This window comes from Polaribacter sp. IC066 (assembly GCF_007997085.1).
In the GTDB taxonomy this organism is placed as follows: Bacteria; Bacteroidota; Bacteroidia; order Flavobacteriales; family Flavobacteriaceae; genus Polaribacter.
The window spans coordinates 1-57,671 of sequence record NZ_VORR01000015.1 but is presented as its reverse complement, the minus strand read 5'-3'; the positions used below and the strand labels follow the sequence as shown (position 1 = coordinate 57,671).

General features: G+C 31.8%; 54 protein-coding genes and 2 pseudogenes (1 of these 56 running past the window's edge). 33 read left to right on the top strand and 23 right to left on the bottom strand.

Annotated elements, in window-relative coordinates:
- Together ES044_RS19470 and ES044_RS19465 are read right to left on the bottom strand one after the other, a co-directional pair.
- Positions 1 to 710, bottom strand: partial view of a CotH kinase family protein gene (locus ES044_RS19470; protein WP_410524681.1) — the 5' portion only. Its footprint begins 2,446 nt before the window's first position; 710 of the gene's 3,156 nt are visible here — the first part of the coding sequence; its start codon is at positions 708 to 710; its stop codon lies off the left edge, out of view.
- A 72-nt stretch (positions 711 to 782) separates the two neighbouring features.
- Positions 783 to 1,091 (bottom strand): annotated as a pseudogene (locus ES044_RS19465) (lamin tail domain-containing protein); the annotation flags it as partial.
- A gap of 413 nt (positions 1,092 to 1,504) precedes the next feature.
- On the opposite strand from ES044_RS19465, the gene msrB reads away from it, so the two are divergent.
- The 13 genes from msrB to ES044_RS07050 all read left to right on the top strand — a co-directional run bounded on the left by msrB (position 1,505) and on the right by ES044_RS07050 (position 11,847).
- On the top strand, positions 1,505 to 1,951 hold the full coding sequence (gene msrB / locus ES044_RS07110; protein WP_147118722.1) for a peptide-methionine (R)-S-oxide reductase MsrB: 447 nt from the start codon (positions 1,505 to 1,507) through the stop codon (positions 1,949 to 1,951).
- A 40-nt stretch (positions 1,952 to 1,991) separates the two neighbouring features.
- Positions 1,992 to 2,528, top strand: a complete 537-nt coding sequence (msrA, locus tag ES044_RS07105) for a peptide-methionine (S)-S-oxide reductase MsrA (protein ID WP_147118721.1) — start codon at positions 1,992 to 1,994, stop codon at positions 2,526 to 2,528.
- A 117-nt stretch (positions 2,529 to 2,645) separates the two neighbouring features.
- Entirely contained in the window at positions 2,646 to 2,843 is a 198-nt protein-coding gene (locus tag ES044_RS07100) for a glutaredoxin domain-containing protein (RefSeq protein ID WP_147118720.1), read from the top strand.
- Between the two features lie 141 nt (positions 2,844 to 2,984).
- Positions 2,985 to 4,541: a protein adenylyltransferase SelO gene (locus ES044_RS07095; protein ID WP_147118719.1), complete on the top strand. Its 1,557-nt coding sequence runs from the start codon at positions 2,985 to 2,987 to the stop codon at positions 4,539 to 4,541.
- Entirely contained in the window at positions 4,541 to 4,792 is a 252-nt protein-coding gene (locus tag ES044_RS07090) for a peptide methionine sulfoxide reductase (RefSeq protein WP_147118718.1), read from the top strand. Before ES044_RS07095 ends, ES044_RS07090 begins: the two co-directional genes overlap by 1 nt.
- Position 4,793: 1 nt before the next feature.
- Positions 4,794 to 5,738 (top strand): aldo/keto reductase, encoded by a 945-nt coding sequence (locus ES044_RS07085; RefSeq protein WP_147118717.1) that lies wholly within the window; start codon positions 4,794 to 4,796, stop codon positions 5,736 to 5,738.
- A complete protein-coding gene (locus ES044_RS07080; protein WP_147118716.1) occupies positions 5,729 to 6,214 on the top strand; it encodes a peptide-methionine (S)-S-oxide reductase in 486 nt (161 codons plus the stop codon). The genes ES044_RS07085 and ES044_RS07080 overlap by 10 nt, the downstream gene beginning before the upstream one ends.
- 350 nt (positions 6,215 to 6,564) lie before the next feature.
- A complete protein-coding gene (locus ES044_RS07075; protein ID WP_147118715.1) occupies positions 6,565 to 7,179 on the top strand; it encodes a hypothetical protein in 615 nt (204 codons plus the stop codon).
- 17 nt (positions 7,180 to 7,196) lie between these two features.
- Positions 7,197 to 7,670 (top strand): (2Fe-2S)-binding protein, encoded by a 474-nt coding sequence (locus ES044_RS07070; protein WP_147118714.1) that lies wholly within the window; start codon positions 7,197 to 7,199, stop codon positions 7,668 to 7,670.
- 4 nt (positions 7,671 to 7,674) lie between these two features.
- A complete protein-coding gene (locus ES044_RS07065) occupies positions 7,675 to 9,825 on the top strand; it encodes a xanthine dehydrogenase family protein molybdopterin-binding subunit (protein ID WP_147118713.1) in 2,151 nt (716 codons plus the stop codon).
- A gap of 4 nt (positions 9,826 to 9,829) precedes the next feature.
- The gene (locus tag ES044_RS07060; protein ID WP_147118712.1) at positions 9,830 to 10,849 is read left to right on the top strand and encodes an XdhC family protein; all 1,020 of its coding nucleotides are present in this window, start codon (positions 9,830 to 9,832) and stop codon (positions 10,847 to 10,849) included.
- A 3-nt stretch (positions 10,850 to 10,852) separates the two neighbouring features.
- A complete protein-coding gene (locus tag ES044_RS07055; RefSeq protein ID WP_147118711.1) occupies positions 10,853 to 11,467 on the top strand; it encodes a nucleotidyltransferase family protein in 615 nt (204 codons plus the stop codon).
- On the top strand, positions 11,464 to 11,847 hold the full coding sequence (locus tag ES044_RS07050; RefSeq protein ID WP_147118710.1) for a DUF423 domain-containing protein: 384 nt from the start codon (positions 11,464 to 11,466) through the stop codon (positions 11,845 to 11,847). The genes ES044_RS07055 and ES044_RS07050 overlap by 4 nt, the downstream gene beginning before the upstream one ends.
- 126 nt (positions 11,848 to 11,973) lie before the next feature.
- Here the strand turns inward: ES044_RS07050 and ES044_RS07045 are convergent, their stop codons facing one another.
- From ES044_RS07045 to ES044_RS06970, 18 genes and pseudogenes are all read right to left on the bottom strand, one after another.
- Complete coding sequence (locus tag ES044_RS07045; RefSeq protein ID WP_147118709.1) at positions 11,974 to 12,264, bottom strand: hypothetical protein; 291 nt, start codon at positions 12,262 to 12,264, stop codon at positions 11,974 to 11,976.
- A 226-nt stretch (positions 12,265 to 12,490) separates the two neighbouring features.
- Positions 12,491 to 12,637 carry a hypothetical protein gene (locus ES044_RS18490; protein ID WP_189663224.1) on the bottom strand — a complete coding sequence of 49 codons (147 nt, stop codon included), beginning with the start codon at positions 12,635 to 12,637 and terminating at the stop codon, positions 12,491 to 12,493.
- A gap of 239 nt (positions 12,638 to 12,876) precedes the next feature.
- Positions 12,877 to 13,713, bottom strand: a complete 837-nt coding sequence (locus tag ES044_RS07040; RefSeq protein ID WP_147118708.1) for a TPM domain-containing protein — start codon at positions 13,711 to 13,713, stop codon at positions 12,877 to 12,879.
- The gene (locus ES044_RS07035) at positions 13,710 to 14,147 is read right to left on the bottom strand and encodes a TPM domain-containing protein (protein ID WP_147118707.1); all 438 of its coding nucleotides are present in this window, start codon (positions 14,145 to 14,147) and stop codon (positions 13,710 to 13,712) included. Before ES044_RS07035 ends, ES044_RS07040 begins: the two co-directional genes overlap by 4 nt.
- A gap of 3 nt (positions 14,148 to 14,150) precedes the next feature.
- Entirely contained in the window at positions 14,151 to 14,759 is a 609-nt protein-coding gene (locus tag ES044_RS07030) for a LemA family protein (RefSeq protein ID WP_147118706.1), read from the bottom strand.
- A gap of 67 nt (positions 14,760 to 14,826) precedes the next feature.
- Positions 14,827 to 15,579: an SDR family NAD(P)-dependent oxidoreductase gene (locus ES044_RS07025; protein WP_147118705.1), complete on the bottom strand. Its 753-nt coding sequence runs from the start codon at positions 15,577 to 15,579 to the stop codon at positions 14,827 to 14,829.
- Positions 15,580 to 15,627: 48 nt separating this feature from the next.
- Positions 15,628 to 16,686 (bottom strand): phosphotransferase family protein, encoded by a 1,059-nt coding sequence (locus ES044_RS07020; protein WP_147118704.1) that lies wholly within the window; start codon positions 16,684 to 16,686, stop codon positions 15,628 to 15,630.
- Positions 16,683 to 17,903 carry an acyl-CoA dehydrogenase family protein gene (locus ES044_RS07015; RefSeq protein WP_147118703.1) on the bottom strand — a complete coding sequence of 407 codons (1,221 nt, stop codon included), beginning with the start codon at positions 17,901 to 17,903 and terminating at the stop codon, positions 16,683 to 16,685. Before ES044_RS07015 ends, ES044_RS07020 begins: the two co-directional genes overlap by 4 nt.
- 290 nt (positions 17,904 to 18,193) lie before the next feature.
- Positions 18,194 to 19,009 carry a DUF3800 domain-containing protein gene (locus ES044_RS07010; RefSeq protein WP_147118702.1) on the bottom strand — a complete coding sequence of 272 codons (816 nt, stop codon included), beginning with the start codon at positions 19,007 to 19,009 and terminating at the stop codon, positions 18,194 to 18,196.
- Positions 19,010 to 19,478: 469 nt separating this feature from the next.
- On the bottom strand, positions 19,479 to 23,132 hold the full coding sequence (locus ES044_RS07005; protein WP_147118701.1) for an AAA family ATPase: 3,654 nt from the start codon (positions 23,130 to 23,132) through the stop codon (positions 19,479 to 19,481).
- A gap of 11 nt (positions 23,133 to 23,143) precedes the next feature.
- Entirely contained in the window at positions 23,144 to 24,346 is a 1,203-nt protein-coding gene (locus ES044_RS07000) for an exonuclease SbcCD subunit D C-terminal domain-containing protein (protein ID WP_147118700.1), read from the bottom strand.
- Positions 24,347 to 24,482: 136 nt separating this feature from the next.
- Positions 24,483 to 24,548: a hypothetical protein gene (locus ES044_RS19345; protein ID WP_410524680.1), complete on the bottom strand. Its 66-nt coding sequence runs from the start codon at positions 24,546 to 24,548 to the stop codon at positions 24,483 to 24,485.
- A 74-nt stretch (positions 24,549 to 24,622) separates the two neighbouring features.
- Positions 24,623 to 24,751, bottom strand: a complete 129-nt coding sequence (locus ES044_RS19340) for a hypothetical protein (RefSeq protein WP_317131218.1) — start codon at positions 24,749 to 24,751, stop codon at positions 24,623 to 24,625.
- Positions 24,741 to 24,950 (bottom strand): annotated as a pseudogene (locus tag ES044_RS06990) (nucleotidyltransferase family protein); the annotation flags it as partial. The pseudogene ES044_RS06990 and the gene ES044_RS19340, both read right to left, overlap by 11 nt.
- Positions 24,951 to 25,111: 161 nt before the next feature.
- Positions 25,112 to 25,885 carry an SDR family NAD(P)-dependent oxidoreductase gene (locus tag ES044_RS06985; RefSeq protein ID WP_147118699.1) on the bottom strand — a complete coding sequence of 258 codons (774 nt, stop codon included), beginning with the start codon at positions 25,883 to 25,885 and terminating at the stop codon, positions 25,112 to 25,114.
- Entirely contained in the window at positions 25,885 to 27,699 is a 1,815-nt protein-coding gene (locus ES044_RS06980) for an acyl-CoA dehydrogenase (protein WP_147118698.1), read from the bottom strand. Before ES044_RS06980 ends, ES044_RS06985 begins: the two co-directional genes overlap by 1 nt.
- A 170-nt stretch (positions 27,700 to 27,869) precedes the next feature.
- A complete protein-coding gene (locus ES044_RS06975; protein ID WP_147118697.1) occupies positions 27,870 to 28,199 on the bottom strand; it encodes a MerR family transcriptional regulator in 330 nt (109 codons plus the stop codon).
- A gap of 359 nt (positions 28,200 to 28,558) precedes the next feature.
- Positions 28,559 to 29,521, bottom strand: coding sequence for a M23 family metallopeptidase (locus ES044_RS06970; protein ID WP_147118695.1), 963 nt, complete (start codon positions 29,519 to 29,521; stop codon positions 28,559 to 28,561).
- A gap of 160 nt (positions 29,522 to 29,681) precedes the next feature.
- Between ES044_RS06970 and alaS the strand changes: the two genes are divergently transcribed.
- Together alaS and ES044_RS06960 are read left to right on the top strand one after the other, a co-directional pair.
- Complete coding sequence (alaS, locus tag ES044_RS06965; protein ID WP_147118694.1) at positions 29,682 to 32,300, top strand: alanine--tRNA ligase; 2,619 nt, start codon at positions 29,682 to 29,684, stop codon at positions 32,298 to 32,300.
- A 226-nt stretch (positions 32,301 to 32,526) separates the two neighbouring features.
- Complete coding sequence (locus tag ES044_RS06960) at positions 32,527 to 33,480, top strand: GSCFA domain-containing protein (RefSeq protein WP_147118693.1); 954 nt, start codon at positions 32,527 to 32,529, stop codon at positions 33,478 to 33,480.
- Between the two features lie 6 nt (positions 33,481 to 33,486).
- On the opposite strand, the gene ES044_RS06955 is transcribed toward ES044_RS06960, so the two are convergent.
- Positions 33,487 to 33,801, bottom strand: coding sequence for a rhodanese-like domain-containing protein (locus tag ES044_RS06955; protein ID WP_223269148.1), 315 nt, complete (start codon positions 33,799 to 33,801; stop codon positions 33,487 to 33,489).
- A gap of 9 nt (positions 33,802 to 33,810) precedes the next feature.
- A complete protein-coding gene (locus tag ES044_RS06950; protein ID WP_147118692.1) occupies positions 33,811 to 35,556 on the bottom strand; it encodes an aromatic amino acid hydroxylase in 1,746 nt (581 codons plus the stop codon).
- Between the two features lie 371 nt (positions 35,557 to 35,927).
- On the opposite strand from ES044_RS06950, the gene gpmI reads away from it, so the two are divergent.
- The 5 genes from gpmI (at position 35,928) to ES044_RS06925 (ending at position 40,375) form a co-directional block, all read left to right on the top strand.
- Positions 35,928 to 37,445, top strand: a complete 1,518-nt coding sequence (gpmI, locus tag ES044_RS06945) for a 2,3-bisphosphoglycerate-independent phosphoglycerate mutase (RefSeq protein ID WP_147118691.1) — start codon at positions 35,928 to 35,930, stop codon at positions 37,443 to 37,445.
- 2 nt (positions 37,446 to 37,447) lie between these two features.
- The gene (locus ES044_RS06940; RefSeq protein WP_147118690.1) at positions 37,448 to 38,044 is read left to right on the top strand and encodes a thioredoxin family protein; all 597 of its coding nucleotides are present in this window, start codon (positions 37,448 to 37,450) and stop codon (positions 38,042 to 38,044) included.
- 168 nt (positions 38,045 to 38,212) lie between these two features.
- On the top strand, positions 38,213 to 39,016 hold the full coding sequence (map, locus tag ES044_RS06935; RefSeq protein ID WP_147118689.1) for a type I methionyl aminopeptidase: 804 nt from the start codon (positions 38,213 to 38,215) through the stop codon (positions 39,014 to 39,016).
- Between the two features lie 174 nt (positions 39,017 to 39,190).
- Positions 39,191 to 39,565: a GxxExxY protein gene (locus ES044_RS06930; protein WP_147118688.1), complete on the top strand. Its 375-nt coding sequence runs from the start codon at positions 39,191 to 39,193 to the stop codon at positions 39,563 to 39,565.
- Between the two features lie 39 nt (positions 39,566 to 39,604).
- Positions 39,605 to 40,375: a class I SAM-dependent methyltransferase gene (locus tag ES044_RS06925; RefSeq protein ID WP_147118687.1), complete on the top strand. Its 771-nt coding sequence runs from the start codon at positions 39,605 to 39,607 to the stop codon at positions 40,373 to 40,375.
- A gap of 32 nt (positions 40,376 to 40,407) precedes the next feature.
- Here ES044_RS06925 and ES044_RS06920 read toward each other — a convergent pair whose 3' ends face one another.
- Positions 40,408 to 41,400: an FAD:protein FMN transferase gene (locus ES044_RS06920; protein WP_147118686.1), complete on the bottom strand. Its 993-nt coding sequence runs from the start codon at positions 41,398 to 41,400 to the stop codon at positions 40,408 to 40,410.
- A gap of 113 nt (positions 41,401 to 41,513) precedes the next feature.
- Here ES044_RS06920 and ES044_RS06915 point away from each other — a divergent pair, with 113 nt between their 5' ends.
- The 13 genes from ES044_RS06915 to ES044_RS06855 all read left to right on the top strand — a co-directional run bounded on the left by ES044_RS06915 (position 41,514) and on the right by ES044_RS06855 (position 57,112).
- On the top strand, positions 41,514 to 42,362 hold the full coding sequence (locus ES044_RS06915; RefSeq protein ID WP_147118685.1) for a flagellar motor protein MotB: 849 nt from the start codon (positions 41,514 to 41,516) through the stop codon (positions 42,360 to 42,362).
- A gap of 638 nt (positions 42,363 to 43,000) precedes the next feature.
- Positions 43,001 to 44,839, top strand: a complete 1,839-nt coding sequence (locus tag ES044_RS06910) for a response regulator (protein WP_147118684.1) — start codon at positions 43,001 to 43,003, stop codon at positions 44,837 to 44,839.
- Positions 44,840 to 44,893: 54 nt separating this feature from the next.
- Complete coding sequence (locus ES044_RS06905; RefSeq protein WP_147118683.1) at positions 44,894 to 45,490, top strand: response regulator; 597 nt, start codon at positions 44,894 to 44,896, stop codon at positions 45,488 to 45,490.
- A 696-nt stretch (positions 45,491 to 46,186) separates the two neighbouring features.
- Positions 46,187 to 46,411: a hypothetical protein gene (locus ES044_RS06900; RefSeq protein WP_147118682.1), complete on the top strand. Its 225-nt coding sequence runs from the start codon at positions 46,187 to 46,189 to the stop codon at positions 46,409 to 46,411.
- A gap of 329 nt (positions 46,412 to 46,740) precedes the next feature.
- Entirely contained in the window at positions 46,741 to 47,286 is a 546-nt protein-coding gene (locus ES044_RS06895; protein ID WP_147118681.1) for a hypothetical protein, read from the top strand.
- A 447-nt stretch (positions 47,287 to 47,733) separates the two neighbouring features.
- Positions 47,734 to 48,873, top strand: a complete 1,140-nt coding sequence (locus tag ES044_RS06890; RefSeq protein ID WP_147118680.1) for a tetratricopeptide repeat protein — start codon at positions 47,734 to 47,736, stop codon at positions 48,871 to 48,873.
- 234 nt (positions 48,874 to 49,107) lie between these two features.
- The gene (locus tag ES044_RS06885; protein ID WP_147118679.1) at positions 49,108 to 50,301 is read left to right on the top strand and encodes a serine hydrolase domain-containing protein; all 1,194 of its coding nucleotides are present in this window, start codon (positions 49,108 to 49,110) and stop codon (positions 50,299 to 50,301) included.
- A 129-nt stretch (positions 50,302 to 50,430) separates the two neighbouring features.
- On the top strand, positions 50,431 to 50,832 hold the full coding sequence (locus ES044_RS06880; RefSeq protein WP_147118678.1) for a hypothetical protein: 402 nt from the start codon (positions 50,431 to 50,433) through the stop codon (positions 50,830 to 50,832).
- A 141-nt stretch (positions 50,833 to 50,973) separates the two neighbouring features.
- Positions 50,974 to 51,702 (top strand): DUF6090 family protein, encoded by a 729-nt coding sequence (locus ES044_RS06875; RefSeq protein ID WP_189663227.1) that lies wholly within the window; start codon positions 50,974 to 50,976, stop codon positions 51,700 to 51,702.
- Between the two features lie 600 nt (positions 51,703 to 52,302).
- A complete protein-coding gene (locus ES044_RS06870) occupies positions 52,303 to 53,385 on the top strand; it encodes a serine hydrolase domain-containing protein (RefSeq protein WP_223269147.1) in 1,083 nt (360 codons plus the stop codon).
- A 295-nt stretch (positions 53,386 to 53,680) separates the two neighbouring features.
- Entirely contained in the window at positions 53,681 to 54,355 is a 675-nt protein-coding gene (locus tag ES044_RS06865; RefSeq protein ID WP_147118675.1) for a haloacid dehalogenase type II, read from the top strand.
- Positions 54,356 to 54,569: 214 nt separating this feature from the next.
- Positions 54,570 to 55,403, top strand: a complete 834-nt coding sequence (locus ES044_RS06860) for a helix-turn-helix domain-containing protein (RefSeq protein WP_147118674.1) — start codon at positions 54,570 to 54,572, stop codon at positions 55,401 to 55,403.
- A gap of 206 nt (positions 55,404 to 55,609) precedes the next feature.
- Positions 55,610 to 57,112 carry an aldehyde dehydrogenase family protein gene (locus tag ES044_RS06855; protein WP_147118673.1) on the top strand — a complete coding sequence of 501 codons (1,503 nt, stop codon included), beginning with the start codon at positions 55,610 to 55,612 and terminating at the stop codon, positions 57,110 to 57,112.
- Positions 57,113 to 57,671 lie beyond the last annotated feature (559 nt).

Below are 57,671 nucleotides of genomic sequence, written 5' to 3'. Positions count from 1 at the left end.
GGCCCAACACTTTCTCCAACATCGTAAGGATATTGATTCTTGTAATTAAAACTTGTACCCGATAAATTATTAATATCTGGTTCAGAACCGTCTAAAGTGTAAACAATTACCGAATTTAAGTTTTCACTAGTCAATGTTAAATTAAACGGACTCGTATGTAAACCCGATTTATGAGAAAAGGAAGGTGGCTTTATTAAAGTATTAGAACCAACAGTCATGTTTGCTGCTTGCGGTGTAGCCTCTTTAAAATAAACCCAAGAGCCGGTGCCGTCTGGCTGTTTTCCGTAAGAAACATCTGGTTCTAAATACACAACAGATTTATCACTAACCAACGCACCATTTGTATTTGTTAAAAAAAGAATATCATTCGCATTGCTAATGTTAAAATTTGTGTGCAAAGGCTGACCAGCAGTTGCTCTGTTTTTACCAGAAGCCCAAACCAAAATATATCGATTAGGTGCTAAAAGAGTTCCAGGAAACCTCCATTTAAACAAATTATCTCTGTCATTAGACAAACCAAAACCAGATAAATTTACGGTTGTAGTTCCATGATTATAAATTTCTATCCAATCAGAAAATGTTCCGTTTTCATCTGCTATCGTAGCAACGTTGCCAGTCATGAATTCATTTATAGAAATCTTTTCTGTTGCAATAGGAATCGCTGTACCTGAATTGCTTTTATTGGGCGTGGCTGTACCAAAAACCTTCATAGAGCCATTACCATCTGTAGTACGCCCATAAGAAGTATCTCTTTCTAGCGCAATTGCGGGTACCTCACTTAATGTTCTTCCACTTGTTTTTGTTAGCAAAAGTTCTTCACCACCAGCACTTATTTTAAAACTAGTATGTAAAGGTTCACTTGGGTTTCTTCTGTTTTTACCAGAAGCCCAAATAAGCATAAAAGCTTTAGGCTGAATTGTTATTGCAGGAAAAATCCATTTAAAAGGTTGGTTTTTATCGTCTGATAAACCATATCCCGACAAGTTTATTGCCACACTACCGAAATTGTAAATCTCTATCCAATCGTCAAAATCTCCGTCTTCATCTGCTATTGTAACACCGTTAGATGCCATAATTTCGTTAATAGAAACATCGTTTTCTTGAGCAAAGGAACTAAAGAATGGTAAAGAATAAAATAAAAGTTACCACTATATGTTTTACTTCAATAATGCGTTTATTCATAATACGGGAGTTAAGATTTAATTTTAATATTATTTTTTATGCGTAAATATCTAATAAACAGAAAAGATGTTGAGAATTTTTCATCTACTCTGCTATGTACTATCGATTTAAACAAAAAGTAAGGGGAGATAACAATAATTTGAAAACCATAGCAATCTTCAAAAAGTTCTATGCTTCTGTTGTGTAAATATAGTAAAAAAAAAAATACGCTTTACTTTTCTTTTAAAGAAAAATAGCTGTTTTTTTTTTGTAAATTAAGCTTTAATTTTTCGACCATATTAAGGAAGATATTATATTCACAAAAAAAGAAAAAAACTACGATATGCTAACATGGAAAGAAGTTATTAGCTTCGCAACAAAAGGAAACCCAACTCCAGATAAAAGAGTTGAAAAAACAGCAAAAGAATGGGAAATTATATTAAAGCCAGAGCAATTTAAAATTGCAAGACAAAAAGGCACAGAAAGACCTCACACGGGCGCTTTATGCAGTATTTATGATAAAGGCCAATACAACTGTGTTTGTTGTCACACGCCATTATTCGACTCTACTATTAAGTTTGAATCTAGTTCTGGGTGGCCAAGTTTTACCCAACCTATTAAAGAAAATGCCATAAAATACGACAGAGATGTTACTTTTGGTATGGTTCGGGTTGAAGTAATGTGCAATACCTGCGATGCGCATTTAGGACACATTTTCCCTGACGGACCAGCACCAAGCGGATTGCGTTATTGTGTTAATTCTGAATCGATGGTTTTAGATAAAAAATAAGTAGTAAGAGGTTAAAACCTATTGATTAAAAAAAGATAAAATGAGTAAAAACATACAAATTGCCACTTTAGGTGGCGGCTGTTTTTGGTGTACCGAAGCAGTTTTTCAAAAAGTAAAAGGCGTAGATAAAGTAGTTTCTGGTTATGCTGGTGGCAATGCTCCCGGCAGACCAACCTACCGAGAAATTTGCTCTGGTTTGTCTGGCTTTGCAGAAGTAATTCGCATTACTTTTGATGCCAATATTATTTCTTATCAAGATATTTTAGTGATTTTTATGACAACACACGATCCTACAACTTTAAATAAACAAGGCGCAGATAGAGGAACACAATATAGATCTGTAATTTATTACCACGATGAACATCAACAAAAAGTTGGCAAAGAAGTTTTAAAACAAGTTCAAGATTATTACAGCAATAAAATTGTAACAGAATTAAGTGCTTCACCTACTTTTTACGAGGCTGAACAAGAACATCAAAATTATTACAAAGAAAACACCCAACAAGGCTATTGTAGTTATGTAATTGAACCGAAATTAGCTCAATTAAGAAAATTACATGCTGCTAAATTAAAATAACAAATTTTAGTTCTAGCGCCAATCGAGAACTTATAAAACCTCTCGAAAACCGGGTTGATGCTGTTAATCCAAATTTATTTTGATTCCTGTAATCTTCTAACGTAGAGGAAAAAAAGAATGAAGACCTTACTTGAACTTTATGGCACTGAAAAGTGTTCTAAAACAAATTATTACAAAGCATTTCTAAAAACGCGTAACATACAGTACGCGTTTTTAGATATTGCAAAAAATGAGGTAAATGCAGAAGAATTGCGTAACTTGTATCAAAATAAGAAATTGAATTTTACTACGCTTACTTTTAAAAATAAAAAGTAAAGAAATCCTTCGGATAAAAATATACAAAAATAGATGGATGCACTGTGATGAATGCCATAACCGGCCTTAAGCGTCTATTATAAGGAACAAAACAACTTTTTTGAATTTATGAATAACTGATTTCTGCAAAAACTAAAATAAATGAAATTAACGATAAGAGAAACCTTCACTAAAAATTTACCTGATGATAAAACCCTTGAAAACTCAAGAAGACAAGTAACAGAAGCCGTATTTTCTTTTGTGACTCCAAAAAAAACGACAGCTCCAAAAGTACTCCATATATCTAAAGAAATGGCTTCTGAATTAGATATTCCTGAAGAAGAAACCAATTCAGAATTTTTTAAAAATATAGTGACCGGTAATGAAATATACCCGGACACAACACCTTTTGCAATGTGTTATGGCGGTCATCAATTTGGCAATTGGGCAGGGCAATTAGGAGACGGTAGAGCAATAAATTTATTTGAAGTTGAACATAATAAGAAAAACTGGAAAGTACAATTAAAAGGCGCTGGCGAAACTCCGTATTCTAGAACGGCAGATGGCTTGGCTGTTTTGCGTTCATCCGTTAGAGAATATTTATGCGCAGAAGCAATGTTTCATTTAGGCGTGCCAACTACAAGGTCTTTATCTTTAAGTTTATCTGGTGATACTGTTTTACGTGATGTTTTATATGATGGAAACCCAGCTTATGAAAAAGGCGCTATTGTTTCTAGAGTTTCTCCTTCTTTTTTACGTTTTGGTAATTATGAGATTTTTGCAGCAAGAAAAGATATAAAAAATTTAAAAGTACTAACTGATTATACCATCAAACATCATTTTCCGCATTTAGGAGAACCCTCAAAAGAAACGTACATCAACTTTTTTAAAGAAGTTTCAGAGCGCACTTTAGCCATGATTATTCATTGGCAACGTGTTGGTTTTGTGCACGGAGTTATGAACACCGACAATATGTCGATACTCGGCTTAACCATTGATTTCGGCCCTTATGGTTGGCTAGAAGGTTTTGATTTTGGCTGGACTCCAAACACAACAGACATACAAAATAAGCGCTATAGATTCGGAAATCAACCAAATATTGGTTTATGGAACTTATATCAACTAGCAAACGCTTTATATCCTATTATTGAAGAAGTTAAACCTTTAGAAGAAATTTTAGATCAATATAAAGTTGATTTTGAACAACAATCTTTTGCAATGATGAAATCGAAATTAGGTTTATATACTTCGGATGAAAATGATTTAGAATTAATTCAGAATTTAGAAGATACTTTGCAATTAACAGAAACAGATATGACTATTTTCTTTAGAAAGTTAAGCAGTTTTTCTGATAAAAAATCAGGTTTTTATTTGATAGAAAAAGCTTTTTATGAATTAGAAGATCCTTCGGATGTAATAAAAATGAAATGGCTTCACTGGTTTGAAAAATATTCAGAAAGACTTCAAAAAGAAACAACTTCATCCGAAGAAAGAAAAGAAAAGATGGATGCAGTAAACCCTAAATATGTGTTGCGTAATTATATGTCTCAATTAGCAATTGACGCAGCAGATAAAGGAGATTATTCTTTAATTGATGAATTATATCAACTCTTAAAAAAACCATACGCCGAACAACCAGAATACGAAAAATGGTTTGCAAAAAGACCAGAATGGGCACGAAACAAAGTGGGTTGCTCAATGTTGTCTTGTAGCTCTTAATGACTGTTTTAGCCATTATTAAAAAAATTCCTGAAGGTTATTCTGAAGGATTTTTAGATGCCATAAAATACAGCATTACAAAGAATACTTTTAATGATGGAAAATCTTTTAAAATTTTTGGTAGAGAATTACAAGGAAATAATTTTATTAGTTTGAATTATTACATCACATCAAAAAATGAATTTATAAAACCTTGCGAAATGCCAGAAGAAAAAGTGATTCACTTTTTAAAAAATATACAACTTTTATAATATGAATTTAGGATTAGGAACTGCAGCTTTAGGAAGACCTCAATACATTAATGTTCGTCAAAATAGTACCAACAATTCTGATTTAGAAAGGTTTAGAAACCATAGTTTTCAAGTTTTAGAAGAAGCCTATGATGCAGGCATCAGATATTTTGATACCGCTCCTGGATATGGTTTGGCCGAAGAATTAGTGTTAGAATGGCTGCGAACGAAAAATGATAAAACCATTGAAATTGCCACAAAATGGGGATATACCTATACTGCAAATTTTGATGCAAACGCAACTGTGCATGAAGTAAAAGAACACAGTTTAGCAAAATTAAACGAGCAGTGGAATTTCTCTAAACAGCTCCTACCCTACTTAAAAGTGTATCAAATTCATTCTGCAACTTTAGAAACAGGTGTTTTAGAAAATACCGAAGTTTTAGCGCAACTGACGTCTTTAAAAAAAGAACACCATCTAAAAATCGGATTAACGACATCTGGCACCAATCAGGTGGAAGTGATTAAAAAAGCATTAGAAGTTTTGGTGGATGGAAAACCCGTTTTTGATTTGTTTCAAGTAACCTATAATTTTTTAGATCAAAGTTTACTACAAATTTCTGATGAACTCATCAAAAAAAATAAATCAATTGTCATCAAAGAAGCTTTGGCAAACGGACGCGTTTTTAGAAACAAAACCTATCCTCATTATAACGATTTGTATACTGTTCTAGAAAGCTTATCAAAAAAACACAGCGTTGGTGTCGATGCAATTTCTTTGAAATATTGTGAACAAACCATTCCAAATAGTGTTGTTTTAAGTGGCGCGAGTAGCACTAAACAGCTAAAAGAAAATGTAAAGTTGAATGATTTTTCTCTTTCTACGCATGATATTAAAAGGCTAAACTCTTGTAAAATTAGTCCAGAGTTGTATTGGTCAGAAAGAAAAAAACTCAAATGGAACTGATAAAAATTGCCTTTGGTGGCGGTTGTCATTGGTGCACAGAAGCTGTTTTTCAGTCTTTAAACGGAGTTTATAAAGTAGAACAAGGCTGGGTTTCATCTACAGAAGAAAACACTACTTTTTCAGAAGCCGTAATTGTACATTTTAATGCAACAGAAATCGACTTAAAAACACTCATTGCGATTCACTTACGTACCCATAAAAGTACAAGTAATCATTCTATGAGGACTAAATATCGTTCTGCGATATATTATTTTTCAGAATCTCAAAAAGCAGAAATTTCATATATAATTAAAATGCTTCAAACAGATTTTATTGATAAAATTATTACTCAAGTTTTAGAATTCAAAGATTTTAAACCATCTCATAAAGAATTTCAAAATTATTACAAAAACAATCCGCAGAAACCTTTTTGCGAAAAATACATCCATCCCAAATTAGAATTCCTATCCAAAAAATTCTCAAATAGTATGCAGTAAATTTCCTTTTAGAATGCATTGGGTTTTTCAAATTAATTTCATCAAAATAAACAAGCTCGGGGTAGAGCCATCGCGGTATCAAAAAAAAGAACCTTTTAATATTTCAACGCGAAGTGCTGGGGTATTAAACCCAAGATTTCCGCTAAATACTGAAACAAGCCTGCCTAGCGGCCAAGCAGGTTCAGCTCATGGAGCTGGGTTAGACTGCTTGCCAAATAGGAAGATTCAACTTACAATTTTGAATTCATAGCTTCACTATTTTTCAAAATTAAGTTTCACTAAATAAATTATTATTAAATTAGCTAAAACTAGAAAAAGTCAACAGCAAGTTTTTCTTTAAATAAAACTGTATGAAAAAACTTAAAATTTTATATTTAATTCCGTTGCTCTTATTAGGCGGAATTCTTTTGGCTTCCAACTATTCAAATAAAAAATCTGACTATATTTCTTTAAAAGAAAAAACGATTCATCCGCCAAAAAATAAAGACAATTTTGATAAAATGATGGATGTTTTAACGCATCCAAGATGTATGAATTGTCATCCAAGTGATAACATTCCTAAACAAGGAATTGAGAGCCACCCTCATTATTTTGGCATGGAAGGGGGTAAAAATGATCAAGGGTTTGAAGCTACAAAATGCATGACCTGTCATCAAACAGAAAACAATAATTATTCTGGCGTTCCGGGTGCACCACACTGGGGTTTAGCACCACAATCTATGGCTTGGAAAGGTTTAACAAGACAAGAAATTGCTGCTGTAATGCTAAATAAAGAAACTAATGGCGGTAAAAATCATGAAGAAATAATAAAGCATTTAACAGAAGATGATTTGGTTTTATGGGCTTGGAATCCGGGTGTAAATGCTGCAGGAATTAAAAGAGAAAAACCACCCGTTTCTCAAGAAGAGTTTAAAGAAGTTGTGGAAGCATGGTTTGCCGATGGTGCTATAATACCAGAAAAATAATCGCTTAAAAAAGAAAAATGAAAATAGCATTTAGCATCAATAATAAAGATGTTTCCGTAGATATTTTAGACGGAAACACACCTCTTTTATGGGTTATAAGAGATATTTTAGATTTAAAAGGAACAAAGTTTGGTTGCGGTAAAGCAGCTTGTGGCGCTTGCACTTTGCATGTAAATGACGTTGCCGTTCGCTCTTGCTCTTACGCAGTAAAATTTGCAGAAGGAAAAAACATTACCACCATTGAAGGTTTAGGAAATGCAGAAAATCCGCATCCTGTGCAACAAGCTTGGATAGAAGAAGTGGTGCCCCAATGTGGTTATTGCCAACCAGGATTTATTATGGCAACCGCTGCTTTATTAAAAGAAAACAATAAGCCAACAGATGAAGATATTGATAAAAATATTATCAATATCTGCCGATGTGCAACGTATTATAGAATGAGAAAAGCCATTCACAGAGCTGCAGAACTAACTAGAGAAACTAAAATTTAAGGGGATGAGTAAAAACATATCACGTAGAAAATTTTTAGTAAGAGGCGGTTTAGGAACTTTAGGTGTTTTGGCAATAGGAACCTATGTTTTGAGGAATCCTATTCGTAGACAAATAATCGATTTCGCGGATTCGTTTATTGCACCGTATTCAGGAACAGGAACTGAACCTAATTTATGGTTCGAAATCACAAAAAATAATACCATAGTGCTGCATTCTCCTAAAGTAGAAATGGGCCAAGGAACTTTTACAGGTTTGGCTCAAATTGCAGCAGATGAATTGGATATCAATATTGATCAAATTGAAGTAATTGCAGCATCTACCGCCAGTGGCGTTGTAGATTCTTTAGGAACCGGAGGAAGTCTTTCTGTTGCTTCTTTATGGCAGCCCCTTCGCGAAATGGCGGCAACAATGCGCGAAATGATTAAAATTGAAGCCGCTAAAAAATTACAAATTCCGCTTGCCAATTTATCAACAAAAAACGGAATCGTTTCTAGTAATAATCAACAAATTAGTTATGTAGATGCTATAAAAGAAGTTACCGAATGGAAAATTCCGGATACCCCGAAATTAAAAGATCTTAAAGACTATAAATTAGTAGGAAAGCCAATTGCACGAATCGATTTAAAAACAAAAGTTTTTGGAAACTCTATTTTCGGAATGGATGCCGAAATGGAAAACATGTTGCACGCGGCAATTATTAGACCAGAACATATTGGTGCTACTTTTAAAAGTGCCAACTATCAGAAAGCAGAAAAAATGCCTGGTATTGTTAAAGTTGTTCAGATTGATGATTGGGTTGGTATTATTGCAGAAACTTACGCCCAAGCTTTGGCTGCAAAAATGGAGGTTGATGTTGAATGGAATATCCCCAAAATATGGACAGAAGAAGATATTAGAACTTTAATTTCTGTAGGAAACGGCAGTGAAATGGTTGTTCAAAAAGAAGGAAACCTATTAGAAAAAGACGATAAAAATATTTTAGAAATAGAATTTAAAAGTCCTTTAGGTGCCCATGCCCAAATGGAACCCAATGGCGCTGTTGCCTCTTTTAAAGATGGTAAAATAACCGTTATTTTATCTACGCAAGTTATTGGTATTACTCAAAACCAAGTGGCAAAAGCGTTCGCTATTGACAAAGACAATGTAAATATTATACCCACGTATCTCGGCGGTGGTTTTGGCAGAAGATTAAATACAAGCCACGCAATTCAAGCAGTGCAACTATCTAAAGAAATAGGCCGACCTGTAAAATATTTTTTCACAAGAAAAGAAGAATTTCAGAACGATATGTTTCGTCCGCCAACACATCATATTATGAAAGGAAAGTTAAACAGTGATGGGCTTATTGAAAATTTAGAACATCATTTTGCAAGTGGAAATGTAGCTATTGACTCTACCTTAATGCCCGGAATTGCGCATACAATTTTAGGTGCAGATTTTGGTGCCATTCGCGGCGGAAGTATTCATTATAGCGCTATCAAGAATATCCGCTCAATTCAGTGGCATAAAACCTTACCGTTTGCAACAAGTTGGTGGCGAAGTTTGGGGTTGCTAGCCAATACTTTTGCTATCGAAAGTTTTGTAGATGAATTGGCTTTACAATCAAATAAAAATCCTGTTACCCTTCGTTTGGCACAAATTAAAGACAATGAAGAAGGCGTTAGATTAAAAAATGTCATTGAAAAGGCAGCTAAAGAATCTAAATATTCTGATGAAGTTGTAAATGGCAGAGCAATGGGTTTTGCGTGTTCTACAGACACAGGAACCCCTTGTGCGCAAGTTGCAGAAGTATCTATTGTTAATAGTGAGATTACAGTTCACAAAATTACCTGCGTCATGGATTGCGGAATTGCCGTAAACCCCGATCAAGTAAAAGCACAATGTGAAGGCGCAATGATCATGGCAATGAGCGCATCTATGTATGAAAAAATGTATATCGAAGACGGGCAGTTACAACCCACTATTTTTGGGCCTTATGATATGGCTTTATTAAAACACACGCCTAAAGAAATTAATATCCATTTATTGCAAGGTGTAGACAAACCTTTACCCGTTGGCGAACCTCCTCTAGGACCAATTGCAGCTGCTATTGGCAATGCTGTAAGAAGAATTACCGGACAAAGATTAACAGAAATGCCTTTTAAACTTTCTTAAAGAAATGTTATACGAACTCAAAGAAATCATTCATCAAGCCATCATCAATCAAAAAAAAGGATTGAAAAATGTGTTAGCAACTGTGGTCCATTTAGAAGGCTCTTCTTACAGAAAACCTGGCGTTAGAATGCTTATTTTTGAAGATTTAAATTCTGTTGGCGCGGTAAGTGGCGGTTGTGTTGAAAAAGAAATTATCTATAGAGCAAAACCCATTTTTTCTGATCACCAAACAAAAGTTATTACCTACGATGGAAGATACAAATTGGGTTGCGAAGGAATTTTATATATTTTAATTGAACCCTTTTTTATTCCTGATGATTTTGTCAGAGCTTTTTACGAGGCAAACTCTAAAAGAGAATCTTTCAAAATTGACAGTTATTTTATAAAAGAAAATGAAGTTTTTGGCGATTTTGGTTCTGTACTAACTTTTGAAAATCAAAAACAGTTTCGGTTTTCTCAAAATTTCAATACAAAACCGAACAAAGACGTTGAAGTTTTTACGCAAATTATGCAGCCAGCTTTTAAACTCCTCATTATTGGTGGCGAACACGATGCTGTTAAATTGTGCAAAATAGCGGCTACTCTAGGTTGGGAGATTGATGTGATTACCTCCATAAAAGATCCGAAAGAAAAAACAGATTTCCCAGGATCGCATACAGTTATTGGTCAAAGTCCAGAAAATATTCAGTTTACAGATATTCAAGAAAATACGGCTATTGTAATTATGAATCATAGTTACGTTCAAGATTTAAAATATGTGATAAAACTATCTAAATATCAACCAAAATATATTGGTATTTTAGGATCGCCAAAGAAAAGAGAGCGCCTATTTAATGAACTTTTTGAGTTTGCTCCTGAAACTTCAGAAGAATTTTTAGAGTGTATTTATACACCCGCAGGTTTGCATATTGGTGCAAGTACACCAGAAGAAATTGCACTTTCTATTGTGGCAGAAATTTTATCGGTCATCAGAAAAAAGGAACCTTTTTCTTTGAGAAATATCACAGGAAAAATTCATAATTAATCAATGAAAAATATTGCCATATTAGTTTTAGCTGCCGGAAAATCATCTAGAATGAAAAGTATAAAACAGTTAGAAAAAATAAACAATACACCACTTATAGAGATTACTTTAGAGAAAATACAGGCTATTTTTACCGATCATATTTTTTGTGTTTTAGGCGCAAATGCTGCGATCGTAAAACAAGGGATTACCACAAAAAACATCCAGTTTATCAATAATAAGAACTTTGAAAATGGTTTAAGTTCAAGTATTGTTGCGGGAATTGACTATTTTAGAGAACATCAATTAAATTTCGATAGTATTTTTATTTTATTAGCAGATCAACCCGCCATTGAAGTTTCTTATCTAGCACATATGGTAGATTTATCTAGCATGCATCAAGGTAAAATAATAGCGTCTAATTATGGGAATAAGTTAGGAGTACCTGCACTATTTCCAGCTATTTATCACAGTGAATTATTGTTGATAAAAGGAGATAAAGGTGCCAAAGAATTTATCAATCTAAAAAGAAAAGATGTAGTTTGCCCCACGGTGTTTACAAACTTAACTGATATTGACACAAAAGAAGATCTGAATAGTTATATAAAATCAATTTCAAAAAATAATTTAACAACATGAATCAAGCAGCATTGGTATTTGGAGCAATTTTTGGTTTTTTAGCCATTATTTTTGGTGCATTCGGAGCGCATTTACTAAAGAAAAAATTATCATCAGAACAATTGCAAGGTTTTGAAACAGGCGTAAAATATCAAATGTATCACGCCATTCTTTTGCTGGTTTTAGGCTTTCAGTTTAATGCAATAGAAACGATTGATGTGTATATTATTTATGCAATTATCATAGGAACCATCTTATTTTCATTCTCTATTTATGGTTTGGTCATTTCATCTGCAAACAATAAAACATTAAAATTTTTAGGACCTATTACACCGTTAGGCGGCTTATTTTTAGTATTTGGTTGGGGAATGTTGATCTGGAAATTTTTATTTAACTTCTAGCATACTTTACTCGTTTATTGAAGTTTGATACAAATTACCACCTTTTCCGAAAGCTATTTCATCTGCAATAAAAAGCGTGCCTTTATCTTTAAAACAAAGGGCTTCTTTTTGAGAATCGTATTTTAATTATTGATTAGAAAGATCTCCACTAAAAAAATTATCGCCTTTAAAATTTGAGAACATTAGAATACTACCCGAAGATAAGAGTGCTACTTTTTTAAAATCTTTAGAAATAGATGTGGCCGTAATGGCACAATCCTCTTGTTTGCAACCTTTATAAGTAACAATTAATTTTGCTTCGTGGTTTCCTATAATGGCTGGTATTTTATATAGTTTTGTACTCCAGTATTTCTTTTTTACCTGACTTTTAGTAAAGATATAAAAAGGCCTATTAAAGTAAAAAAAAGGCTTTGGCATCATAGAGTTTATACTTGTTCTTTGGTGAGAATTCTTTTTGCTCTGGATAATAAAAACTAATTTTTTCTGGTTTAATTTTCGTTTCTGGATTTAAATCTTGACGCGCTATTTTTAAAATCCTTAATCCTACTCTACTATTTTCATTGTTTCCGAAATCTCCTATATATAAATTTGTATCTTCATCAAACCTTAAGTCTTCCCAATCTTTATTTTTTCCTTTTAAATTTTAAGTACTTAATACATTGCCTTGAACAGAAACTTTATAAATTTTAGAGGCGTTGCCACTATCGTTAATCATCCAAAACACGTTCTCTTCATTGTCAAAAGCAATTCCAGAAACCTCCTTTATCGTATTCGGTAATTCGGCTACCAACTGTAAGTTGCCAAAATTTATTTTTTACTAAATTAGCTTTATAATGCCGTAATAAATCGTTTCTTTTTCGCTTACTTTTTGTCAAAAATAATTACCGTAACGATGCTATGCTAATTATTTTTCACTTCAATTAATCAAAAAATAATTCAATTTCTTTGCACGTCACCACAAAACTAAATTGGTATTACAACCAAAAAAGAGAAGTGTAGAAAGTATAAATAGCAATCGAATATTCATGATTACCAGCCTCCAGAAGCGCCACCGCCGCCAAAACTTCCGCCGCCAAAACCACCACCGAAGCCACCACCGCCGCCTGATGATCCACCTCCAAAACCACCACCACCAAAGCCACCGCTTCTACCAGCGTTGCTTAAAATTATGGCAGTAAAAAGAGTGTCTGCAATTGAACCTGTTCTAAAACCTCTTCCGCCACCTTTATTATTTTTATTTCCTCTAGAAATTAAAAAGATAATAATGATGATGATGAAAACAAAAATTAGAACTCCAGGGTCGAAACCTTTCTCATTTTTTTTACGAGTTCCTTTAAACTCGCCATTTAATGTTTTAAAAATATATACAACACCTCTGTCCAAACCGCGGTAGAAATCTCCCTTTTTAAATTCGGGAATAATCACTCTTTCAATAATTCTTTTCGATTGAAAATCGGTCAACAAATATTCGACACCTTTACCTACTTGAATGGCTATTTTTCTATCATCTTTCGCTAATAAAATTAAAACTCCATTGTCTTTTTTGGCATCACCAATGCCCCATTTCTCACCCCAATTTGCCGCTAAATAATTGATGTTTTCACCTTCTGTAGAAGGAATAATAGCAAGCACAATTTGCGTAGAAGTTGTATCTGAATAGCGAACTAACTTATTTTCTAAACTCGTTTTTTGTGCTTCAGAAAGAAGTTTAGGGTTTGTGAAATCGTAAACACTTGTTTGAAACTCTGGCTTTTCCGGAATTTTATATCCTTGAGAAAAAATATTTTGTGCTATTAAAAACAGTGCTATAAAAGCAATTTTACTAACAACTAAAAACTTATAATTTATTTCTTTTTTTAAACTCATCCTTTAGAAACCTCATTAGAAAGTTCGTTTATATCATCTGATTGATACGGAAAATGTATTTTTAACTCTTTACCTGCTGTTAAAATACCATCAACAATACCTTGCTTAAAATCTCCTTTTTTAAAATGACTCTGAATACTGTCTTTGGTTGAATTCCAAAAATCTTTTGGTATCACTTTATTGATACCTTCGTCTCCACAAATCACAAATTTTTTATCATCAACAGCTACATAAATTAAAACACCATTTGCATCTTTTGTAGTCTCCATTTTTAAGAGATAAAATACTTCTAACGCGCGCTCATAATGATCTTTCTCGGAAGAAACTTCAATATGTACACGGATTTCGCCAGAAGTATTTTTCTCTGCAATTTGAATCGCAGAAATAATTTCTTCTTCTTCTTTCTTTGTAAGAAATGCTTCTACTTTAGACATTTGTTATTTTTTCTTATTAAAATCAAAATTGATATCTGGTGCATTTTCCGATCCTGCATTTGCTTGAAAACGGTTCATTGCATCAAAATTAAATACACCTGCTAGCAAAGAATTCGGGAAAACTTTAATATGTTTATTATAATTATTTACACCTTCATTAAACCGGTCTCTAGCGACGTTAATTCTATTTTCTGTACCTTCTATTTGACTTTGTAACTCTAAAAAGTTCGCATTCGCTTTTAAATCAGGATACCTTTCTACAGAAACTAATAATTTAGATAAAGCACCTGTCATTCCTGCTTGTGCTTTTTGAAATTGCGCCATGTTTTCTGGCGTTAAATCTCCTGCGTTAATATTTACAGAAGTCGCTTTCGATCTTGCTTCAATTACTTCTGTTAAAGTATTTCTCTCAAAATCTGCAGCTCCTTGCACCGTTTTTACTAAATTACCGATCAAGTCATTTCTTCTTTGATAAGAGCTTTCGACATTAGACCACGTTGTTTTTGCATCTTCTTGTAAAACTACCGCTGTATTATTAAATCCTTTTCCGAAACTGTAAAATATGTAAAAAACTACAACAATGACAATTACAGGTATTAACCATTTTTTCATAATTTCTAAATTTTATTTTTTGTGTTGATTTTTTGTTTTCACAAATTTACGCACTATTATTGACAAATTAAAGAGAAGTTCCACCATCTAATGTTATGGTTTGCCCTGTAATAAATTTAGTACTGTCTGATGCCAACCAAACTACTGCTTCTGCAATTTCTTGAGCTTTCCCATAACGTTTCATCGGAATGACACTTTTTAAAATAGCGTCCATTTCTGGTTTTGCATTGATTAGTTGATCTAACAGCGCAGATTCAGTATACCCCGGACATACTGCATTTACCCGTATATTTTTAGTGGCATACTCCATCGCCGCAGACTTCGTCATACCCACAACGGCAAATTTACTTGCGCTATAACTTATATTACTCGGCGATGCTTTTAAACCTGCTAAAGAGGCAACATTCACGATATTTCCATGCCCTTGTTTTAAAAATTGTACCAAAGCAACTTTCATACAGTAAAAAACGCCTGTTTGATTTACCGAAATTACACGATCCCAATCTTTTAAAAGCGATTCGTGTGTCTTTAACAAATGAGGTCCAATCCCTGCATTATTTACAATAATATCTAACCTGCCAAACTTTGCTACCGTTGTGTTGATTAAATTTTCTACTTCTTCAAACTTTGCAACATTTGCCTTTATAGGTAGGGATGTCCCTCCATTTGTTACAATTTCTTCAGAAACTTCTTGTGCTTTTTCTAAATTGATGTCAGAAACTACCACAGTAGCTCCGTTTTTTGCAAAATGCATCGCAGATGCTTTTCCGATTCCAGAACCTGCACCTGTTATGATGACTATTTTATCTTTTACTTCCATATTTCTTATTTAATTTAACCTGCAAGGTTTTGAAAACCTTGCAGGATATTAATCTATTGATTTTGTCTTGATCGCCTTTAGAGCCAATTTACAGCACAATTCTGAAGCTTTATTTAAGTTCGAAAAACGCGAATCTGAAGTCCATCCTTTAGAATATCTAAAATAAATTTGTTGTGCAATTACCGCTATTTTAAACAAGCCAAAAACATAATAAAAAACTAAATTATCTATATTTCTGCCAGATTTTTGCGAATACATTTCTGCAATTTCGCTTCGAATCGGATTTCCTTCAAAAATAGTGGGTGAAGGAATTCCTTGTTTTACAAAATCGTGATCTGTGGCAACAGTCCAATATCCTAAAGAAGTTCCTAAATCCATCAACGGATCTCCTAAAGTTGCCATTTCCCAATCTAAAACGGCAGCAACTTCTTGCCAAGAATCGTCTTTAAAAACAACATTATCATATTTAAAATCATTGTGAATTAAACAATGTTCATATGCTGTTGGTTGCTGCTCCTCCATCCATTTCATAACCGTTGCTGCTTCTGAAACTTCTTCCGTTTTTGCTTTTAAATATTGCTTTCCCCAATTAGAAACTTGTCTTGCTACATAGCCTTCAGGTTTGCCTAAATCGCCTAAACCAATTGCATGGTAATCTACTTTGTGCAATTCTACTAAAGTATCTAACCAATAATTTGCAATGGTTTTATATTCTGATGCTGGAATATTTCTTTTGTGTGCTTCCTTATAATTTAAAATAATTCCTGCTACTTTTTCCATGATATAAAAATCACTTCCTAGAATCGTTTCATCATCAGAAAAAGCAAACATTTTCGGAACTTTAGAAAACGACTTGCTAATGCCACTTTGTACTTTAAATTCCCGATGCATGTCATGACCTCTTTTAATAGCGCCTTTTGGTGGTTTTCTTACAACATATTCTTTTTCTTCAATTTGCAACAAATATGTTAAATTAGAAAATCCGTGTGTAAATTGATGCACAGATAAATCGCTTTCTACAGAGTTGATTAATCCAGTTTCTTGAAGATATTTCTTCAAGAAAACTTCATTCAATTCCTCTCCTTTTCTTACGTTTTGACTGCTCATAAATTGTTTCCATATTTTTGAATACAACTTTTACCCAATTGATACATGTGCACCTCGTCGGGTCCGTCTGCCAAACGTAGGATTCTTGCAATGGCAAAATAATGTGGCAAATAAGTATCTTGACTAACGCCTCTTCCGCCTAAAATTTGCATCGCTCTATCGATCACTTTTTGAGCCATATTTGGAGCCACAATTTTAATCATCGCAATAATATCTTTTGCTTCTTTATTACCCACTTTATCCATTTTATCAGCAGCAGAGAGTGTTAACAACCTTGCTTGTTCAATTTCACAGGCAGATTTCGCAATTTCTTGCCGAATGCTACTGTACTCATAAAACTTTTTTCCGAACGTTTCTCTTTCTAAAGTTCTTTGAGACATCAATTCTAATGCATATTGCGCCATGCCCACCAAACGCATACAATGATGAATTCTGCCAGGTCCTAAACGCCCTTGTGCAATTTCAAAACCTCTGCCCTCTCCTAGAATTAAATTCTCTTTTGGAACTCTTACATTTTCTAAAATAATTTCTGCGTGTCCTTCTGGCGAATCAAAATAGCCTAAAACCGAAAGTGATCTTACAATTTTTAATCCTTTTGCATCCATCGGCACTAAAACCATGCTTTGTTGTTGATGCCGATGCGCCTTTGGAGCTGTTTTTCCCATGATAATTGCTACTTTGCAATGCGGATCCATTGCACCAGAAGACCACCATTTATGACCATTAATCACATACTCATCGCCTTCCAAAACAATAGAAGTTTCGATATTTGTAGCATCTGAAGAAGCAACTTGAGGTTCTGTCATTAAAAAAGCAGAACGAATTTCGCCATTCATCAAAGGTGTTAACCACTGTTTCTTTTGGGCATCATTACCAAATTTTGCTAGTACCTCCATATTCCCTGTATCAGGCGCAGAACAGTTAAAAATTTCTGAAACCCAGATTTTCTTCCCCATAATTTCTGCTAAAGGAGCATATTCTAAATTGGTTAAACCCGGACTTAAATCTCCATATTCTTTTGGCAGAAACAGATTCCATAAACCGGCATCTTTTGCTTTCTGTTTTAGCATTTCTGTCTTCGGAAAGCGTTTCCACAGATTCCTTGAATCACTCTGAAAAGCAATATATTCTTTTTCTACAGGAACAATATGGGCTTCTATAAAAGCTGTTAACTTATGTTGTAATCGGATTGATTTTTCTGAATATTCGAAGTTCATAGGTTTTATGTGTTTTTCTTTTATTCTAACAAAAAAGCAGGGCTTGAACTTTGTTATTTGAGTTTTCGTTTCGTGGTTTACGTGTCTAAAGTTAATAAATAAAAACTGAATAGAAAATCTAGTTTCCTTTAAATTTTCGGACTGATAAATCTCCTGAAACTGTCGATTGATTATAAATCATACAAGCAAAGGTTTTTTATAAATTCATAAATATTTTGTATGTTTGTATTAGTTAAGTCTGCAAAACACGAAAGTCGACTCCAAGTCGTTATTTTAAATTTAGTTTAAAATTAGTGTTTTAGTGGGCTTATTTTATTTTCAGACGTTAATGGATTTTTTCTATGATCATAATAATTTTTCCAAGTTCCATATTTTCCAGTATCATAGAGGTCGATAACTAATTTTACTTGCTCTTTAACAAAATTGTAATATCTAATTTCTCCTCTTTCAAATACCCTTTGAATCGTCCAACAGAAATAATCAGCTAGATTCAATAATGGGTCTTTTGTTGGGTAGTTCACATTAAAAACAACATTAGTTTTCATTTCCTTATTTCCCTTAACATTTGCAAACCTTTGTTTTGCTTTTAAAAAAGCTAATTCTAAATTATGGTTTTTAGTACTTTTACCTCTTTCCGAAATATGCATCACCAGTTTTTCATGTTTAGATAATTTATTTTTGAGTAAATGTGATAACAAATCAGCATAAAAATATTCTTCTTTTCCTTTATGTTTTGTTTCATATCTTTCAATACTTTTTCGCCCTACAACAGCTTCAAAGCTGCAGTTAATGGTTTTCATTAGATCAAACATTTCTTTCCTCACCTCTGGTAAATCATCAGTAGCGTGCAAATAATAGCCAGTTTTATTAATTTTTTTCAAAACACTCGGAACGTGATAAAACTGATCATTGACAATTTTTTCTTGAAGAGCCCTTATTTTATCTCTAACTTCATCTAATGGATCTTTTACTTTTATCATACCAAGAATAAAAACATTTGAAACACCATTTGTTCCAATAATGTTTTTCTTTCCTTTACCATAAAAAGTGGTATCTCCGGCTTCATCTAAAAATCGATGAAAATCCATTAATTTATTTTTTTCCATTTTTTATTTTTTATTATATCTTCTGTTTCGCTATTTTTAATATTTCATTAATATGATAGTCACTTCTTAATCCAATCACTATTTTGTCTGAAAACCAAATTATCAGCATTCCTTCTATTCTAAATTAAATACTTCAGCTATTTTTTTAAAGTTCTTTTTTCGCAGATCTGTTATTTGTTTCGATTTTGCTCAATAAAGAAACATAAATTTTCAATTTAACAGAAAACTATCTCGAAAGTAACTTTTGCTCTCCTCGTAACTTGATTGTTTTTTTCCAAAACTATTTTCCATTTTTTGACTTACCATTATTTGTAAAAAACATACTACAAAGTTTCATTCTTTAGCAAAGTGTTTCCCACCTCATATTATAAACATGCTCTACTCTTGTTTACTTTTAAACAATAAAAGTATAATTCAAAAAATTGTGATTTCAATATCTTAAACCAGAATCTATTGAGAATTTCACTTTTTACAGCATGTTCACAACGCTAACTCCGTTACTTTTTTTAGTGATTTTTATTTGAGTCGGAATTCGTTCTTTTAAATTTTCTACATGTGAAATAATCCCGATTAGTTTACCCTGAGATTGTAAGGTTTCTAGAGTAGCAATAACGGTTTCTAGTGTATTATTATCTAAAGTTCCGAAACCTTCATCGATAAATAAAGAATCAATTTTTACGTTTTTACTTGCTAAATCAGACAATCCCAGCGCTAAAGCCAAGCTAATAATAAACTTTTCTCCGCCACTTGAAGTATCTACCAATCTTGCTTGATCGGTTTGATAATGATCAATTAAGTTAAAGTTTAATTCTTCTTTTGGTTTGTAAAATTCCTCCATTTTTAAGGAATAACGTTTGTTTAACTTGAACAAATGTAAGTTTGCCAAATCTAACAAATGCTTTAAAGTCAGTCTTTGCACATAGACGTTAAACGCATCTTTTGAGTTCCCTATAATTTGAAATAATTCTTTCCAAACACCACAAATTATTTCCTGATCTGCTATTTTTTTATAGAGTTCTTGATTTCTATTTTTAATTTCTTGGTCTTTTCTAAACGCTTCAAGTATCTTCCCTTTTTCTGTTGATAAATTTTTATTATCAATCTTTAATTTTTCTAATACCAACTTACTTTCTTCTTCGGATATTTCAAAACTTTTAGATGTGTTCGCATCTTCAATTGCTTTTAAATTGGTTTCTTTTAAGGTTTGTAATCGAAGTTGTTGCTCTTTTATTTGCTCTTTTACTTGTGCATATTTTAAAGAATCTTCTTTGCTTAACAAAGCATTTTCAACAGCTAGTTTTGATTTAAAATCGCTGTTTTTAAGTTGATTTTCTAATGATGTTTCGAAAGCAATTAGTTCATCATTTAAAACCTTTTGATCTTTAATATTTTCGACTTTTAATGCTTCATTTTTATTTTTAGCGTCTATTAGTTTTTGCCAAGCTATTTTACTAGCATCAACTATTTCATACAACTGTTTTTTAACAGATTGCAAACTTTTACGTTTTTCCTCAACAGTTACCTCAATCGGTAAAATAACATTTCTTTCAATTTTTAAAATAGTAAAAGCAGCATCCGATTTTTGGATTGCCTCTTGAAATTCTGTCTCACTTTTAGAATTAGTTTCTAACTTTTCTTTGACATTTACCAAGTTATTATTGATGACGGCAACATTGGCTTTCAGTAAATTTAAATTTTTTTGAGCAATATTATAATTTGTAATTTGTGCTTTAATCTGCTCAATAAATTCTTTTGTTTCATTAATTGAAGGGACTTTATAATCAAATTTAGAGAATTTTGTTTGTAATGTATTTTCTAAATTTTTGCAGGTTTTTACGCCTTCATCAATCAATTTTTGTTTTTCAGCAATTTCTGAATTCGTATTTTTTATTTTCTCGTTTAGAGTGGCATCTTTTGTTTTTAAACTTTCTATCGATTGATTTTGAGCTTTTAAAACTGCGTCAATTTCATCCCTTTGTGTTTGTAATTTTTGAATTGTTTTTATTTGAACATCGATCAACTTTATATTTTCAGAAAGTGCATTCATTTCTTTATCAATTGTATCGACATCCGTTAATTCACAATCAATATTTAATTTTGATGCTTTTGATTTAACGCTAACGATATCTTCTAAAATAACTTTAATTTGGTTTGTAAATCCTTCAATTGAAGTAATTAATTTCACTTCCTTCTTGTCAGATTCGTTTTTAGAATTGATAAGATTCTGTAATTTACTTCTACGAATACTAAGCTCTAATTCAGATTCTGAAACTCCGATCGCCTCTAAATGCTCAGCAAACGGATGATTTTTTGAACCACACAAACTACACCGTTCTCCTTTAATTAAATGTAGACGATCCTTTTCATATTTAGCAATACTTTTTTCTAAATCCAGAATTTTTTCTGCATCCAAAACTGATTTTTCTTGTACTTCAAGCTGTTTTTGAAGCGCAATAGTTTCTTTTTGGTTTGCTACTAGTTCTTTTGAAAACGAAGTTTTCTTTTCCACTAAAACAACATGCTCTTTTTCAATTTTGATATATTGCTCTCCCAAACTTTTAAACTCTTTCCAGTTGACTTCATGTACTGAAAGTTTATTTTTTTCAACTAGAATAGCACTTAAATTCTGTTTCTTTAATTCTTCATTAATACACGTAAGTTCTTTATCAAACTTGTTAATCTCAACTATTTTTTTATCGAAAAACCCCTTGTTTTTAGAAAATTCAGTTTTGGTAACTTCTAACTCTTTTTTCTTTTTGATCACAAATACTGCATTTTCATTTACAATTTCTTTATGACCTTTTAAAGTGATTAAATCGGTTGTCCAATTTGATATTGCTGCATCAACTTCTTCTAAAAATGTGTGTTTGGTTATAAATACTTCTGTTCGTTCTATAGTCGATTTTTTCTCTTTTAATTCTTCTGATAATTTATTTTTATCAACTTGAAAAACTCCTATTTGTTTCTTTAAATCGTCTAACTTTTTTATTGAATTTTTCCTATTTTCAACTTCATTTTCGATTTTGTGATCTAAGGTGGTAATCAGTTCAAATTTCGGCAACCAATTATTGAACTCCTTTTCAGAATTCTCAAGTTCATTAGATTGCTTTTCAGTAATTACTGTACTATTTTCAATTTGCGGTTTTAAGTTCGCTAGTTGATTTTCTAATACTTTTGATTGGTATAATTTTTCAAGAATACTTTTCTCATTCCTATTTATATTTTGAATGAGTTCTTTAAAAGGTGCTGCTTTTTCATGTTCCTCTAATAATTCAAAATCTTCTTTATGATTTTTTACATCAGCATATAATTTTAAAGATGCTTCTTCTAATTTTTCAGAGTCGGTTGCTAATTTTTTGAAATTCACATACCAACTCTCAACAAACTGCATCGCCACAATCGCTGTTTCTGATTTTATAATTTCAGCATCAAGAACTTTGTCTTTTTCTAATAGTTCAATTTTTATTTCTTCGGATAAAATATCATCCGCATTAATTTTAGCCTGAATTTCTTTTAATGTATTTTCTTCTTTCGATTTTCTCTCTGAAATACCTTGACCAATTTTTTTATAAATTTCTTCGCCAGTAATTTGTTCTAGCAACTTTCCTTTTTCAGGACCTTTTGCTGTTAAAAAGGCAGCAAATTCTCCTTGAGCTAACATCACGGATCTTAAAAACTGATTGTAATCTAATTGTGTGGCGCTATAAACTGCTTCAATTAATTCTCTCTTTGCTTCGGCTAACGTAATCCCTGTGTTTAAATTAATTAACCGCACCTCTTCCGTAGGGTTTTTTAATTTTTTCCCTGCTTTAGAAGCCAAACGCATTCCCCAATAAGCTTCATACCTTACCTTGTCATTCTCAAAAGTTACTCGACTAAAAGCATCATTTGCCCCATGGCTTACCACATCAATTAAGGTGCCTTTTGAGTTATTAAAACGAGGCACATTATGATACAAGGCAATCGTTATTGCATCTAAAACAGTGGTTTTCCCTGCACCTGTTGAACCTGTAATTGCGAACAACCCAACATCTTTAAATTGCTCGTTTTCAAAATCAATAAGAATCGGTTTCTCAGATTTTAAGGAATTTATATTTTGTAATTCTATCTTTAAAATTTTCATAGGAACTCCTTTTACTGATTTTTAACGGCTTGTAAAATTTCGTTAAAAGCATCTAAAACCTGCGGTTTTTCGTCTAGATTAACACCCATTTCTTTACATTTTAATTTAAAAACATCCCTTGGCATTAATTCTTTAATCGATTTTGTGTTTTTTAAAAGTTCCTCAATTCCGATATTAGTTTGCTGCTTTTTTAACGCTATTTTTAAAATTTCAAATGAATATTTTTCAGCTTCTTTTTTTAATGCATCTGTATTTATGGTATGATTTTCCTTCAAGATAATTTCAACCCAAGGCGTTAAATCGTAAGCATTAGAAATCAAATTCGGAAACTGTTCCATGCATTCTTGTAGAGTACCTGTTACCCTGTAAAAGTTCCTAAAACACGGAATTACAGCATCTGTTATAGTAGTTATTTTGTTTTCTTCAACCGTTAAAACAAGTACTTTTTTATCATAATTAACTTCACTAAAACTCAAAATATTTGGCGAACCTGAATACCGTACTTTCTCGTTACCGCCAATAATTTGAGGTCTGTGTAGATGTCCTAAAGCAATATAATCAAAATACGTTGGGAAATCTGCAGCGCCAATATGCCCCAAAGTTCCCACATAAATATTTTGCTCACTGTCAGAAATTGTACCTCCAACCGCAAATAAATGTCCCATCGCAATTACTGGGGCGTTGTTTGTATTTATCAATTTGCATTGATCTGCCGCCGCCTGATAATGATTAATTAAGGCTGTTTTATATTTATCTGTTAAATCTTCAAAAGATTCACCTGCAACGGCGCGTCTAATATCGCCATCGCGCAAATACGGAACGGCTGCAATAATTACTTTTTCGTTATCTATATCAATTTCAAAAACCTCATCTTCTATCGCTTCCGTTGCTTTGCCAACCACCTTTATAGAAAGTGCTTCTAACACATCTTTTGGTGCGTTTAAAATCCCTGCAGAATCATGATTTCCTCCAGTAATAATCACAGATTTACAGCTTGTAGCTTTCAACCTCATCAAAAAGTTATAGTACATTTTCATGCTCTGATTAGATGGCGAAGCAGAATCAAAAATATCTCCAGAAATTAAAAGCACATCAATTTTTGTGTCATTGATATAATTTTCAATCCACTTTAAAAACAAGGTTTGTTCTTCTAATTGCGAATTTTCGTGGAGTCTGTGCCCTAAATGCCAATCTGCGGTGTGAAGTATTTTCATAGCGATTTATTAGTTATTTAGCTTTTTTTTAGTTGATGAAACTTTTTAATACTTATAAATCACCCTTAAATTAGGATGATTTTATGTGAAATTTAATGACAAAAATAAAGAGGTTTAAAATACATACTTACATAATTTATTGCAGTAAAAGAATAATTTCTGTCCTCAACTTTGGTAATTCCTTTATGATAATCGTCCAAATAACTTCATCAGAAATATTGTCGTATTCATGTGCAATTCTATTTATAGCTTCTCCTATAATCTCAATATTTCTTTCTACCGCTTTTTTTTGTTTTTTAAATCATTTTGATATTCAAAAAAATCTCTTTTCTCTGGTAAGAAGTCATAAATTTCATCAATAGACCTTATGATATCCTCTAACCAAGCGTTAATTCTATAGTCCATAAATGAGGACTTTTGTTTTATCTAACTCCTTTCTAAAATATTGATTTTTAATCCCTCTCTCTTCAATTAAATCTATTTGACGTTTTAATAATTCCTCTAACTTTTCTTTGAATTGAAAATACAAATCCGTGTATTTAAAAGGATCATTTTCATTAAAATCAACTGCAAAATCTATATCTGAATTCTCATTAAAATCATCACGTAAAACGGAGCCAAAGGCCGAGAAACTTCGGACTTTATACTCTTTACAAAGCTTTTTTTATCAAATTGATATTTTTATCATCTATTTTCATATTTCAAAAACACCTAAAGTTTTAAAAATACTTCATCTTATTTTTAACTTCAAAGAAACTATTACTTTTACCCCGCAATCATATAACCACCATCTGCAGTATACACGCCACCCGTCATATAATTACCCGCATCCGAAGCTAATAAACAAGCCAAACCAACTATTTCTTCTGGCATTCCCATTCTTCCGCTTGGTATTGATCTTTCTAACTTATGTAGCATTTTTTCATTTTGCCACAACGCTGCACTGAATTTTGTTTTGATTAATCCTGGGCAAATTGCGTTGGCTTTAACACCATATGGTCCCCATTCTTTTGCTTGATTCTTTGTCAACATTAAAATAGCTGCTTTACTTGTGCTATAAATTCCTAATCCAAAACCAGGAGTTAATGCTTCAACAGATGCTATGTTAATAATACTTCCATTTTTATTGGCTTTTAAATGTGGTAAAACCAAGTTTGATAAAGACCAAGGCGCTTTTACATTCACATCCATAATTTTATCAAAAATTGTAGGATCTACCTCTTCAATCGGACTGTAAACCGGATTAATAGCCGCGTTATTTACTAAAATATCTATGCGTCCAAAAGCTTCCATTGTTTTCTCGACCAAGTTTTTACGTTGATCTTCTTTCCCAATATGACAGGCTATTCCTATTGCTTTTAAACCTTCGGCTGTAAATTCTTTTGCAACCTCGTTACAAGCTTCTTGACTTCTGCTAGAAATTACAACCTGTGCGCCATTTTGTGCCAATCCTTTTGCAATTGCTTTTCCGATTCCTTTGCTTGAACCTGTGATGATTGCAACTTTACCCTCTAAATTAAATTGTTTTTTTATATTCATTATAAAATATATTCTTTGTCTTTTTTAATGGTAATTACCTCATCATTCATTAAAGATTCTGCGAGTGAAATTGTTTTTGGAACCTCATATTTAAAATAGAATTTCATTGTATGAATTTTACTTTCATAAAAAGTTTCTGAATATTTTCTGTCCCCATTTTTTAACTCGGTTTTACCATCCACAGCCATTTCTAACCACAACCATCCTAAAACAACAATACTCATATATTCCATGAATAAATTGGCATCTGCTAAATAGCGCTCGTGATTCCCTTTCATAGCAAAAGGCATTAAATGACCTAATACTTTTTGAGAAAGCGTTAATTTATCTCCTAAAATAGTAGCATATCCTTTTAAATCTTCATCATTAGAAGCCGCAATAATTGTTTTTAAAATTTCTGCAGATAACAACTCTAATCCTTTTCCGTTTTGCATGGTAACTTTTCTACCCAACAAATCTTGAGATTGAATACCTGTTGTACCCTCATACAAGGCATAAATTCTAATATCTCTATAATATTGTTGCAAAGAAAAATCGGTACAGAAACCATAACCTCCTAAAACTTGCAGACCATTATTAACCGATTCTGCGCCCGCTTCTGATGGATATGTTTTTACAATAGGAATAATCACTTCTAATAATAAATGATATTTTTCTTTCTCTTCTTCGGATGTCGCCGTAGTTAAAATATCTTGATATTTTGAAGCTAACATGACCAAACTTAAAGAACCTTCTACAATAGATTTTTGCAATAATAACATCCTTCTAACATCTGGATGTTCTATAATTAAACTCTGCTTTTCTGTTGGATTCTTCTTTCCGTCCGCAGATAATTTTCTTCCTTGTGGTCTTTCGTTTGCATAGTGCAAAGAAGTTCTGTAGGCTGCCATTGCAATTGCTGCAGCGCCTCTACCAACAGCTATTCTTGCGCCATTCATCATCAAAAACATTTGTTTTAAACCCTTGTGCTCTTCACCAACTAACCAACCTCTACAATCATTTGTATCACCAAAACCTAAATGTGTTGTGCAATAGCCTTTTTGACCCATTTTCTGAAAATCAGCAACCGTCATTACATCATTATAGGTTAAAGTTCCGTCTTCTTGTAATCTATTTTTAGGAACTACAAATAGAGAAATTCCCTTGGTTCCTTTTGGAGCTCCTTCAATTCTTGCCAACACTAAATGCACAATATTTTCTGCAAATTGATGATCGCCACCAGAAATAAATATTTTCTGTCCAGAAATTTTATAAAATTCGTCTTTGGTTGGTGTTGCTTTTGTGGTAATATCAGAAAGTGAACTTCCTGCTTGTGGCTCTGTTAAACACATGGTGCCTCCCCAAACTCCCGATAACATATTTGGTATATAGGTTTCTTTCAAAGCATCGGTTCCAAATTCTACAATTAATTCTGCAGCTCCTTGCGTTAAACTGGGGTATCCTGGCAAATGATTATTAGCAGCATCCATAATATAAACCGCGGCTTGTAGTGCAGAAAACGGAATTTGTAATCCACCATCCTCATAATCAAAACAGGCGGAGATGATGCCCATTTCACCAGATTGGTGCATCACTTTTTGAACTTGTTTGTGCACAATTACAGTTCCGTCTTTATGATATGCGGGCGTTTCGTCCATTTCTTTAAAATATGGATACAACTCTCTATCAGAAAATTCTTTTACTGAATCGATAAACAAATCTAAAGACTCTATATCGTGTTCTTTGAATCTTTCTCTTGTAAGTAAATCTTCTAATTGATGAATATCATAAAGTATGTATTTAAGTGTTTCGAGGTCTACATACTTTTTTTGCATTTTCTTGAATTTTTTTTGTGAATTTTTACTACTTGTATCTGCAGATTAAACAGCTTCTACATCTTCAAATATAATGAAAATTACTATGCATGCATAGTAAAATAAAAAAACTATGTATTCTTAATAAATTAAAATTTATTTATTACGAATAATAGTGTAAAATAGAAACTTTAAAGTTGATTCTTAATATTTTGAAGTTCTGCTTTTACAGCTTCTAATCTACTAATAATTTCGTGAGTATTAAAGATTGCTTCAGGATTTTTCTTAAGCTTTTGTTTCGCTCCTTCTAAAGTAAAACCACGTTCTTTTACTAAATTGAATATTAATTTAAAGTTTTTAATATCTTCTGGAGTAAAAAGTCGGTTGCCTTTTGCATTCTTTTTAGGTTTGATAATTGCAAATTCTTTCTCCCAAAAACGTACTAACGAAGTATTTACATTAAAGGCTGTTGCCACTTCACCTATTTTATAATATCTCTTTTCGGGTAAATCTATATGCATTTTTTAGTGTTGAATATTCGGTATTCGGTATTCGGTATTCGGTATTCGGTATTCGGTATTCGGTATTCGGTATTCGGTATTCGGTATTCGGTATTCGGTATTCGGTATTCGGTATTCGGTATTCGGTATTCGGTATTCGGTATTCGAAAAATAAAAAATCCTTATGGTAATTCCTATTTAAACTAAAATTATTTCTCCAATTTCTTGTTTCTTGGCTTTTGATTCTTACTTCTTTTAAATCTAAAACTTCATAGCTAAAATATATTCTCTTGGTTCTTGCCTCTTTTGTTTCTCAACTCATTTAACCTAAAACTGTATATCTATACCCTAATCTCCATCAATCTAACTAAAAAAACATATTAATCGTAAGACTGACTTTCTTCTGATGCTTGTTGTAAGGTTGCAAACTCTTCTAAAGACAAATCTCCGTAATAAAAATTAATAGGATTTAAAGCAATGTCATTTTTATGAACTTCATAATGTAAATGTGGGGCAACAGACAAACCTGTATTGCCAACAAAACCAATTAAATCTCCTCTTTTCACATCTTGATATCTCTTTACAACCATTTTACTCAAATGCGCATAAATAGTTTTATAGCCATAACCATGATCTATATAAATTACATTACCGTACGTGCTACTTCTTTGCGCTCTATATATTTTACCGTTTCCTGATGCATACACGGGCGTTCCTTTCGGAGCCGTAAAATCCATTCCTTTATGAAATTTATTAATTTTTAAAATAGGGTGCATTCTCATTTTATAACCAGAAGCAACATAGAAATCTCCCTTTGTAATTGGTAAAATTGCCGGAATTGAAGCTAACATCCCTTCTTTTTCTTTGGCTAGAGCAACAATTTCATCTAAAGATTTAGACTGTACAGACATTTGTTTAGATAGAATATCTAATTTTTTAGAAACACTTTTAACCAAATCAGAATTGTCATATCCTTCTAAATACTTATACCTATTCACCCCACCAAAACCAGCTTTACGTTGCTCTTCTGGTATAGGATTTGCTTCAAAATACGCTCTGTATATATTATTATCTCTGTCTTGCATTTGCAATAAAACTTGAGACATTTCGTCTACTTGTTTGTTTGTTAACTCAAGATTAAATTCTGTGTATTTTAATTCGCGCTCTGTAGCCAATTCATTTGGTGTTTTTAAAAACTGACTAAAACCAATAAACCCAAAAAAAGCGATTAATATAACGCCTAAAAAACTAAAAAGTACTTTTCGATACCGATCGCTCTTCTTTACAGCAATTTTTCTGTAAGAAAGGGTATCCTCATCATAATAATATTTTACTTTTGCCATAATGTTTATTGTACTATTTTTGTTTAGTAAATGATTTTATTTGACAGTAATTTTTTTATAATAACAGGTAAATTTACAAAATGTTTTGCAACTGCTTTTTTAAAGTAGTTTTTTTTAAAAATAAATTAACATAATCCAACTTGTTGGAAACTTCACTTCTATGAAATCTCAAGATATACGTGCTACTTTTTTAGACTTTTTTCAAAAAAAATCACATGTCATAGTTCCTTCTGCTCCAATGGTAACCAAAGATGATCCTACGTTACTCTTCGTGAATTCTGGAATGGCCCCTTTTAAAGAATATTTTTTAGGAAACGGAATTCCTAAAAGCAACAGACTTACAGATTCTCAAAAATGTTTACGGGTTTCTGGTAAACACAACGATTTAGAAGAAGTTGGGTATGATACCTATCATCATACATTGTTTGAAATGTTGGGTAATTGGTCTTTTGGTGATTATTTTAAAAAAGAAGCAATTGCTTGGGCTTGGGAATTACTTACAGAAGTTTATAAGATTGATAAAGACCTATTATATGTAACTGTTTTTGAAGGAAGTGATGATGCTGATAAATTGGCAATAGACACAGAAGCTTTTGATCTATGGAAACAATTTATTGCCGAAGACAGAATTTTAAAAGGAAATAAAAAAGATAATTTCTGGGAAATGGGCGAACAAGGACCTTGCGGACCTTGCTCTGAAATTCATGTAGATATTCGTTCTGCAGAAGAAAAAGCAAAAGTAGATGGTAGAACTTTAATCAACCAAGATCATCCTCATGTTGTAGAAATATGGAACTTGGTTTTTATGCAGTATAATAGAAAAGCCAACGGGTCTTTAGAAGACTTACCAAACAAACATATTGATACTGGTATGGGGTTTGAGCGTTTGTGTATGGTTTTACAAAACGTGCAATCTAACTATGATACCGATGTTTTTACACCAATTATCAGAGAAATTGAAACCATTACCAACACAAAATACGGTTCAAATAAAGAACAAGATATTGCAACCCGCGTAGTTTCTGATCATGTTAGAGCCGTTGCTTTTTCTATTGCCGATGGCCAACTGCCAAGTAATACAGGGGCAGGTTATGTAATTCGTAGAATTTTGCGAAGAGCCATTCGTTACGGATTTACATTTTTAGATAAAAAAGAACCTTTTATTTATAGATTGGTTGCTGTTTTAAGTGATAAAATGGGAACTGCTTTTCCTGAACTAAAGGCGCAAAAACAACTAATAGAAAATGTAATTAAAGAAGAAGAGAACTCTTTTTTAAGAACATTAGACCAAGGTTTAATACTCCTTGATGGTATTATTTCAGCATCCAAAACAAACCAAATTTCTGGTGATAAAGTATTTGAACTGTATGATACTTTCGGGTTTCCGATCGATTTAACAGCCTTAATTTTATCTGAAAAAGGCTATACTTTAGATGAAAAAGGTTTTGAAGAAGAATTACAGAAACAAAAAAACAGATCGCGTGCGGCAAGTAAAATGAGTACAGAAGATTGGACTATTTTAAAGGAGGATGCTGTTGAAGAGTTTGTAGGCTATGATTTTTTAGAAACCAACGTAAAAATTACTAGATACAGAAAAGTAACCTCTAAAAAAGATGGCGAAATGTATCAATTAGTCTTTAATTTAACGCCATTTTATCCCGAAGGTGGTGGTCAAATTGGTGATAAAGGATATTTAGAAGATTCGCATGGTGATGTCATTTATATTATAGACACTAAAAAAGAGAACAACGTCATTATTCATTTCACAAAAAATCTTCCGGCTCATTTAACCGAAAGTTTTAAAGCGATTGTTGATCAACCGCATCGCTTTAAAACAGAATGTAATCATACCGCTACGCATCTATTACATCAGGCTTTAAGAGAAGTTCTAGGAACACATGTAGAGCAGAAAGGTTCTGCCGTAAATGCGAACTATGTACGTTTTGATTTTTCTCATTTCTCTAAAATGACCTCGGATGAATTACAAGATGTTGAAAACTTTGTAAATGCTCGTATTTCGGGTAAATTACCTTTGGTAGAAAAGAGAAATATACCCATGCAACAGGCAATTGATGACGGCGCAATGGCTTTGTTTGGTGAGAAATATGGAGATACGGTTAGAGCAATTAAATTTGGAAAATCAGTAGAACTTTGTGGCGGAACTCATGTAAAAAACACGAGTGATATTTGGCATTTTAAATTAAAATCTGAAGGCGCAGTTGCGTCAGGTATCCGAAGAATTGAAGCGATTACTAATGACGCTGTAAAAGATTTTTACACCGATAATAGTACAACTTTACTTCAAGTAAAAGAACTTTTAAACAACGCAAAAAACCCTGCAAAAGCAGTTCAGAAATTACAAGATGAAAATACTGCTTTACAAAAACAAATAGAGCAGTTGTTAAGAGAGAAAGCTCAAAACGTATCAGGTGAAATAAAAAACCAATTACAAGAAATAAATGGTGTTCAATTTTTAGCAACAAAAATAGATTTAGATCCTAACGGAATTAAAAATTTAGCGTTTGAAATCGGTAAAGAACATCAAAATTTATTTATGTTATTTGCTACTGCCCCTTCTAAAGATAAAGCAATGTTAACCTGTTATATTTCTAAAGAATTAGCAAATGAACGTGGTTACGATGCAGGCAAAGTTGTAAGAGAATTAGGAAAACTAATTCATGGTGGCGGTGGCGGTCAGAATTTCTTTGCAACGGCTGGTGGTAAAAATCCGGGCGGAATAGCAAAAGCTTTAGAAAAAGCTAAAGATTATTTGGTATAATCGTTTAGATAAATGTATTTGATTTGACAAAAATTAAACAAAAACTTGTATTTGTAATGGTTCTTTTCATGATTGTTATCGTTTTAATTCTTTCTGGTTTTGGCATTTGGTGTGCTAGTTCTTTTCTGTTTGATAATCGATAAGTATGAAAAAAAATGCATTACCAGCATCAATTATAAATCTTGCAAAAAAATAAATTGATTTTATATTAGAAATTTAAGGTGTAATGAAACTTCAGACTCAAATTCCACTTAACAAAAAAACTGAAAACCTTATTGATTACAATTCGAAATTGTTGTTATTAGGTTCTTGTTTTTCTGAAAATATTGGCCATAAACTTCAGTACTTTAAATTTCAAACGTGTCAGAATCCTTTTGGCATTCTTTTTCATCCAAAAGCAATAGAAACTTTTATAAAGAATGTTATTGATAAAAAAATGTTTACAGAAAAAGACATTATTTTTCAAAACGAGCGCTGGCATTGTTTTGATGCACATTCTAGTGTAAGTTCTACTGCTAAAAATGAAGTATTAAACACCTTAAATACACACGTTTTAACAACAAATAAAAAGCTAAAAAAAGCAAGCCATCTATTGATTACGCTAGGAACTGGTTGGGTATATCGTTTGATAGAAACCAATAAAATTGTTGCAAACTGTCATAAAATTCCGCAGAAAAAATTCTCAAAAGAGTTGTTATCTGTTGATGAAATTACCGAAAGTCTAAAAACAATTAGTACCCTTATAAGATCTGTAAATAAAAATGTACAGGTGGTGTTTACCGTTTCTCCTGTTAGACATTTAAAAGATGGCTTTACAGAAAACGCACAAAGTAAAGCGCATTTAATTGCAGCAATACACCAACATATAAACCGCGCTCAAAGAAATAGTAGTTATTTCTCTAGCTATGAAATTATGATGGATGAATTAAGAGACTACCGTTTTTATGCCGAAGATATGATACACCCAAATACAACTGCCATCAATTATATTTGGGAAAAACTTGTATCTACTTGGTTTTCTAACGAAGCATCAAAAACTATGAAAGAAATTGATGTTATTCAGCGCGGAATACTGCATAGATCTTTTAATGAAAAATCTAGCGAGCATCAACAATTTTTAGAAAAGTTAGCTGTTAAAAAGAAAAACATACAACAACAATTTCCTTTTATCAACTTTTAAAAAAATCTATTTTTCTATAAACTGATCCACATTTTGCCAAGGACCTCCATTAATTACGTCAATACCGTGTTGCTTTAAAAATTGTGCTGCTTGCCCGCTTCTGCCTCCGCTTTTACAGACTGCAATTACAGGTTTTTTCCAAGCTTTTATTTTATCAATCTCAACAGGAATTAAGTTTAAGACAATATGCTTTGCACCGTCTGTATGACCGTCATTCCACTCCACTAATGTTCTAACATCTAAAACAACCGCATCTTTTTCTAAATACTCTTTAATCTCAACACTCATATCTTTTTTTTTAAACATGTCAAATAAACCCATGTGATTTCTTTATAATTCATGCAAACTTAAACCATTTTCAATAAGCTTTGTGTAACTTTTATTACTTTTTAACGCTTTTAAAATGCTTAAAATAGCAGATTTTATAGAAAAATCGTTTTTCAAAGCTAACTCATACAACTCTAAAAACAATAACCAATCACTTGCAAAATTCAATTTTAATTGATTAAATATTGCTAGTATCTTTTCTTCGGTTACGGTATCTTCTTCCCGCATTTTTTTTACGTCACTGTATAAAGAATAGAGTTCTTGGGCCGTTTCAGAATAGGTTATTTTATGAGTTTTTATATCAGAAACTTTACTAGCATCCTCAAAAGAAGCAATATCTGCGGCACCTGAATAAGCAGAAATTACTGCTTTACCAATTGCCATATCAAAAATACCCCACTCAGGTTTAAATAAAACCTCTTCTTTGTAGGTAACCGTGCATTCATCAAAAGTAATAATTAGTATTTTACCTCTTAAATCTCTTGTGCCCGTAATTGCTTTTCCTTTTACAATAATACCGCTTTCAAACTCTAAAGTCATAAATTCGCCTTCGTAAATTCCGTATGCTTTTAAATCTCTAGGACTCATGTCTTCAATCGGTAAATTAATTCCTTTTAATTTACCAACCGGACTCCCAAAACCAGCAGCATGACTTGTAATACCATGCCCAATTAATTCTTTATCTCGGTTCGATAACGCTGTTTTACCTGTTGTTTGAAAATAAGCAACCTTATTATTTTTATGCGGAATAACATTGGTAAAAACACCCGATATTTGAATGCCAGTTGTTAATTCTATGGTTCCTAAACTTTCAGATTTCACAAGCTTTTCAATTCCTTTTAAACCTCCGTTTCTTAAAGCCATTGTGTTTGCAAACTCGTCTAAAACCAAACTTAAATAAGCAAAATCTGGGGTTACAAATAATTGAGGTTGCGGCTTTGTAATATCAAAATTAACAGTTGCAGCATCTAGAGAATAGGCTACTTTTTTTACATCATTTTGCATGCACCAAGCACTTTCTCCGATTGAAGAAAGTAAACCTGCTCCGTATATTTTAGGGTTTTCTAAACGACCAATTAAACCATATTCTACAGACCACCAGTGCAAATTTCTAATTTGTGCCATTTCAGACAATTCGCCCATATTATCTTGCAACCATTCTACTTTTTCTTGTGCTTCATCAATTTGCTCTGCAGTTGCGTTTGGGTTTTCTTTTAAGATTGATAAAAGTCGGATTGCCTCATACATTTCATAATCTTTGGCAGATGAAATTGCTTTGCTACCAATTTCACCAAAACGCCTTAAGTATTCAGAATATTCTGGATTTGCAATAATAGGTGCATGCCCAGCAGCTTCATGAATAATATCTGGCGCGGGTGTATATTCTATATGATTTATAGTTCGCATGTCTGACGCAATCACTAAAACATTATACGCTTGAAACTCCATAAATGCATTTGGCGGAATAAAACCATCTACCGAAACTGCAGCCCAACCAATTTCTTTTAAAATTCTATTCATTCCCTCCATATGCGGAATGTTTTCAAAAGAAATGCCAGTTTTTTCTAACCCTGGCATGTATGATTTATGGGCAACTTTACTCAAGTAATCAACATTTATACGCATTACGTAACGCCAAACTGCCTGGTTTTGAGAAGTATATTCTTCATAAGGCTGTTTTACAATAAACTTGTGCAAATGTTGGGGTAACTTTTTAGTTACTGCATTTAATTCAAAATGGGTTTTCATTGTAGATATACTAGAATTTACTGGGTAAAATTACGGATTTTGTAATAGATGCGTTCCTTATTTCTTGTTAAAGATTGAATTCATAATGAGAACGAATTCAAAAATCAAATTATACTTCGACAATACCTACGGACCTTTTAGTTTTTAAAATGCTAAAAGAAATTAGTCAAGAAAAAAGGGTCGCGTTATATGTTGATAAAAAGGCAACATCTTAGCAACCTAAAAAATTAGTAAATCGTTTCCTTTAAAAAACAGAAAAAATAATAGTGTGTTTACTACTACTTTTATCTAAAGTATTTACGGTATCGGTTTCGTGAACTTTTAAAAATGTCGTTAAAATATTCCCTACTTTTACACTATAAAACATAGAAATGAACAAGAAAGTTATCTTAATGATTCTAGATGGATGGGGCATTACACAAGACCCAAAAGTATCTGCCATTTACAATGCTAAAACACCCTTTATCAACTCTTTATATAACAAATACCCAAATGCAGAATTAAGAACCGACGGCGAACATGTTGGTTTACCCGAAGGGCAGATGGGCAATTCTGAAGTTGGGCACATGAATTTAGGCGCTGGTAGAATTGTGTATCAAAATTTGGCGAGAATTAATAAAGCGGTTAAAGAAAAAACTTTAGGGCAAGAAAAAGTATTGTTAGATACTTTTAAATATGCCAAAGAAAATAACAAAAGTGTTCATTTATTGGGTTTGGTTTCTAACGGCGGTATCCATGCACATATAGATCACATCAAAGGATTGTTAGACGTTGCCAAAGAGCAAGAAATTGATAATTTGTTTTTACATGCCTTTACAGATGGTAGAGATTGCGATCCTAAATCGGGCGCATTTTTTATCAATGACATCCAAGAATACATGAAAGAAAGTACTGGCGAATTAGCGACTGTTACTGGGCGCTATTATGCGATGGATAGAGATAATAGATGGGAACGTGTTCATAAAGCTTATGACGGACTTGTAAATGCTGTCGGTACTAAAACTACGGATATTATTGCGAGCATCAACCAGAATTATGAGAAGGGTTTAACTGATGAGTTTCATAAACCAATCATTATTACCAATGAGAACGGATCACCAAAAGCGCAGATAAAAGAGGGCGATGCGGTGCTTTTCTTTAACTATAGAACCGATAGAGGAAGGGAATTAACAAATGCTTTGTGCCAGAATGATTTCCCTGAATTTAACATGAAAAAATTAAAGTTATATTTTACAACCATGACGTTGTATGATGCTTCCTTTAAAGGAATCAATGTTATTTATAACAGCGATAATATAAAAAACACATTGGGCGAAGTTTTATCTAAAGCTGGTAAAAAACAAATTAGAATTGCGGAAACAGAAAAATATCCTCACGTAACATTTTTCTTTTCTGGCGGACAAGAAGCTCCTTTTGAAGGTGAATCTCGTATTTTAAGAAACTCGCCAAAAGTAGCTACCTATGATTTAAAACCAGAAATGTCTGCGTATGAATTAACAGATGCTTTGTGTGATGATTTAGAGAAAGGCGAGGCAGATTTTGTCTGTTTAAATTTTGCAAATGGCGATATGGTTGGGCATACCGGAATGCTAGATGCAGCAATTAAAGCCTGTGAAGCGGTTGATAATTGTGCAAAAAGAGTCATAGAAACGGGTCTAGAAAACGGATATTCTATTTTACTAATTGCCGATCATGGAAATTGTGAAACAATGATGAATCCCGATGGATCTCCGCACACGGCACACACAACAAATCCTGTTCCGTTTATTTTAATTGATGACACTATAAAATCGATAAAAAGCGGCGTTTTAGGCGATATCGCGCCAACAATATTAGAACTTATTGGCGTTGAACAACCAATAGAAATGACACAAAAATCACTTTTATAATTATGAAAAACATCCTATTTTTTTTCTCATTAATACTTTTTACTGCCTGTAATTCAAACAAAAATGCAGTAAAAAGCAAGACGACAGAAACAACACAAGCAATCATAAAAGAAGTTAAACAGCCTCCCAGAATCATTACGGCTAAAAAAAATACTGATGGGTATTTAATTGGTATTGCTAACAAAGAATCTTTTTCAGATGACTCTTTTAAAACTTGGTTTAATAGTAGGTATTCAGAATACAACACCGATAAAGAAACTATTGGTAAACTTACCGAGGCACTTAAAGGTTATACTATAAAAGGCTTTATGGCAACTTGGTGCGGAGATAGTAGAAGAGAAACGCCTCGTTTTTATAAAATTTTAGATGAAACTGGTTTTGATCAAAATAATTTTGAATTGATTACCGTTAACAAAAGTAAAAGAACTCCAGATAATTTACAAGAAGGCTTTAATTTAATTAGAGTTCCTACTTTTATCTTTTACAAAAACGGCAAAGAAGTTGGGCGCTATGTAGAATACCCAAGAGAAACAATCGAAAAAGATATTCTTAAAATTGTTACAGAACAACCTTACAAACATTCTTACGATAAAAGCTAATAGGTTTTTCCCTTAAAAAAACTATTTTTTGACACAGATTTCACAGATTAAACCAATTAAATCGGTATAATCTGTGTCTTCTTTCTTTCAAGGCTTTATCTACCTTTGTGTTTCGTCGAAGATATAAATCCTAATAAATATAGTAACTTTGTAGCTCAATTTTTGAAAATGATTAAAATTAAAACGAAAGAAGAAATAGAAATAATGCGCGAAAGCGCATTGATCGTTTCTAAAACATTAGGAATGCTTGCCAAAGAAGTAAAACCAGGTGTAACTACTTTGTATTTAGACAAACTTGCCGAAGATTTTATTAGATCAGAAGGCGCAATCCCTGGGTTTTTAGGCTTGTACGATTTCCCTAACACACTTTGCATGAGTCCGAATTCGCAAGTTGTTCACGGATTCCCTACTAAAGAACCCTTAAAAGAAGGCGATATTATTTCTATAGACTGTGGTGCTTTAAAGAATGGTTTTTATGGCGATCATGCGTATACTTTTGCCGTTGGCGAAATTGATGCCAAGACTAAAAAATTATTAGACGTTACCAAAGAAAGTTTGTATGTTGGTATTCGCGAATTTAAAGCCGGCAATAGAGTTGGTGATGTTGGTTTTGCCATTCAGAATTTTACTGAAAAACATGGCTATGGCGTTGTAAGAGAATTAGTAGGTCATGGATTAGGACGTAAAATGCACGAAGACCCAGAAATGCCAAATTATGGTAAAAGAGGAAGAGGTAAAAAATTTGTAGAAGGAATGGTAGTTGCGATTGAACCAATGACCAATATGGGAACTCACAAAATAAGACAACATTCTGATGGTTGGACGATAACAACGTTAGACAATAAACCTTCTGCACATTTTGAGCACGATGTTGCTATTGTAAACGGAAAACCAGAATTACTTTCTACTTTTAAATATGTAAATGAGGCTTTGGGGATTGTTACTGACGAGGAGAAAGAGTTTAGACAGTAGGTTGGTGTTACACGGAGATTCGCAGAGTTTATTTTTGCCTGACTTTTAAAAGAGCTTCACAGAGATTCGCAGAGGTTATTATTTAGAATAGGTGTTAAGAGTTTCGCAGAGAGATTTTTTATTTCTCAAAATAATTTTATTTTATTATTCACTATTGAAACTGAATGGTAAATTATGGAAGATACCAAAATCACAGAAAAAATAATTGGTGCTGCTATCGAAGTTCATCGTGCTTTAGGTCCTGGTTTGTTAGAATCTGCTTATCAAGAATGTACAATTTATGAATTGAAATCGATTGGACTAAAAGTGAAAAAAGAATTAATGTTGCCAATCATTTATAAAGATATAATATTAGAGCACGGATATAGAATTGACTTGCTTGTAGAAAATAAAATTGTTTTGGAACTAAAAACGATTGATAAGTTTACAGACGTTCATTATGCCCAAATTTTAACATACTTGAAGTTAGGTAACTACCCTTTAGGCTTACTGATTAATTTTAATACAAAATTATTAAAAAATGGAATTAAAAGATTTATAAACACCTAATAAACTCAATACCTCTCTGTGCAACTCCGCGAAACAACAATGTCTATATTCAAATCCATCCTAAACACCATACCAAGGCCCTTATTAATTAAGGCAAGTTACCTGGTGCGACCAATAATCGCACTATCTTTAAAAGGAAATAAATTCACAGATCCTATAGACGGAAAAAGCTTTCGTAAGTTTTTGCCTTATGGATACGGAAAACAACGTGAAAACGCACTTTCACCATCAACCTTATCCCTAGAAAGACATCGACTAATGTGGTTGTTTTTAAGAGATGACACCGATTTCTTTACATCAACTAAAAAATTAAAAGTTTTACACATTGCACCAGAACAATGTTTTTTAGATATTTTTAGAAACCAAGATAATCTTGACTATACAACGTCAGACCTAGAATCGCCAATTGCAGATATAAAAGCAGATATTTGCGATTTACCTTTTGATGACAATTCTTTTGATGTTATTTTTTGCAACCATGTTTTAGAGCATATTACGGATGACACCAAGGCAATACAAGAATTATTTAGAGTGCTAAAAAAAGGCGGATTTGGTGTTTTTCAAATTCCGCAAGACATCACAAGAAAAACAACTTTTGAAGACGATTCTATTATAGACAAAAAAGAACGCGCAAAAATATTCGGACAATATGACCATGTAAGAGTCTATGGTTTAGATTATTTTGAGAAGTTACGTTCTGTAGGTTTTACGGTTGATGAAATTGATTATACAAAAAAAATCGCTCCAGAAAAACTAGAACGATTTTGTTTAATGAAAGGAGAAATCCTTCCGGTTTGTTATAAAAAGTAGAAATGCCTTTAGTGAGATCTTACTTTAAATATCTATTTATAAACGTAATTCGTAAACTCATTCATAGTACCATCAGCATCTGAAAATAATAAAATTACTTCTAGTTCAGGATTCTGTTCTACAAACGCTTTTGTTTTCTCTAAACCCATTGCCATAAAAGCGGTTGCATACGCATCTACATTAGCACAATCTAAATTGGCAATTACAGACGCACTTAATAAGTTACTTTCTGTTGCGAAACCCGTTATCGGATTAATGGTATGAACGTACTTTTTTCCGTCTTCAAGAAATCTAAATTTCCTATAATTACCAGAAGTTGCCATCGATTTATCTGAAAGATTAATCACTTTAAAACCTTCATTTTCGCCAGCGTTTATAGGATCGATCAATTTAATAATCCATGGTTTATTATTGTCTTTAGTTCCTTTTGCACGTATTTCCCCACCAATTTCAATCAGATAATTTTCAATATTTTTATCGTTAAAAAAACGCGCAACAATATCAATTGCAAAACCTTTGGCAATCGAGTTAAAATCTAAATACACTTTAGAATTTGCTTTTACAATCTTACCGTCTATCAAACTAACTTTATCTAAACCAACAAACTGCATGTATGCTGCAATTTCATTATCCGTAAGATCTCTTTTCTCATTTTCAGGACCAAACCCGTAAGCATTTACTAAATTACCAACCGTAGGATCAAAAAAACCGTTTGTTTCTTTATGAATTTTTTTTGATTTTTGAAACACTTCGGTAAAAATAGGATCAATAATAACCGAAGTTTCTCCTCGGTTTATTTTAGAAATATCAGACGTTGATTGGTAGGTAGACACCGAATTATTGATGAGTAAGAATAAGCTGTCTAGCGACTTTTGATAATTATTTTCAGCATTTAAATACGTTATTTTATAAGTTGTACCGAATACACCACCCTCTAAAGTAAAGTTTTGCGGTTTTGTATCCTTATTACACCCTATAAAAATCGTTAAAACTGCCAAAAACAGTACTATTTTAGTTGTTTTCATAAATCTTTTAATTTCCTACAAAAATAGTGTTTAAATTTTTCACAAATTATGATTTAGACCGCTTAATGTCTAACGATTTTGTTAGCTTTGTTGCTCAAATTTAATTTTAAAATATGAAAAAAATAACAACCATATTTCTATTAGTAACAATTTTAATAAGTTCTTGTGTTTCAAAAAAACAATTCGTTGCTTTAGAGGCTTCCAACGCTGAAACCAAAGAAGAGTTATTAAAAGTTGAAACTACTTTACAAAAATGTTTAATTGAAAAAGAGAAACAAGATACCAAAGTATTTGCTCTTGATGAACAAATTAAATATTTAAAAGAAGATAAAAAAACAGCTCTAAAACAAGTGGAGAACTTAACTGTTTTAACACAATCTTCTTCTGATAACATTAAAACTGTAATTTCTCAATTGAGTGAAAAAGACAAATACATTAATGGTATTAGAAAAGCAATGACTCAAAAAGACTCTATTAATCTTGCTTTAAAATATCACTTAACAAAGAATTTAACAGATGGTATTAGAGATGAAGATATTGAAGTTAATGTTGAGAAAACAGTAGTTTTTATCTCTATTTCAGATAAGTTATTATTTAAAAGCGGTAGTTATAATGTAACTGACCAAGCGTACACGGTTTTAGAGAAAATTGCCAAAGTTGTTAACGACCAACCTAAAATGGATGTAATGATCGAAGGCCATACAGATACAACTCCTATTAAGAGAGATTTAATTCAAGATAACTGGGATTTATCTGCTTTAAGAGCTACTTCAATTACTAGAATTTTACAATACAAGTACGGTGTAAAACCAGAAAGATTAATTGCAGCAGGAAGAAGTCAATATATTCCATTAGTACCAAATGACACTGCAGAAAATAAATCTAAAAATAGAAGAACAAAAATTATTATCATGCCTAAATTAAATGAGTTTTTCGACTTATTAGAGCAAGATTCTAAATAATTTTAGTCCTTTTCAAACTATTAAAAAACCACTCTTTTTGAGTGGTTTTTTCGTTAAGTAGGTATCTTGCCTATTGTTTTTTTCTTAAAAAAAGATAAATTATTGTCGTATTTAAGCTAAATTTTACAATAAATAAATAGTTCTTTAACTTCACTACATATTACGACAAGAAGTATTGCCAATCCGATAAATAGTGTACATTTTAGGGTATTACTGCTAACCCATACCAATTTAATTTTCAAATAAATTTTAAATTGACCATCTATAATTCCTCAATAATCTAGCTGTTCATCATTAACTTTTGATTTAAAAGTTACCAAAGGAATTGTATTTTATAAATTTTTAGAGTTAGTCGAAAATGAGTTTTATTCTACATAATAATGTATGAATACAATCTAGAAATTGATGAGGAAAAAGCCAATATACAATTAAGGCCATATTAGCAATAGCGTATCTTAAAAAAGAACAATTAGTAGAAAAAAAGGAGGAGCGTATCGTAGCAGAAAAATAGCGTCAAATAAATTAACAAATTGTATCCAATAAGATTAAATACTATTAAAAATAATGCGTTACCAAAAAGAAAAAGTCCTCGTAAAAAGAAACAATATTTTATTTTAACTTTCCTAAAACAACGCACAATGCCTAAAATTTTAGTGGTTGAAGATTCAAAAAGTCTTTTAGAAAAAATTTGCAAAATACTACAATCAGAAAGTTTTGACGTAATTTGGGCTGAAAATGGTGCAAAAGGACTAAAGCTAGCAACAAAAGAACTCCCTAATTTAATTATTTCAGATATTTCCATGCCTAAATTAAATGGATATGAGCTATTATCTGAACTTAAAAAATCAGCGACTACAGCATTAATTCCTTTTATTTTTCTTACCGGTAAAAAAAAGTTACCAGATTTAAGGAAAGGCATGAATATAGGCGCAGATGATTATTTGGTAAAACCTTTTAACGTTGATGAATTGTTAAATGTTGTAAGGAGTAAGTTAAAAAAACAGCAATTAAGTAAAGAAAGTTTCGATAAGTTAGATGCACTAGTAGAACAAAACGAGTACTCCTTAAAAGAAGCTAGCAGAATGGCAAAAATAGGGTATTGGAGGTACAATAACCAAACAGACACCATTATTTGGTCTAAATCTTTACATCAAATTTATGGTACTGACCCTAAAAAGGGAGTGCCAGAAATTGATGAAATTCTTAATTTTTTTACAGAAGAATCAAAACAAAAGCTCATCAAAGCTACATTAAACCTTGTTCTTCATAGTACTTCTTATGATACCGATTTACAACTGATCAATACAAAAAACGAAAAAATTTGGGTGCGTAATATCGGAGAGCCTTTGTACAATGATCAAAATGAAGTTATTGGCAGAAGAGGTGTTTCGCAAGATATTACCGAGCAAAAACTAGCGCGAAAGAAAATTGAAGAAGCCGAAGAGATGTGCCGATTATTAACCGATCATTCTAATGATTTAATCTGTTTAAATGAGCCAGAAGGCACTTTTAAATACATTAGTCCTTCTATAAAAAACCTGTTGGGTTATGAACAATCAGAGTTTTTAGGAAAACTGGTTTTTAGCATCGTTCATAAAGAAGACCTACAATCTTTTAAAAATGCCCTAGAGCAAAAATTATTTAGTGGTACAGCTAGCGAAGCTTTTACTTTTAGAGTTCGTCATAAAAAAGGTCATTTTATCTGGTTAGAGTTTTTATCGTCTCCTGTTTATCGAAACAAAAAAATTAGCTATTTTGTAACATCCGCTAGAGATGTAACACAATGGGTAGTGGCAAAACAAGAAATACAAAAATATCAAACATCACTCCAAGAATTAACCACAGAGATCACCTTAATAGAAGAAAAACAAAAAAAAGAAATTGCTATAAATATTCACGATCATTTAAGCCAATCTTTAATTATTTCAAAAATGAGGATTAATGAATTGAAAAAAAATCCGCAGTTAAAAATCATTGCTAAAGATTTAGAATTTATTGAAAAGCATATTTCTACAGCCTTAAAAAATAGTAGAAAGATTACCTATGACCTTTCACCACCAGTATTACATCAATTGGGTATTATTGATGCATTAAGTTGGCTACTAGAAGAAATAGAAGAGAATCATAAGATTGCCTGCAGATTAAATAGCAGCATAACCACATTAAAACTTGATAATGTAAAATCGATTTTGTTATATAGAAGTATACAAGAAATCATAAATAATGCTGTAAAATATGCCAATGCATCTTTAATAACTCTCGATTTAGATAAAACAGACCTTGGGGTTGATATTTTAATTAGCGATAATGGCGACGGATTTGATACTTCTGTCTTACAGAACCACAACCATTCAGGAACTGGTTTTGGACTTTTCACAGTTCAAGAGCGCCTTAAAAATATACAAGGAAAATGTACCATTATATCAAAGACAAACAAAGGAACAATTGTTAAATTTTTTATTCCTTTAAAGAAATGATCTCTCTAAAAGAAATTAAAATAGTATTGGTAGACGATCACAAACTGCTTCGAGATGGGTTTAAGAAACATTATAGAACAAAAGTCTAATATGCGCATCGTTGGTGAAGCTTCAGACGGTAGAGAGGCTATAAAAATGTGTGCAAAATTACTACCTAATGTTGTTGTTATGGATGTTGCCATGCCGGGTTTAAACGGTATAGAATCTGCCAAACAAATTCATAAAAATAATCCAGAAATAAGAATAATAGGTCTTTCTATGCATTCTGGCAAACAGTTTATTCAAGGCATGTTTAAAGCAGGTGCTTTTGGTTACTTGTTAAAAGATGGAGATGCCGATGAATTGATTACGGCAATTATTACCGTAATTGAAAACAGAAAATATCTATCAAAAGACATCAATCAAGAATATCTTATTTTACTAAAGAAAGGTGAGTCTTTAGAAAAAACACCATTAAGTTCTAGAGAAAAAGAAGTTTTACAGTTAATTGCAGAAGGTAAAACTTCTAAAAAAATAGGAGAAATCTTATTTGTAAGTTCAAAGACTGTAGATGTTCATAGAAATAATATTATGAAAAAAATAGATTTATACAGCATTCCTGAATTAACAAAATACGCTATTCAAAAGGGAATAACTTCTTTGGATATGTAATTATTGTTAGCTTGTTGTTGCTCAAAACACATCATTTAAAATATTTTTATGTAAACACAATTCTAGCAACCCTTTTTAATCTTTTAAAAGTTTTATAAAAGCAAAAAACTAAACTATAAATAGTTTAGTTTTTCTGATTGATATGTTGGGAGACAATTACGATTTATACTAGTATAAGTAGTATCTGCTTGGTTTTCGATAATTAATTAAACCCTTTTTAAATGTTTAATAAATACTAAAGTAAGTGTCTTTATTACTTAAGCACCTCCCAATAGGTAATTTTCTTAATTTATTATAAAAATTATTTCAACTAGCTTTCTATAAAAAAGCTAAACTATGGGGGATAGTTTAATTTCTGTGGGGAATATATTCGGAGGAATATCTTTATATACGATTGACCGTACTATAATTTCTTTGTTAACTAGTTTATGTACTTTTATTTGCACAATTACTTGCTAATTATCTAAATGTAAATTTGTAGTATAATGCCAAGCTACTCAATAGGTAGTTTGCTTAATTTATACGATTCAATTAAACTCACCTTAAAAAGAGAAGTATAAAACAAAAATCAGCTAGTTTTGTATCAGAGCAAAAGAATACAACTTCAACTGTTTTTAGAGACCTTATTTACTGCTAACCCAAACAGTTATTTATACTGTTATCGTTAAAATATTTTTAATTCAGTGAACAATTAACTTGGTAAAAGATTTAAAAAATTTGATTGCTAAATTTATTGTCAGAATTAAAAAAGGGAAAAAACAAGTAAAAAAAATCATCACATTTAGAGCATCTAATAAAGATTCTACACTCGTTATTGTTACTAAATTCAAACCTGAAAAGTATAAACCGATTATAGAAATGGCAAGAACTGCTAATTGTTTTAATGTTGTATTTATCATAATTAGGGGAATTATAAATTAATAGTAGTATTCGTTTTATTTTAGATCAATCATAAACTATCTTATTTAAAATACCTAGTAAATACCACATAACAAATGTATTTAATAATATAGAGGCAATCAATAGATGATTTTCTTAATTAGCCATCCTCACAAATTAAAAAATTAATTTGCAGCTATTTAATTCCTTTAAATATGACGATGTATTTTTATAGGTGCGTAGATTACATCTTACAATTAGAAAAATAAAAAAAACTACCACCCAAGCAACTAGAAATATTTGCCGTTAAAAAGTCTTTTTGAATACACTATTTTATTTGTATATCTTTAGTGTAAAAAAAATGCGCTGGTATGGTTACAATAAAAATACACGACGATATTTTGCAACACTGCAAAAAACAAGTAGAGAATTATAATTTTGGACAAAGATTTACTGCTAACGGTACAAAACAGCAACAGTTAACGGGTATTATAGGGCAAAGTACTGTAATGCAAATCTTTAACCAGAGCTTCATAAACGGAAGTGAGGGGTTTGATAATGGTATCGATATGCTTTACAACAACTTAAAAATTGATATAAAAACGATGGGAAGAACTACCGATGTTCGTGCCAATTACACCAACAACTTTTTAAAACTTCAAGATTATTTTGAAACGGAAATCTATATTTTTTGCAGCCACCATAAAAACAAACAAGAAATCACCATTTGTGGCTGGATAGATAAAGAGGAATTTATCCGTAAAAGAAAATTGTACCCAAAAGGTAGCATCAGAAAAAGATTTAATCAAACGACCTTTAAAACTTTTGCTGATTTGTATGAAATTGAGAACCATCAATTAAATGATATTTTATCGGTTGATGATTTAAAAGAACAGTTAAATAATTTTAAGAAATAGTAGTTGTGCTGTGAACTTTAATTTATGTTCACAACTTATTTTTTTAATAACTATTTAAATATTGTTACAAAAAAAACACAATCAACAATGTCGAATGTTGGCTAATTTTTATCGACATATTTCAGAAAAATAAACCTAAAATACATCATAAAGTTGGTTTTTAAAAAAATATACCTCAAAAATTTTTAGTGTTAAAGACTCCTATACTTCTAAATAAAAATAAAAACACTAAAATTATTATTTCACCTAGATTTAGAGTCTCTGCACTGGCTGTGATGATTTTCATGAGCTTATAAATACCTAAAAACCAATTTAAAAGTAATCGTTTTTTGTTTTTAGTACCCTTACTTTCTCAAAAATAGGCTAACTTCGTTTAATCTCTACTGTAACATATTAAACTGGTGTAGCGCACTGCAATTGTACTTCATTAACACGAACCGACAACCAATGATAAAGTTCTTTAGAAAAATTAGACAAGATTTACTTAAAGAGAATAAAACTAAAAAGTATTTTAAATACGCCGTAGGAGAAATTATTCTTGTGGTTATCGGTATTTTAATTGCACTTCAGATTAATAACTGGAATGAGAACCGAAAAAGTAATGCAATCTTAAAGAATTATTATTCACAAATAGTAGAAGATTTAAAACAAGACTATAACCTCATCAATTCAAGAATTTCTTCTCTAGAAACAAATATTAAAATTTATGAGGATTTTAAAGAAGATTTTCAAAATCAAACAAGTTTAAAAGCAGCGGTCATTAGAACTACTAAACTTGACGCACCATTTGGGTATTTAGAATTTAACTCAAATACTATTAAAACTTTAAGTACCACCGGAGATATTAAACGTATACCCGAATACATCAGAAATAAACTTATTACGTTAATCTATATTCAAGATAATGTTAGTAATACGGCGCAAATAAACAATGAAATGTTTTTGAAAGAAATGATGAATGCATCTAGATTAGGATACAATCAAACAAATCGTTTTATAGAGAAAGAAAATTTCGATGATTCATATCCACTTCTCAATGCTTTAAAAATAGAAGATAATTATAGGGAAATTGCATTAATTGTAAAAGCAGCTTTTAAATTTAAAAACGTGAATGAGGTAGTGCAATTAAACACCCTAAAAGGTGGAAAAGCGTATATACATAATTTATACAATATCATTAATAAAGAACTAGATGGCCTGTATAAAAGTATTGAAAGTATAACTTATGACAACAATAGTTTAATGTTTTTATATACAGAGGGTAAAAGCGTTGATAAAATTATTGCCTTCATAAAACAGCAAGACAGAGAAAGTACAGTCTATAACATTTCTGAAAATGAAATAAATCTTTTGGGTTACCATATTATGAATAGCATCAAACAGCCTAAAGAAGCCCTCAAAGTTTTTAGATTTAATACAGAATTTTATCCTGATGCCTTTAACACTCATGACAGTTATGGAGAATGTTTATTACGCATGGGTGATAAAGAAAATGCCATTAAAGCTTATAAAAAATCATTAGAATTAAATACAGACAATCAGAACGCGATAGAAGTACTTTCAGAATTAAAACTAGAACAGCAATAAGATTTCAATAAAGAAGTCTGCAATGATAAAACACACAGAACTTGACTTAACAAAACTTAAAAGCAACAAAAGTACAATAGCGTCTATGATTAATTGCTAGTTTTAGTTCATTCACTAATTCAAGAGCCCTCGAAAACTTTCTATCTGTTATTTATTTACTTAATAATTAGTGCTTTAAACACACAATAAGCATACACCATATGTTGTGTACATTTATTTAAAACAAATATCATTATGAAATACATGAACACTTTTGGTTTTTTTTCCGTTTTAATGATCTCTTCTCTAGTAGTCTCACAAAAGACAAACGCCCAGAACGATGTACCTATCGCGTTGGAAATGAAAATAGATAGTATTTTTAAAAATTTTAATGACATCAATAAGCCCGGAGCAACTGTGGCTGTTGTTAAAAATCAAGAAATCATCTTTAAAAAGGGCTACGGAAGTGCCAATTTAGAGTATGATATTCCGAACTCTCCTTCTACCGTTTTTCATATCGCATCTATTTCAAAGCAATTTACTGTTTTCTCAATTTTATTATTAGAAAAAGAAGGGAAATTATCTTTTGATGATGATATTCGTACATATATTCTAGAAGTTCCAGATTTTAGTAAAACAATTACCTTAAGGCATTTGGCGTCTCATACAAGCGGAATGCGAGATCAGTGGACTTTATTAGGTTTGGCAGGCTGGAGATCTGATGGCGTTATTACGAAAGAACACATTTTAAAATTAGTCTCTCAACAAAAAGAATTGAATTTTAATCCTGGTGAACCTTATATGTATTGTAATACGGGGTTTACACTATTAGCAGAAGTAGTTGCCAGAATTTCTGGTAAAACGTTTGCTACTTTTACCGAAAACCATATTTTTAAACCCTTAAACATGACGCACACTCTTTTTTATGATGATCATGAAAAAATTGTAAAAAACAGAGCCTATTCTTATCATTCAGTACCTAATCATAAATACAAAAAAAGCGTCTTAAATTTTGCCAATGTAGGTGCCACTAGTTTATTTACAACCGAAGAAGATTTGGCACTATGGTCTATGAATTTTTCATCACTTACAGTTAGAGACAAAGCTATTATCGACACCATGAATACACTAGCCGTGCTTCATAACGGTGAAACATTTGGCGGTGCTTATGGCCAATTTAAAAACACATACAAAGGTTTAAATCAAATTAACCATGGCGGCGCTGATGCTGGTTATCGCAGTTATCTTGGTAGATTTCCAGATCAAAACTTTGCGGTTATGGTCTTTAGTAATTTAGCGCAATCTAACCCTAGAAATTTAGCACTTAAAGTTGTTGATCTTTATTTAGAGGATGCTTTTGAAAAACCAATAGAGGTGGTAATTAAAGCTGATGTAAAATATATACACCGCTACAGTAAAAAGTTGAAAGAATTTAGTGGTTATTTTTGAAATGATGCTCAAAAATATGCTAGAAAAATTTATGTTAAAAATGATACCCTTCGATATTTCAGAAAAGACAGTAATGAAAATTATTTGGTACCAATTGCACCTAATGAATTTAAAATGATGAATGTCGATATGGATATAAAAGTACTATTTTCTGAATCTAATAAAAAACGTGTAATAACGGTTTTAATTAATGATGATGCACCAATTATATCCCATGAGTTTACTCCTCCAAATTATAAGACTTCTGAACTTAACGAATTTGTAGGAGATTATTTTAGCCCAAAATTAAATACAACTTACAAAACTGTTATAAAGAATGATACATTAACGTTTACCCACGCTCGCGCCAGTAACTATGCGATTTCAGCAGCCAAAAATGAGCTATTTCTTTCAAACAGCGGTAGTTTTTTGTTTAAGAGAGATGCGAATCAGCAAATAACTGGCTTTAGATTTTCTGCTGGGCGCGTTCAAAATTTATGGTTTAAAAAATTAAAAAAATTAACGACACACAATAACCTATATAATTTATAGCCAATTATAGCACCCTGACAAGAGTGTTGAGAACTTTCTATTGGTAATTTATTTGCTCAAACACGCAACAAAACTCATACAAACCTTTAGCTTTCTAATAACTAACCAATGATAAAATTTTTTAGAAAAATTCGACAAAAAATGCTAACTGAAAATAAATTTAGCAAATATTTAATTTATGCCTTTGGCGAAATTCTTCTGGTTGTTATTGGAATTTTAATTGCCTTAAGCATTAATAATTGGAACGAAAACCAAATAGAAATAAAAACAGTACATAACTATTTAAAAAAAATTGAATCGAACATACAACAAGACCTAAAAATGTCTCAAAATCTTTTAGAATTTAGAATAAATCATTCTTCTCAATGCGCAGAAGCTTCGAAAATGCTAATTAATAGAGATTTTAGCGACCAAGCAACCATACAAAGTGCAGTTCTTGGTTTACTAATAGAAATTCCATTAAATTTTAATAGATCTGCTTTTGAATCGCTCAAAAGTTCTGGTAATTTAAGCAAGATTGAAAATTCTAATATTGAAAATTTAATCTACGATTATTATAATTTAGTAGATAATATCGAAAATCAAGAAAATGATTTACTAAAATGGTGTAATGAGTTAGAATTGGAATTAGATAAAAATGGTTTTGGTTATAAATGGTTAGAGTTGGATACCAAAATACACCAAGATCTTACCAAGCAAATTACATTGTATAATGATAAACTTTGCGAACACCCTGGTCATCTAATTATTGCAACCCTATTATTTAGAGGAGCTACGAACACCACTTTTCTTACGCCGCTATACGAAAACCAAATTAAAGCCGGAGAAAAATTATCACAAGCTATAAAAAATTACGTTAATCATAAATAAAAAAAACTCAATAAAAAAATACATAATTTAGTACTTCCATCCTACTCATTATTTTCCTTGTGAAATTTCTATCTTTTATTTATTCCCTAAACTAGTTAGTCTATTGCGCTACTAGTCATATACAACCACATTAAACCAACCTGCTTCTCCAAAATCGTCAAAAGCAGCATCATAAGATTATTTAAAAATTATATTTGAGATACTTTAAGTATTAAAAATTCCTTCACCTAAAAATAGCGGAACTAAAATTATTATTCTAAATAAAACAAACTATTTTTTTAATGTGTGAGCGCAAGGTTCCGCATAATTTTTAGTTTTATAAATAGCTAAAAACCAAATTAAGAGCGTTGGCATTTTTGGCTTTGCAGAATTGTCTTTCAAAAAAAATAAGCTAACTTCGTATAGCCTATTATAAAAGAGAATAACACACTGTATACCAATACACTTAACTTAAAAAAAACATCGATTAAATTTAACGAACAATCATCAGTGAAATACAAAGTATCCATCTTACTATTTTTAACAATGCTATTTTCGTGCAAACAAAATAGTAAAGTTAAAAAAACATACAAAAAAGACTATACTGCAATAAATGATACTTTGACTAAAAATTTACAATCAGTTTTTAAGAAAGGGACTATCGTCAGATTTTCTGTATCAATAGTTGATGATCAAGGTTTTATTTATGAAAATGGATTTGGATACACAGATATCGCATTAACAAAAAAATATACCTCAAATACAACACAGAATATTGCTTCAATATCAAAAACTTTAATAGTAGTTTCTCTTCTAAAAGCAAAAGAACAAGGAAAATTAAATCTTAATGAACCAATCAATAAATATCTACCTTTTAACGTTATAAATCCCAACTATCCTGAAAAACCAATTTTAATTAAACACCTTGCCTATCATACATCTTCAATAGTTGATATTGACGAAGTATATTCAAAATCATATGTCTTAAAAAAAGCTGAACATAATGAAAACAAAGGTCTCTATGATTGGTTTAATATGCCCAAAACCAAAATTTTGCTTATCGATTTTATTAAAAATAACCTCACTGTAAAAGGAAAATGGTACACTAAAGAAATTTTTGCCATTACAACGCCAAGAGAAATAAGAGAATATTCAAATATAGGTGCTGCTATTTGTGCTCAAATTATTGAATTTGCAACAAGACAAGATTATCAATCTTTTACAAAAGACTATATCATAAAACCTTTAAAAAGGGCCTCTTCTGGCTGGTCATCAAAAGATATCAACACCACGAAACGCTCTAGATTATTCGCAACCAAAAAAATGCTAATAGCTGAATATTCTTTAATTACTTCTGCAGATGGTGGTTTTATTACTTCAAATAAAAATTTAGGATTATTTTTAGCAGAATTCATGAAAGACTTTAAAGGAGAAGGTAAACTTTTAAGCAAGGAGAGTTATAAAAAATTATTTAAGAAACAACAATTTTCAAATATAGAAACGGAAGAAAAATTTGGAATTTTTATAGAATTTAGCAATGAATTTATAAAAATTAAAAACAATGTAATTGGTCATAACAGGTCAGACCCTGGTGTAATGAAAGCGATGTATTTTAACCAAAAAACTGAAACTGGCAAGATACTATTCGTAAATACAGACTCGGATTTTGACGCTAATTTTTGGCCAAAAGTAGCACTAATCTAGAACTCTTTGATTGCCTATGAAACCGAATTAAATAGCGGAAAAACCAGCAGATAGCAATCTATATATCCTATTACTAGTGGCATAATTACTTGAAAAATTTTACAAATTTTTCTCTAGCCCGTTTTCTTTTACTGAATTAAGAACCTAAACAAGCAACGAAACCAAACGGAAAAACGTTTTGTTGTATTAAAACATTGTACGTTCCTCAAAAAGGTTACACTATAATAGCAGGCTAAACTAGCTTGAACCGGCCCTTTAACAACATTATTGAATAAAAATAAACACGTAAAATAGTATGAAAATAGCAGTATTCTTCGACATGAACGAGACCTTACTAAACTTAAGTTTACTTAAAAAACAGTTTGATAAGCACTTTGATGATCCGTATATTCTAAAATATTGGTTCACAAAATTATTACACAGTTCAACTATTATGGGGATTATGAGTGAATATAGAAATTTCGGAGAATTAGCAACCGTTGCTTTAGAAAATCTATTTTTCGAGAATAATAAAACTTTGAGTAGCGAGGTAAAAGCTAAAATACTTGGAGAGTTTAGAAAGTTACCTGCTTATGATGATGTACAACCTGCTCTTCGTATTTTAAGAAACCATGATATTCGTGTTATTGCTGTTTCTAATTCGTCTTTAGAAATGATAAAAGAACAGCTAACCAATGCAGGAATTATAGACCTGTTTGATTCTTATTACTCTGCAGACAACGTTGATAATTACAAACCTTTTAAGGACATTTATCTTTCAGCTGCGAAACAAGAAGGGTTACACATTAAAAATATTGTAATGGTTGCCACGCATGATTGGGATTTGTTTGGAGCAAAAAAAGCAGGACTCACTACCGCTTACATCAAACGAAAGCAAGAAATTTATCACCCCTATTATTTACAACCAGATTTTAATGCATCAAATTTACCCGATTTGATGCATCAAATAATTAAAGCAAAACATTTATAGGTAAAACTTAAATTCTAAGTTAGTAATTATAAATTCTTATATCCACCTATAAAACATAGAAATTAAGCCTACTAAAACACCTAAAAACAACAAAATAATTATGGGTTCACCAAACACTTAAACACCTTTTAACTATCTTGTAGCTTACTCAAAAAAACACCAAGCAATCGGCTACATATTTTTAAACGAACCCCCTATCTAAAAGAAAAAACAAATGCCAATAGAAAACATCCCCGAAATTTACCTTCAAAATAAAAAATCTACTCAAGACATATTTGTATATGATTTTAAGATGTCTAGTGATGTGGTAAAAAGTAAAGTCAATTTAAGCATGAATATGTTTAGCTTTTTACAAGTTGGTAAAAAGCAGGTACACTTTGCTGGCACATCGGTTGCCGTAAATAAAGCGCAATCGTTGTTGCTTAAAAAAGGAAATTGGCTTTGGACGGAGCTCTTAAATACTGAAGCCGTTTATTACTGCAAGCTTTTTTTCTTTTCTGAAAAAAAACTAACTGATTTCTTAAGTAAGTACACCAACGATGTGAAACCTTATAAAGAAGATGTACCCTATTTTGTAATTGAAAATGATGATTATATTGCTGCTTTCATTAATTCTTTATCGTCTAACACCTTTACAGATCATAGTTATAGTGATGCTTTATTGGTTTTGAAATTTGAAGAAATTATGTTGTATTTGCTAAATAAGTATGGTGCTGCTTTCGAATACTACTTGCACTCCTTAATTTCTAAAGAGATTTCGCCGTTTAAAAATGTTGTAGAAAGTAATGTGAATTCCAATTTAAAATTAGAAGAAATTGCTTTTCTCTGCAACATGAGTCTATCTACTTTTAAACGTCATTTTACTTTAGAATACAAAGAACCCCCCGGAAAATGGCTAAAAGACAAGCGCTTACAAAAAGCAAAAGAACTACTACAAGCAGGCGATTTAAAAGCGTCTGATATTTATTTAGATATTGGCTACAACAATCTTTCTAACTTTAGTATAGCCTTTAAAAATAAATTCGGAATTAGTCCAACAGAGATATAGAATTACTGAACTTGTTATCAATTAATTAAAAACCAACACATTAAACTGTTAATAAAATCTTCTTATTTTAAAAAAACCTCATACTGAACTTTTTTCATAAGTTATTGACCCTTATGAATAACTTTAAAAGTAAGCGCTCTCTATACATTTGCACTGTAACTAAATAAAGCTTGTTTGTACAAGCATAATTTAAAAAAAACATAAATATGGCAAATGTAACAAAACCAATATTCAAAGAAAGATATGAGAACTTTATTGCAGGTAAATTCGTAGCACCTGTAAAAGGTCAGTATTTCGATAATGTATCTCCAGTAGATGGTAAAGTATTTACCCAAGCTGCACGCTCAACCCAAGAAGATGTAGATCTTGCTTTAGATGCAGCACATGAAGCTTTTCCGTCTTGGAGTGTCTCTTCAGTAACTGAACGTAGCAATATGCTCTTAAAGATTGCACAGGTAATGGAAGACAACCTTGAACATTTAGCAACTTTAGAGACCATCGATAACGGGAAACCAATTCGTGAATCTCGTGCAGCAGATATCCCTTACTGTATCGATCACTTCCGTTATTTTGCAGGGGTTATTCGTGCCGATGAAGGAAGTATTTCAGAACACGACAAAGACACTTTAAGCATTGTATTAAACGAGCCTGTTGGTGTTGTTGGTGAAATAATTCCTTGGAACTTTCCTATGTTAATGTTAGCTTGGAAAATTGCGCCAGCTTTAGCGGCAGGTTGTACAGCGGTTGTAAAACCAGCAGAACAAACTCCTACCAGTGTTATTGCTTTAATGGAACTAATTGGAGATATACTACCTAATGGTGTCTTAAATATAGTGACTGGTTTTGGTTCAGAAGCCGGACAAGCATTGGCAACCTCTAAACGTATTGCAAAACTTTCATTTACAGGTTCTACAGAAACAGGTCGTAAAGTATACCACAATGCGGCAGAAAATATCATTCCAGTAACAATGGAGTTAGGTGGGAAATCTCCAAATGTTTTCTTTCCATCAGTAGCCGATCAAGACGACGAATTCTTTAGCAAAGCTGTTGAAGGTGCGCTGATGTTTGCACTTAACCAAGGAGAAATTTGTACAACACCATCTCGTATTTTAGTGCACGAAGACATTGCTGATCTGTTTATCGAAAGAATGCAAGAACGTTTAAAGCTTGTTAAAGCTGGTAACCCACTAGATCCTGAAACAATGATTGGTTCTCAAGTATCGAAAGCACAATGTGAAAAGATTCTTGACTACATTAATATTGGTAAAGAAGAAGGTGCTGTTGTATTAGCTGGTGGAGAAGCTGGTAAACAGGATGGTGATCTTTCTGGAGGATATTATGTGCAACCAACCGTATTGAAAGGAACAAACGACATGCGTGTATTTCAAGAAGAAATTTTTGGGCCAGTTGTAGCATTGACTACATTTAGCTCTACGGAAGAAGCTATCGCAATTGCAAATGATACACCTTATGGTTTAGGTGCTGGTGTTTGGTCTCGTGACGCTCACGAATTATTTGAAGTTCCTCGTGCTATTAAAGCTGGTAGAGTTTGGGTAAACCAATACAATACATATCCTGCTCACGCTCCTTTTGGTGGCGTTAAAGAATCAGGATTTGGTCGTGAAAACCATAAAATGGCTTTAGATCATTATCGTGTTGTAAAAAACATGTTGATCTCTTACGACAAAAAACCAATGGGATTCTTTTAATTAATTCATAACAAGTAAACCGTAAGTAAAACCCCAAATTATTTTGGGGTTTTACTTGTTTAAAACTTACATTATAAAAATAACTCTTAACACTAACTAGTATTAAAAAAAACTTTTTATCCACTCTAATTCATAAACCAGCTTACTCTTGTTTTGACTCCTAGGCTACTTTTTATTAACCTCAAAGTAATTATACTTTAAAGTTGTCTTACAATTTTATTCATTTTTCTTTTCCATTGCCTTTCGACTTCGCTCAAGATAAATTCCAAGAAACAAAAATCTAGACTTCTGATAATTTTATTGAATTCTACAAGATATACTCAATACATTTAGGTTTTCGGGAACATAAAATTTCATGGTCTAATTATTGATATTAAATTACTGTTTTTCAGTTATTTAAGCACTATATTTTTGTTATTTTGAGTAATATTTAGTATCTTTATATTGTTGATATTCAGATGTATGACTATAAAATTATCACAAGAAGAGAAAATTACAATTAAACAATTACACCGTAATTGTAAACAAAGAAAACATGCCGATAAACTAAAAGCTATTC

Bases quoted from the DNA above. Each gene is read 5' to 3' on its own strand.
- alaS (WP_147118694.1), top strand. From the start codon at position 29,682: ATGAAATCTCAAGATATACGTGCTACTTTTTTAGACTTTTTTCAAAAA.
- ES044_RS07015 (WP_147118703.1), bottom strand. From the start codon at position 17,903: ATGAACTTCGAATATTCAGAAAAATCAATCCGATTACAACATAAGTTA.
- ES044_RS06955 (WP_223269148.1), bottom strand. From the start codon at position 33,801: ATGGGTTTATTTGACATGTTTAAAAAAAAAGATATGAGTGTTGAGATT.
- ES044_RS06980 (WP_147118698.1), bottom strand. From the start codon at position 27,699: ATGCAAAAAAAGTATGTAGACCTCGAAACACTTAAATACATACTTTAT.
- ES044_RS06885 (WP_147118679.1), top strand. From the start codon at position 49,108: ATGAAATACATGAACACTTTTGGTTTTTTTTCCGTTTTAATGATCTCT.
- ES044_RS06910 (WP_147118684.1), top strand. From the start codon at position 43,001: ATGCCTAAAATTTTAGTGGTTGAAGATTCAAAAAGTCTTTTAGAAAAA.
- ES044_RS06890 (WP_147118680.1), top strand. From the start codon at position 47,734: ATGATAAAGTTCTTTAGAAAAATTAGACAAGATTTACTTAAAGAGAAT.
- ES044_RS06970 (WP_147118695.1), bottom strand. From the start codon at position 29,521: ATGGCAAAAGTAAAATATTATTATGATGAGGATACCCTTTCTTACAGA.
- msrA (WP_147118721.1), top strand. From the start codon at position 1,992: ATGAGTAAAAACATACAAATTGCCACTTTAGGTGGCGGCTGTTTTTGG.
- ES044_RS07080 (WP_147118716.1), top strand. From the start codon at position 5,729: ATGGAACTGATAAAAATTGCCTTTGGTGGCGGTTGTCATTGGTGCACA.
- ES044_RS06930 (WP_147118688.1), top strand. From the start codon at position 39,191: ATGGAAGATACCAAAATCACAGAAAAAATAATTGGTGCTGCTATCGAA.
- ES044_RS06895 (WP_147118681.1), top strand. From the start codon at position 46,741: ATGGTTACAATAAAAATACACGACGATATTTTGCAACACTGCAAAAAA.
- ES044_RS07060 (WP_147118712.1), top strand. From the start codon at position 9,830: ATGTTATACGAACTCAAAGAAATCATTCATCAAGCCATCATCAATCAA.
- ES044_RS07095 (WP_147118719.1), top strand. From the start codon at position 2,985: ATGAAATTAACGATAAGAGAAACCTTCACTAAAAATTTACCTGATGAT.
- ES044_RS07005 (WP_147118701.1), bottom strand. From the start codon at position 23,132: ATGAAAATTTTAAAGATAGAATTACAAAATATAAATTCCTTAAAATCT.
- ES044_RS07065 (WP_147118713.1), top strand. From the start codon at position 7,675: ATGAGTAAAAACATATCACGTAGAAAATTTTTAGTAAGAGGCGGTTTA.
- ES044_RS07070 (WP_147118714.1), top strand. From the start codon at position 7,197: ATGAAAATAGCATTTAGCATCAATAATAAAGATGTTTCCGTAGATATT.
- ES044_RS07045 (WP_147118709.1), bottom strand. From the start codon at position 12,264: ATGCCAAAGCCTTTTTTTTACTTTAATAGGCCTTTTTATATCTTTACT.
- ES044_RS19340 (WP_317131218.1), bottom strand. From the start codon at position 24,751: ATGGACTATAGAATTAACGCTTGGTTAGAGGATATCATAAGGTCTATT.
- ES044_RS06865 (WP_147118675.1), top strand. From the start codon at position 53,681: ATGAAAATAGCAGTATTCTTCGACATGAACGAGACCTTACTAAACTTA.
- ES044_RS07010 (WP_147118702.1), bottom strand. From the start codon at position 19,009: ATGGAAAAAAATAAATTAATGGATTTTCATCGATTTTTAGATGAAGCC.
- ES044_RS06920 (WP_147118686.1), bottom strand. From the start codon at position 41,400: ATGAAAACAACTAAAATAGTACTGTTTTTGGCAGTTTTAACGATTTTT.
- ES044_RS07050 (WP_147118710.1), top strand. From the start codon at position 11,464: ATGAATCAAGCAGCATTGGTATTTGGAGCAATTTTTGGTTTTTTAGCC.
- ES044_RS07090 (WP_147118718.1), top strand. From the start codon at position 4,541: ATGACTGTTTTAGCCATTATTAAAAAAATTCCTGAAGGTTATTCTGAA.
- ES044_RS07000 (WP_147118700.1), bottom strand. From the start codon at position 24,346: ATGAAAATACTTCACACCGCAGATTGGCATTTAGGGCACAGACTCCAC.
- ES044_RS06925 (WP_147118687.1), top strand. From the start codon at position 39,605: ATGTCTATATTCAAATCCATCCTAAACACCATACCAAGGCCCTTATTA.
- ES044_RS07035 (WP_147118707.1), bottom strand. From the start codon at position 14,147: ATGTCTAAAGTAGAAGCATTTCTTACAAAGAAAGAAGAAGAAGAAATT.
- ES044_RS06960 (WP_147118693.1), top strand. From the start codon at position 32,527: ATGAAACTTCAGACTCAAATTCCACTTAACAAAAAAACTGAAAACCTT.
- ES044_RS06975 (WP_147118697.1), bottom strand. From the start codon at position 28,199: ATGCATATAGATTTACCCGAAAAGAGATATTATAAAATAGGTGAAGTG.
- ES044_RS06985 (WP_147118699.1), bottom strand. From the start codon at position 25,885: ATGAATATAAAAAAACAATTTAATTTAGAGGGTAAAGTTGCAATCATC.
- ES044_RS06905 (WP_147118683.1), top strand. From the start codon at position 44,894: ATGGGTTTAAGAAACATTATAGAACAAAAGTCTAATATGCGCATCGTT.
- ES044_RS06855 (WP_147118673.1), top strand. From the start codon at position 55,610: ATGGCAAATGTAACAAAACCAATATTCAAAGAAAGATATGAGAACTTT.
- msrB (WP_147118722.1), top strand. From the start codon at position 1,505: ATGCTAACATGGAAAGAAGTTATTAGCTTCGCAACAAAAGGAAACCCA.
- map (WP_147118689.1), top strand. From the start codon at position 38,213: ATGATTAAAATTAAAACGAAAGAAGAAATAGAAATAATGCGCGAAAGC.
- ES044_RS06860 (WP_147118674.1), top strand. From the start codon at position 54,570: ATGCCAATAGAAAACATCCCCGAAATTTACCTTCAAAATAAAAAATCT.
- ES044_RS07085 (WP_147118717.1), top strand. From the start codon at position 4,794: ATGAATTTAGGATTAGGAACTGCAGCTTTAGGAAGACCTCAATACATT.
- ES044_RS07075 (WP_147118715.1), top strand. From the start codon at position 6,565: ATGAAAAAACTTAAAATTTTATATTTAATTCCGTTGCTCTTATTAGGC.
- ES044_RS07030 (WP_147118706.1), bottom strand. From the start codon at position 14,759: ATGAAAAAATGGTTAATACCTGTAATTGTCATTGTTGTAGTTTTTTAC.
- ES044_RS07100 (WP_147118720.1), top strand. From the start codon at position 2,646: ATGAAGACCTTACTTGAACTTTATGGCACTGAAAAGTGTTCTAAAACA.
- gpmI (WP_147118691.1), top strand. From the start codon at position 35,928: ATGAACAAGAAAGTTATCTTAATGATTCTAGATGGATGGGGCATTACA.
- ES044_RS06915 (WP_147118685.1), top strand. From the start codon at position 41,514: ATGAAAAAAATAACAACCATATTTCTATTAGTAACAATTTTAATAAGT.
- ES044_RS06940 (WP_147118690.1), top strand. From the start codon at position 37,448: ATGAAAAACATCCTATTTTTTTTCTCATTAATACTTTTTACTGCCTGT.
- ES044_RS07020 (WP_147118704.1), bottom strand. From the start codon at position 16,686: ATGAGCAGTCAAAACGTAAGAAAAGGAGAGGAATTGAATGAAGTTTTC.
- ES044_RS07040 (WP_147118708.1), bottom strand. From the start codon at position 13,713: ATGAGTTTAAAAAAAGAAATAAATTATAAGTTTTTAGTTGTTAGTAAA.
- ES044_RS06880 (WP_147118678.1), top strand. From the start codon at position 50,431: ATGGATATAAAAGTACTATTTTCTGAATCTAATAAAAAACGTGTAATA.
- ES044_RS07025 (WP_147118705.1), bottom strand. From the start codon at position 15,579: ATGGAAGTAAAAGATAAAATAGTCATCATAACAGGTGCAGGTTCTGGA.
- ES044_RS07055 (WP_147118711.1), top strand. From the start codon at position 10,853: ATGAAAAATATTGCCATATTAGTTTTAGCTGCCGGAAAATCATCTAGA.
- ES044_RS06875 (WP_189663227.1), top strand. From the start codon at position 50,974: ATGCTAACTGAAAATAAATTTAGCAAATATTTAATTTATGCCTTTGGC.
- ES044_RS06950 (WP_147118692.1), bottom strand. From the start codon at position 35,556: ATGAAAACCCATTTTGAATTAAATGCAGTAACTAAAAAGTTACCCCAA.